Below are 42,087 nucleotides of genomic sequence, written 5' to 3'. Positions count from 1 at the left end.
TTCGAGAATAAAATTCTGTTTTCGACGAAATGTCAAGGGGGTTGTGCGGCGATTGGGGGAAGTAGGCATCAATAATGCCGGGTTTGGACGGGACGGGGAGGGCGCTATCGCGTGGAAGATTGGCGGATCTGGAGGGCGTGGCGAGTACGGTTCACGCAAAAGAAGAAGCCTCCTCCATCAGAGACGCAGCAAGTGCGCCGAGAGCTGATGGGGAGGCCTCTTTGCCCGTAGGCAGTGGTGGCGTTGGGGCCATGCCTGCTTCAGGGCGCGGCCAAGAGAGTTGCGCTGGTGTTCTTGGACTCAAAAAGAGTCGACGCGCTGGAGGACATGTCTGACAATCTAAAGCAGGGCGAACCTGCGTCTGTCAGGGTTCTTCGTGCGCGCCGAACGATCTCTTCGTAAAGTCTACGAGCTATATTGTCAAGACTGTATGGGGCGGAGGGCGTCGGTTGGGGGCGGATAATAATGCAGCGCCATAAATTGAAAGCGCCCTGCCCGCCATACCGAGCCAGAAGGCTTGGCGAGACCGGCGGGTCAAGGCACTTTGCTAAATCGTTTACGTCTGGTGCTGTCCGGCGTCAAGCACGCGGCAGGGAGCCGGTGCTCAACGAAGATTCGCCCCCGGCGCTTCTGCCTGCTCCGCCTCTGCGGCCAGTGCACCCCTTGTTCGCGGAGGGGGGCAGCGCTTGTGTGGTGAAGCTGACAGCGAAGGAAAGGTCGCCGGGAGCTGTAGATCTGGATGAGTTTCGGCTCTATGATTTGAAGTCTGAAAAGGAAATGCCCACCGGTACCTCCACGCACCCCCCGGACGTGAGTCCGGCTTCTTCGTGGCCAGCAGTGAGCATTTCTGAAAATATATAAAAATAGATGCTGGAGGGGGTCAACGACCACAAGGTGGATTTTAGAGTTTGCTTGAGGGAAAAGCTGCGGCGGGCGAACTTGTCTCCCTTGAAAAAAGAAAACTGCCGCGATCCTTGAGGACATGTCCGGGCCATAATTGCCCGGGGTGCTCAAGGCGCGACAGCGTTCTGGTGTAAAGCTATACACTGAAGGCGATGTTGTCAAGCCTGTATATGATGACGGCGAGAAGACGCTGAACCAGGACCCCGCGCCGGGCGAGTCCGCCTATTCCGACCGCGCCGCCAAGCAGGCCGGGCCGCGAGCCGGGGTGCAGTTTCTGGACGATGGCAGGGCCATCAGGCGGCCTTTGCCTTTCCCCCTGCTTTGCGGTAGCAGTGGCATATCATGCGCGATTCCTCAAAGCCTCCGCAGATCGAGGGCCTCACGCTCCGGCAGGAGGGCCCCGGCGAACTCGTGGTGCGCCTCGCTGGCGACCTGAACGCCGCTGTGGTTGCCCGCCTGTGGGAACCCGCCCTTGCCCGCGTCCGCGCCGGGGGGCTAACCTCTCTGCGTCTTGAGCTCGACGGCGCCGGATACGTCGACGGCGCGGGACTCGCCCTGCTGGTGAAGCTTCACACCGAGGGCCAGGCCGCAGGGATCAAGGTCGACATGCTGGGCCTGCCTCCCCGTTACCGGCACCTGCTTGATCTGGCCATGCGCGCGGAAGCGCCCGATGCCGAGACGGCTCCGGCGCAGCGCAGCCCAAAGGGGTTCTTGGACGGCGAGTTCGGCTTCATCCTCCGCGATCTGCGCGAGCTTGTGTGTTTCGTGGGTGAAAGCGCAGGCGTGCTCTACGGCTCCTTCCGCCACCCACGCGGGGTGCGCTGGAAGGACGTGATACACCAAGCCACCGCCGTAGGGGTGGAGAGCCTGCCCATCCTGCTCCTGATCGGCTTCCTCATGGGGCTCATTATGAGTTTTCAGTCGGTCATCACCTTACAGCGCTTCGGTGGCGAAATTTACGTACCCAACATGCTGGGCCTGGTCATGTTTCGCGAGATGGGCCCCCTGGTCACGGCCATCCTGCTTGCGGCGCGCTCCGGCTCCGCCTTTGCGGCGGAGATCGGCACCATGCACGTCAACGAGGAATTGGACGCCCTGACCACCATGGGAATCAGTCCAGTTCGCTTTCTCGTGGGCCCGCGCATCCTGGCCTCTTTGGTTGTGGTTCCGGTCATGACCCTGTTCTTCAATTTCGCCAGCTTGGTGGGCGGGGCGCTGGTGATGCTCTCCATAGGCTTTCCGCTGGTGACGTTCACCTCGCGCGTTTTCGCCAACGTCAAGGCCACGGATCTGACGGGCAGCCTCATCAAGATCCTGGTGTTCAGCCTGCTGGTGGCCGGGGTGAGCTGCCTCAAGGGGCTGCGCACCGGGGGCGGGGCCAGCGCCGTTGGCCGCTCCACCACCGGGGCCGTGGTCAGCGGGCTTATCCTCATCACCGTGGCGGACGGCCTGTTCGCCGTGCTGTTCTATTATTTCAAGTTCTGATAAAGGCCATGTCGGGAACAACAGATGCAAGCCAGCGAACCCGCCACCCCGGAAACCACCGCCCCCGCGCCCGCAGAGAGCAGCGCCGCCGCGCGCCAGCCCATCATCAGCGTGCGCGGTCTTACCTGCGGCTACGGGCGGTTGACGGTATTGAAGGACGTGTCCTTTGACGTGGGCCGCGGCGAGGTCTTTGTGGTCATCGGGGGCTCCGGCTGCGGCAAAAGCACGCTGCTCAAGCACATGATCGGCCTGCTGCCGCCTTTTTCCGGCAGCGTCGTGCTGAATGGCCGCGACATCGTGGCTGCGGACAACGACGAGCGCCTGACCATCCTCAAGGGCATCGGCGTCATGTACCAGATGGGCGCGTTGTTCGGCTCCATGACGGTGCTTCAGAACGTGGGCCTGCCCCTTGAGGAGTATACCGATCTGCCGGAGGAGGCCATCGAGGCCGTCAGCCGGGTGAAGCTGGCCCTGGTGGGGCTGGAGAGGTTCGGCAACGTCATGCCTTCCGAGCTTTCCGGCGGCATGGTCAAGCGTGCGGCCATTGCGCGCGCCATGGCGCTGGACCCGGCCATCCTGTTCCTGGACGAGCCTTCCGCAGGGCTTGATCCCGTGACCAGCGCCGAACTCGACAGCGTGGTGCGCAGCCTGGCCGAGAGCCTGGGCATCACCTTTGTCATCGTTTCTCACGAGCTGCCGAGCATCCTGTCCATCGCTGACAGGGTGATCCTGCTCGATGCGCACGCCAAGGGCATTGTGGCCCAGGGCGATCCGCGCAGTCTGAACCAATGCAGCACCGACCCCCGGGTGCGGCGCTTCTTCGACCGCGAGGCCCGCGTGCCTGATCCTCCCGCTGACGGGCAGCAGCATCCCTCACCCTTGATTTCGCCACCTCAATCGGCGGAGGCCTGTTCATGATCCGCGGCAGCGACTACTTCAAGCTTGGGCTCTTTGTCATCGGCGGTGTGGTGCTGCTTTTCGTGGTGCTTTTCGCCCTGGGCGCGGGCAAGTTCTTTCAGCGCACCTATCAGATGGAAACCTACATCAACGAGTCCGTCAACGGGCTTGAGGTGGGCTCCGCGGTGAAATTCCGCGGGGTGCGCGTGGGCAGCGTGTCCGAGATAAGCTTTGTGGCCGGGAAGTACGGGCAGAAGGCGGCGGGGTATCGCTACGTTTATGTGCTGTGCACCCTGGACAAGGACATCTTCGGCACCATGGGGGACAAGTCCTCGCGGGAGCAGGCGGTTGAAGAGGTCTCCCACGGCCTGCGCGCCCGCACCATCTCGCAGGGGCTTACGGGCCAGCTTTTCCTGGGGCTCGATTACGTGGACCCGGACCGCAACCCGCCCTTGCCCATTGAATGGGAGCCCGTGAGGATTTATGTGCCTTCCGCCTCCAGCACCCTCTCCAAGGTGGAGCAGGCGGTGCTCGATATCAGCAACACCCTTTCCGGCATGGACAAGGCCGAGTTGCCGGAGGCGGTGAAGAGCTTCCGGCGCTTCGCCGACAGCGCCAGCACCTTTCTGGACAACACCAACCCCAAGGAGATGGGGGCCAAGCTTTCCGCCACACTGGACCAGACCCGCACGCTCATCGCGCGCATAAACGTTCTTCTGGCCGATCCCGCCGCAGAAACCCTCGTGCCCGAGGCGGCCAAGACCTTGGCCGGCATGCGCAAGGTCGTGGAAGGGGCAGGGCCAGACACTGTGCAGCTTGTGCGCGAATCCAAGGAGATGGTGGCAAGTCTCAAGGTCTCGGCCAAGGCTTTGGAGGCCTTTTTGGCGAATCCAGAAACCGCCCGCCAATTGGCCGAGATGCCCGGAGCGATGCAGCAGGCGCGCGAAACCGTTGGCGAACTCAAGTCTGCGGCCAAGCGCCTCAACTCGGTGTTGGGGCGGGTGGAGCAGCTTACCGCTGCGCAGCAGGCCAATGTGGAGGGCATCCTCGACAGTGCGCGCGGTCTTGTGGACAATCTGAGAGAACTCACCGGCGAGGCCAAGCGCTACCCTGCGGGCATGCTTTTCGGCCCGGCGCCGGATAAATCGCCTCTGGGCGGACAGTAGACGGAGGCTCCATGCGTGCATTTGCCGCCATTCTCGCCATGTTGCTGGTGCTGCCCCTTGCCGCGTCGTGCGTCAAGCTGGAGCGCCAGCCCGTGGAAAAGCGCTTCTATGCCCTGGAAACCGCGCGTCCGGCACCCGGCGTCGTTCCGGCTTTGGCCGCATCCCCTGCGACAATGCTGGTGCGGCGCCTGCACGTGTCGCCGCGGGCTGCGGGCCGCGAGCTGGTGTACCGCACCGCGCCCTCGGCCTGGACAGCGGATTACTACAACATGTTCTTCGTCAGCCCGGCGGACATGTTGACCCAGGATCTGCGGGCCTGGCTCGCGGCGGCTGGCGTCTGCGCCAATGTGGTCGACCCAGGCAGCCTCGCCGCGCCGGACTATATCCTTGAGGGCAACGTCACGGCCCTGCACGGCGACTTTGCCGTGAAGCCCCCGCAGGCGGTGGTGGAGATGCAGTTCCTGCTCCTCAAGTCCACGGGCGATGAGCGCAAGGTGCTGCTCACGCGGGAGTACCGCAAGAGCGCGCCTTTATCCGGCAATACCCCGCAAGAGCTTGTGCGCGCCATGCGCGAGTCTGTGGCCGCCGCCTATGCCGACCTGGAATCCGACCTGCGCACGGTTTTGCCCCGCAAGTAGCCCTCATTTCAGCTGCGCCAGAGCAAGCCCGGCCAGCACGGGCAGACACGCCCAGAGCAGGGCTTTGGCCAGGCCAGCTCGGCTGGCGCTGGGGCCGGCCAGGGACAGCTTTGCCGTGGGCGCTTTCTCTGGCCGGAGCCGGTGCGCAGCAATCCGCCAGATTTCAGAAAGCATGGGCACCATGTCCGTCTCCCCCGTCTCGCAGCCCTAAAATAGCCCATCGTTCAGGATGTCCCTGGCCATGGGGCCCATGCTGGCCACCAGCAGTACGGCCATGGACCAGTTGAAGGCCAGCAGCCTGCGGCGGTCTTGCAGGAGCCCGCGCATGACCCTGCCAAGCAGCACCCACAGTCCTACGCAGGGCATGCCTGCAACGAAAAAGACCCCCGCGACTATGAGCGGACCCATGACGGGCTGGTCGGGCGGCGCATAGGTGCTGGCCGCGGTGACGCACATCATTACAGCTTTTGGGTTTACCCACTGGAAGGCTGAGGCCTCGAAGAATGTCATGGGGCGTGCGGTTGTTGCTGGCACTGCATCAATTCCCGATTCCGCCGTGGCGGGCGGGGTCGAGTTCGCGATGCGCCAGGCCAGGTAAAGCATGTACGCCACGCCCAGGGCGCGCAGGGTTGAATAAAGACCGGGCACGGCCTCAAAGACCATGCCGACGCCCAGGCCGATAGCCAGTTGCATGAACGTGAAGCCAAGGGTCACTCCCAGCAGGTGCGGCAGCGTGCGCCGAATTCCGAAGTTGACCCCGGAAGCGAAGAGCAAGGCGTTGTTTGGGCCTGGCGTGATGGAGGTGACGATGGCGAAGAGGCAGAGTGAAGCGAGTAGTTCCGGGGTCATTGTTTCCTCCTGGGTCTGTGTCTGGTGTGGGACTGTCTGGCTTCAACCGCCGACCGTCATTGTGTATGGATACAATTTGTGATTGTTTGTATTTGTTGTGCCCGTAGTTTGCTGTTGTATCAGAGGAAGTTCTTCTTTCTTTGATTTTCTATGTTGACACGATGCTCTGGTCAATGTGATTATTGTCACCATGACAATATGGACTCCCTTCCTCCCTGAGGACCGACCCAAGTATCTGGGATTGGCTGATGCCATTGAGGCTGACTTGGCCAAGGGAAGGCTTGTGCCCGGGCAGCGTCTTCCGACGCATCGGGATCTGGCCGATGTTCTTGGCGTTACCGTTGGCACTGTGACCCGTGGCTATGCCGAGGCGGCTCGCCGCGGCAGCGTGCGTGGCGAAGTGGGGCGCGGCACCATCATCTGTCCATCGGAAAATGGGACAATCCCCTGGTGGGGCGGCGGGCAGGACTCACGTCAGAGTATCGACCTGGGGCTGGTGACAGGCATGTATGGCCTGGATCCAGATCTGGGCGCTGCACTAAGTGAGCTGGCTGCACGGCCTGACGCTCAGGATTTTCTGCGTTACCAGCCTTCGCGCGGCATGGCGCGCCACCGGGAGGCCGGGGCCCTGTGGTGCTCTCGCTTCGGCGTCGCGGCCCACCCTGAACAGGTCCTTGTGACTGCGGGTGGCCAGCACGCCTTGCTTGTGCTGCTCTCGGTCCTCTTTCGTCCCGGCGACCGTGTGGCTGCAGGCAACGTAAATTATCCTGGGCTGATGTCCGCAGCGGCGCTCCTCGGTATCAAACTTGTGCCTGTGGCTTTGGATGTTGAGGGCGTGGTGCCGGAGGCGCTGGAGGAGGCCTGTGCACGAGAGGGGGTGCGCGGACTGTACTGCATGCCCGGCGCTCATAATCCCACAACGGCCACACCCGGCGCGGCGCGTCAGGGGCGGCTGGCCGAGCTGGCGCGCTCACGCAATCTGCTGGTGATAGAAGACGCGGCGTATGCATTGACAGCTGAATCGCCCCTATTTTCGTTGGCGAATCTTGCGCCGGAGCGGACGTTCTTCATCGCCAGCGTTTCCAAAATGGTGGCGGGGGGGCTGCGGGTGGCTTTTGTGAAGAGTCCGCCAGAGCAGGTGGAGCGCCTGGGGCTGGGCATCACTGGCACCACGTGGATGGCCTCGCCTTTGTGCGCGGAGATTGCAGCTTCGTGGATTCTGAATGGCATGGCGGACGCGACCATGCGCCGCAAGCGCTCCGAGGCCGCGCGACGCAACGACGTGGCGGGCAAGGTGCTGGCAGGGCGGGATTTCTTAGGACTAAAGAACGGTTATTTCATCTGGCTTGCTTTGCCCGAACCTTGGCGGGCTTCGGATTTTGAACGTGCGGCAGGATTGCGCGGGGTGGTGGTCATTGCGGGGGATGCCTTCGCTGTGGGGCAGACTCCGGCTCCGGCCTCGGTGCGGGTGTCGCTTTCCGCTGCGCGCAGCCGTGAGGAGTTGGAGCGGGGGCTGGGCGTCCTCGCCGAACTGTTGGGCGAGGCGCCCAGGCCGGGCCGGGCCATCGTCTGACGGCTAGCTGTCCGCGCGCTCCGCAGCCAGACGCAAGGAGGGCAGCAGCGCGAAGCGCGTGTCCTTGCAGCGCTCGACAAGGGCCGGAATGCTGTCCAAGGTGCTGACGGGGCTGTAAGGAGCGAGCACCTTGACCTTGCGTTCGTAGAACAGCAGCAGGGTCTCCAGGCGTCCGAACACGTTGGGCCGTTCGTGGTCCACCATGTCCAGGGCGTCGGTGGTGTAGCCTTCGAAGTCGAAGCCCAGGGCGTAGAGTTGGTCCGGGCTGCCGCCTGTGTCTTGGGGACCGGGCACGGGGCCGAGGCAGCAGCATTTCCAACCCAGGGAGTCCAGCGCGGCCTGCACGGTGAAGCCCGGCAGGTCGGGCATTGCGTTGGAGAGCAGGATGGCCCGCTCATAGCCGCGAGCGAAAACCAGCCGGAAGGCGTTGCGCTGCTGGACCTGAAGGTTGCGGCCCAGGGCGTTGGCCAGCTTGAAGCCGTCCTTGCCAAGAATGGCGCGGGCCTGATTCTTGTCCTGGTCCGGGGTGAGGAAAACGAACACGTCCGCCTCCACATCGGCCAGGTTGCGCAGGGTGTCGCGCACCAGGGCCAGGGCCAGCGGGTCAGGGCTTTGGCCTGGGGCAAGCTGGCTCAGGACGGGCAGAGGCTGGTCGAGAAAAAGCAGAATGGCGGATTTCATGGCTTCTCCTGATTATGCGCAGGCGCACGGGCCCCACGCGATGCTGTACCCGGCCATGGTAAGCACCTGCGCCCACCCTGGCAATCCCTGAATGTCTCGATTTTCCCGCAAGATTGGCAACGGTTGAAGCCCCTTGGTAAAGAGCGTAGATTGTCGTCGGCAGCTAACCGGGCCGTTTGCAGAGCAACCAGTCCGCAACCATTTGGAGTTTTCATGCGTAAAGACGTCACCGAAGATCCCCAAGCCGTAGCCGATGTTCTGAGCCGGGCGGAATACGCCACCTTGGCCCTTTCCGATGCCGACGGCCTGTACAGCGTGCCCGTGAACTTCGCCTTTGAGGACGGCGTGCTGTATCTGCACTCCGCCAAGAAGGGCCGCAAGATCGAGTGTCTGCGCCGTGCAGTCGAGTCCGGCAGCCCTGTGGCCTTTTCCGCCGCCACGGGACTGGAGATGAAGACCGGCGAAAAGGCTTGTCAGTGGGGCTACAAGTTTCACAGCGTGCTGGGCTCGGGCAAGGCGAGCCTGCTTACGGACCCCAAGGACCAACTGGCGGCCCTGGGCGTCATCATGAAGAAATACGCCGGAAGCGACGCCTTCCCCTATGACGAGAAGCTCCTTGGCATCACCGCTGTGGTGGCCATTCGCGTGGAGCGCGCCACCGCCCGGCTCAAAAACAGCTAGGAGCGGCGTTCATGGTCATCTGTTTCATCGGCGACTCTCTCACTCAGGGCATTGGCGATCAGCAGGCCTTGGGCTGGGTGGGGCGTCTGGCGCGTGAGAGCTTCGCCAGGGACCCGGCGCGCAGCCGGAGCCTTACCGTGTGCAACCTGGGCCTGCGCAGCGATTCCTCGGTGCGCATCGCCGCGCGCTGGCGTAAGGAGACCGACCGCCGTCGCAGGCCTGGCGAGGACATGGCCTTCGTGTTCAGCTTCGGCGCGGCGGACGGCAAGTTTCATGTGCCCGGCGACCAGACCCTGCGCGTGTCGCGGGAGATTCTCAGCTGCGCCGCCAGCCTGGGGCGCACCCTGTACATCGCGCCGCCGCCAGCCTTCGAACCGGCGTGGTCCGCGCACATCCGGCAGGTGGGCCTGTCGCTTTGCGGCATCTGCGCCGAACTGGGCATCCCAACCTTCGACTTCCACCAGCCCCTGGCTGCCGCGCCAGCCTACATGGCCTCCCTTGAGGCCGACGGCATCCATCCGGACGCGGCGGGCTACGACCGCATGGCCGGGCTTTTGCGAGACTGGGAGCCGCTGGCGGAACTCATGGGGATCTGACAGGCTTCCGTGTTGCCTCGCAATGATTGTCTGCGGCTGGCAAGTAGGGTAGAAGGTTTGAGAAGGCCGGACTTCGACTTGCCGCCGCAGAGAGTCCGCCCCAACCAGGAGTCCGCAGCATGAGCCAGCACGTCACGCAGCCGATATTCATAGAGCCCTTTGACCTCTACCTCTTCGGCAAGGGCGAGCACTGGGATCTTTACCGCATCCTGGGCGCGCACCCCCACGAACAATGGGGGGAGAGGGGCTACCGCTTCGCTGTGTGGGCTCCCAACGCCCGCAAGGTCAGCCTGGTCGGCCCCTTCAACAACTGGCTGGGCAAGTCCCACCCGCTGCATCCCGTGGGCTCCTCCGGCATCTGGGCGGGTTTCGTGCCCGGCCTGCCTGATGGCGAGCTTTACAAGTATGCCGTGAAGGAGCAGGGAGGCCGTACGGTCTTCAAGACCGACCCCTTCGCCTTTTTCGCCGAGATGCGCCCTGGCAACGCAGCGCGCACCTGCCCACTTGACGGCTACGAGTGGAATGACGCCGCCTGGTTGGAAGAACGCGCCCGCTTTGATCCGCCGCTTTCGCGTCCGCAGTCCGTGTATGAGATTCACGCCGGGTCCTGGCGCATGCGCGAGGGCCGCTTCCTGTCATACCGGCAGATGGCCGACGAGCTCATCAGCTACGTCAAGGAGCTGGGCTTCACGCACATCGAGTTCATGCCCCTGGCCGAGCACCCGTTGGACGAGTCGTGGGGCTACCAGACCAGCCATTATTTCGCGCCCACCTCGCGTTTCGGCGAGCCCGACGACCTGCGTTTTCTCATCGACCGCTGCCACCAGGAAGGCATTGGGGTCATCCTTGACTGGGTGCCCGGCCATTTTCCCAAGGACGAATGGTGCCTGGGCCGGTTCGATGGCACCGCGCTCTTTGAGCACGAGGATCCACGCAAGGGCGAGCACCCGGACTGGGGCACGTACATTTTCAACTACAGCCGCCATGAGGTGAAGAACTTCCTGCTGGCCAACGCGCTTTATTGGTTCAAGGAGTTCCACATCGACGGCATCCGCATCGACGCTGTGGCCTCCATGCTCTACCTGGACTACTCGCGCGAGGCCGGGGAATGGATTCCCAACGTCTTCGGCGGCCGGGAGAACCTGGAAGCCATCGCGCTGCTGAAGGAGCTCAATACGGTGGTGCATTCGCACTATCCGGGCGCGCTGATGATCGCCGAGGAATCCACCGCCTGGCCCGGCGTCTCGCGCCCTACCTACACCGGCGGCCTGGGCTTCACCTTCAAGTGGAACATGGGCTGGATGAACGACACCTTGTCCTATTTCCACAAAGATCCCGTGTACCGGGGCTATCAGCACAACAGTCTGACCTTCTCCATGCTCTATGCCTTCACGGAGAACTTCGTACTGCCGATTTCGCATGACGAGGTTGTGCACGGCAAGGGAGCTCTTTTGTCCAAGATGCCCGGCGACCAGTGGCAGCAGTTCGCCAACCTGCGCCTGCTGCTGGCCTATCAATGGGCGCACCCGGGCAAGAAGCTGTTGTTCATGGGGTGTGAGTTCGGCCAGTGGAACGAGTGGAACTGCAAGCGGGAGCTGGACTGGATACTGCACTGCTTCCCCACGCACACGGGCATATCGCGTCTTGTGGGCGATCTGAATCACCTGCTCAAAAGCCGTCCGGCCATGCATGAGGCCGACACCAACTGGGACGGCTTCCAGTGGATGGACTTCCGCGACTGGAGCAACTCCGTCATCAGCTTTGTGCGCAAGGCGCCGGGCCGCGAGCCAGTGCTTTGGGTGTTCAACTTCACGCCCGTGGTGCGCCACGACTATGGCGTGCGCTGCCCTGGCCCTGGCTGGTGGCGCGAGGTCATGAATTCCGACGCCGAAATCTACGGCGGATCCAACGTGGGCAACGGCGGCGGGCAAGACGCCGCCCAGCACGGAAACGACTGCTTCCTGACCCTGACCCTGCCGCCCCTGGCCGCCATCGCCTTCACGCGGGGCGAGGAGGGCCAGTGAGCGCACCCTCACGTTCCACCATCCTGGCCGTGACCCTGGGCGACCCCTGCGGCCTGGGGCCGGAGCTGGTGGTCCGCACCCTGGCCGATGCGGCCCAGGGCTACGATCAGCGCGCGGAACAACTGGTGCTCATCGGACCGCTGGCTCCGCTGGTGCGCGCCCTGGAGGGCCGCCCGCGTTTTTTCGAGGTGCTGGACGCCAGCGCCAACTTGTCCGAGCAACTGGTCGCGCACGGGCCGGGAGCATATTTTGTTGAACCCAAAGGATTGGCGGGGCTGGACTACCCGCCCGGCGAGGTGGCCATATCCGGCGGGCTGGCCGCTGGCCGCAGCCTGGAGCTGGCCGTACGTCTGGCCAAGGCTGGCGTCATCCAGGGGCTCGTCACCTGCCCGCTGAACAAGGCCAGCTTGCAGGAGGCCGGGTTCCTGTTTCCCGGCCATACGGAATTTCTGGCTCAGGGCCTGGGGGTTGGAGCGGCCAACGTCACCATGCATTTGTGCGGGCCAATGCCGGCTGCGACTGCGCCTGGCGAGAAGCCGCCCCTGGTGCTGCGCGTCAGTCTTGTCACAACGCATCCGCCCCTGGCCGACGTGCCGCGTATGGTCACGCGCGAGGCCATTCTGCGGGCCATCAAACACACTGCTGCTTTCGTGACGCGCCTGGGCCTCAGCGGTCCCATCGGCGTGTGCGGCCTGAACCCTCATGCCGGGGAGAGCGGGCGCATTGGGCGCGAGGACATGGAGGTGGTGGGGCCTGCCGTGGCCGAGGCCAAGGCCGCGGGCCTGAACGTGGCCGGGCCGATTCCGGCGGATACGCTGTTCCATTTCGCCGCGCGCGGGCGCTATGCCGCCGTGGTGGCCATGTACCACGACCAGGGGCTTGCGCCGCTGAAGCTTCTGCACTTTGGGGAGGCCGTCAATGTGACCCTGGGCCTGCCCATCATCCGCACATCGCCGGACCACGGCACTGGTTATGATCTGGTGGGCACGGGCAAGGCGAAATTGACGAGCTTCGTCGCGGCGCTGGATTTGGCGCGCAGGCTGGTGGGGTAGGGTGGGCTTGCGGGGGCAGTTCGCTCTTGCCGGGCGTAATCGTTCAAGCCTGAAGCGAGAATGCCAGGAGAACTGAGAGGAGTGCAAATGAGTGAACTGATGTGGAGCAGCAAGCTTGAAACCGGTGTCCCGGAAATCGACGACCAGCACAAGAAGCTGATCGAAATAGCCAACAACGTCATCGCTGCCGTGCGGGAAAAGCTGGGCACCCTTGGCGTTGATGAGTTCGTTCAGGAACTACGCGAGTATACCATCGTTCATTTTCGCGAAGAAGAAGAGCGGATGGAGAAGCTGCGCTATCCAGAACATGGGGCTCATCACACTGAGCACGAGCGCTTGAAGCATCAGGTGAAGCTTTGGCAGCGCGAACTGTACCACCAGGAACGCGTCACCGTGGACGAGGTGCGCGAGTTTCTGCGCGGCTGGCTCATCGACCACATCCTGCAATCGGACATGGCCTTCAAGGACTGGCTGCTGGAGAACGCCACCTGCACCCTGTCGGACAAGGGGACGAAGTGCAGTAAGTCGAAGGGGTAGGGGCAGGCAAGGTGCAGGAAAAACAGTTGGTCACGATGATAACAAGTCAGCGGGCATTTCTTGAGATTGCAGAAGATGCTTTGGCCGAATCAGAAAGGTTAGGCAGTGAACAGGCAAGGCCAAAGCCTGGCGGTGAAGAGGGGCTCATCCTAATTCTTGATCCCCATCAGCAGTCGTTTAAGCAAGCGTGTATCGCGTTGATTTTTGCGTGCTGTTATCTGGAAGCGTTGCTGTACTGTGTCGGAACTCGAAAATTTCCAAACAACTGGAATGATAAAAAAGTTTATGAGAAGAAGCTAAAGCGGCTTGGTGTCGCAGACTCGGCCTTGTTAGACGAGGCAGAGAGATTACGAGGGGTTCGTAAAGAAGTTGTCCACGAAAAAGCTGTTGCTACTCCAGGTGAGAGCATGGGCGAAATATATGTGGCCCAAGTAGAAGCCAAGCGTGCCGTGGTTTTTGTGAAAACCATTCGTGACAAGTTAGACCTGTTGTTCATGTGAGTGTCGCAGTAGACCCTACCCCCGCAACACTTCCATCAAATACTGCCCATAGTCGTTCTTGAGCATCTCGCAGGCCAGCTTCTCAAGCTGTGCGGCGTCGATGTATCCCATGCGGTAGGCGATCTCCTCCACGCAGGCGATGCGCAGGCCCTGGTTCTCCTGCACCATGCGCACAAAGTTGGCCGCGCGCAAAAGCGATTCATGCGTGCCCATGTCCAGCCAGGCCCAGCCGCGCCCGCACAACTCAACGGATAGGTCGCCGCGCTTCAGATAGGCGTTGTTCACGTCTGTGATTTCGAGTTCCCCGCGATGCGAGGGCTTGAGGGAGCGCGCGATGTCCACCACGTCGTTGTCGTAGAAATATAGCCCTGTCACCGCATAGCGCGACTTGGGAACGCGCGGCTTTTCCTCGATGGAGAGCACTTTCTGCTCCTCGTCGAACTCGACCACGCCGAAGCGCTCCGGGTCGCGCACGGGGTAGGCGAAGATGGTGCCGCCTTTTTGGAGCTGTGCGCAGCGCTGCAACACGCCGGAAAGGCCCTGTGCGTGGAAGATGTTGTCGCCCAGCACCAGACTTACAGGATCCTTGCCGATGAAGTCCGCGCCGAGGATGAAGGCCTGGGCCAGGCCGTCCGGGCTGGGCTGCGCCACGTAGCTGAAGTTGAGGCCCAGGCTCGACCCGTCGCCCAGCATGTCGGCGAAGCGGGGCAGGTCGGACGGGGTGGAGATGACCAATATGTCGCGGATGCCCGCCAGCATGAGCGTTGACAGCGGATAGTAGATCATCGGCTTGTCGTACACGGGCAAAAGCTGTTTGCTTATGACGCGGGTGAGGGGGTGCAGCCGTGTGCCCGAACCGCCAGCCAGAATGATGCCCTTCATGATCGCTCCGCAATGGTTGAATGGCCGCGCGCGGTTTACATCGCGGGCCGGGGTTGCTAGTCTCCGCAGCTGGATACCCTGTTTGGCCCGCCCCTGGCAACTGCAAGCCGGGCGCGAGGCCAGCGCAAGGCCCCGCACGAAATCATCAAGGAGCATGCATGTTCTTCAAGGCCGCACCGCCGCTCTTTCTGCTGGCCCTCGTGGTCATTGTTTTTCTGGGCCTGTTCATCGCCCTGCCGGTGAGCCTGGTGGCCTCGGCCTTCGGCAAGCTGGGCCTCACTGGCGCGCAGGGGCTGGCGCTGTTTCTGCTCACCCTTGTAGGCAGCCGCTGGAACCTTCCGCTTTACCGCACCACGCGCCTTGTGCGCGGCGAACCAGCCCCGGCCAGCCGAATTTTCGGTTTTTCCGGTCAAATGGGCCGCCTGCGTTTTGGCCAGAATCCCTTCGGCCAGCAGCAGGACGACGGCTTGCTGCTCTCGGAGCAGACCATCGCCGTGAACGTGGGCGGCTGCATCGTGCCTTGTCTGCTCTCGGCCTGGTTTTTGTGGCAGATGCAGGCCTCCGGCGTCCTCGGCGCCTGGGTGATTCTTTGCGTGCTGATTCCGGCCCTGGCGTGCTACCTGCTGGCCCGGCCCATGCCCGGCATCGGAATCGGCGTGCCCGTGCTGCTGCCGCCGGCTGTGGCGGCCATGACGGCGATTCTGCTGGCTCCAGAGCTGGCCGGGCACGAGTCCTTGGCGCCGCGCGCGGCCTACATGGCCGGAACGCTCGGCACGCTCATCGGCGCGGATCTGGCGCACCTGCTGAACCGGCGCACCCTGGCCGTGCTCGATGCGCCGCTGTTGTCCATCGGCGGGGCAGGCACCTTTGACGGCATATTCCTGGCGGGCATCATCGCCGTTCTTCTGGCCTAATTTATTGGAGGCGCCATGAGCCAATCGTCCACGGACATCACTTTGCGCTTTCAAAGGCACTCTGGGCTGGTTACCGGTCAGACTGCAGGGCAGCGTTTTCTGCTCTTCGCAGGCGCGTTGCCGGCTGGCATGCCAGCGGACATGCCCTTCGCGCAGTGCGAGGCCTTGCCCGGGCTTCGCGCCGGGCACCTGCTGCGCGGCGAGCAGGAGGAACACCGGGTGCTTGAGCGATTCTGGTGGCCGGGCATCGACACCCAGCCCTCGGCCCCGTGCTGGCTCGTGGAGACCCTTGTGCCCGCGCCTTCCGGCCTGGATGAGGCGCGCAGCCTCGCGCTTTCGCGCACCGGTTTCGCGCTGGCCTGGATAACCCTGAGCGACAAGGGGGCGGCTGGTTTGCGCGCCGATGCTTCCGGCCCGCTCATCGAGGAGCTGGCCCGCGCCGAGATGCCGCTCTGTCTTGCCCGCGGTTTCGTGCTGCCGGACGAGGAGCGCCAGATCGCGGCGCTTATGACCCAACTGGCGCTCGTGGACGGTTTTGACTTCATCTGCACCACGGGCGGAACGGGCGTGGCGCCGCGTGATGTTACGCCTGAGGCGACCTTGCGCGTCATTGAGAAGCGCATGGCCGGCTTCGAGCGGGCCATGACCCTGGCCAGCCTGGCCAAAACTTCCCGTGGGGCCGTGTCGCGTGCTGTCTGCGGCACACTTGGCGGCGCGCTGATCCTGAATCTTCCTGGCAGTCCCAAGGCCGTGCGCGAGTGTCTGGGCGCAGTGCTTCCGGCAGTGGCGCACACCATTGAAAAGCTTCAGGGGGATTCTGCCGATTGCGCATCGGCATAAACGATGCCGGGCTGTTTAATGAGAGTATTGATCCTTGCATCCAGTTAATCTGTTTAGTACTAATGTTCGATTGAAAGTTACCGATAGATAAGTACGGCGACCTGAAGCCGCACTTAAACGAGCAGCACAAGGATAGCTTATGACGCGCAAAAAAGTCTTTCGCACCCTTCCGGTCCTCGCTTTGGCCTTATGTCTTGCAGGGCCAGCCTTTGCTCAAGACGGCGCACCAACAGCGGCCATGGCGGCACAGCCTGCCACTGCGCAAGGAACAATCCAGGCTTTGCCGAACACATTCGGCCTGAAGCAGGCGGTGGAGCATGGCCTGGCCAACAATCCCACCATGGTTTCAGCGCGCGCGCAGCTTTTGGGCAGCGAGTACGACGTGAACTCTGCCATGGCTGATTTTCTGCCTAAGGCGACGGCATCTTACGGAGTGCTGAACTACGATCAGCAGCAAAAATCCGGCGGAGTCACCACCAGCGACCAGACCGTCTGGTCCGCCCAGTTGAACTTGCATCAGCCTGTGTTCACGGGTTTTCAGCTCCTGTCCACCTTCCAAAAGGCCAAGCTGGCCAAGGAACAGAACGAGGCCAAGCTCACCCAAACCGAGCTGGCTCTCATCAGCGCCATCCAGACCAACTATCTTTCGCACCTTAAGGCCAAGATGGACGTGAAGAGCGCGCAGGACTCCGTTGAGCGCCTGAAGTCGCAGCTCAAGGTCACCCAGGCCTTTTACGATGTCGGCTTGAAGCCTAAGCTCGACGTGCTCCAGGCCGAGGTGGACGAGGCCAACGCAGAGCAGGATCTGCTCAAGGCCAAGAACTCCCTGGATACCACTCGCGCCAAGCTGAATTCCTTGTTGAACCTGCCCCTTGAGGCTCCGGTAGAGTATGTGGGCGAGTTGAGCTACATGCCGTTCAGCATGGGGCTCAACGACTGCCTGAACCGCGCTTACAAGGCCCGCCCGGATATCCTCATCGGCGTCAAGAGCGTGGGCATAGCCGAAAAGGATCAGACCATCGCGGGAAGCAGTTTCTACCCGCAGGTCAGCGCAGACTATAACTATTATAAAAAGGGCGACAGCCCCTCGGTGAACGAGAGCAAGTACCTGTCCAACTCGGCCCGCGAGTACTGGACCGTTGGCGCCAACGCCTCGTGGACATTCTTCCAGTGGGGCAGCACCTACAACAAGTACAAGAGCGGCGGCGAAAACGTGAACAAGATGCGCGCCGACCTTGAGAACACCAAGTTGGGCGCCGGGTTCGAGGTGAAGCAGTATCTGCTGAACCAGCGTGAAGCCGCGGACCGCATCGGCGTTGCCAGAAAGTCTGTGGAGGCTTCTCGCGAGTCCTACCGCATGGCCCTTGCCCGCTATCAGGCCCAGGTGGGCACCAACACCGATGTGTTGGACGCCCAGTCCAAGGTCAGCACGAGCGAGGCCTCTCTTTCTCAGGCCTTGTCCGACTATCAGACAGCGCTTTCCAACCTTTATGTGGCCATGGGCGAAAAAAATCCGCCTCTGGAGATTCGCTAGGAGCCGGAACATGAGTTTTTTGTCTTCATACCGCAGGCGGCCAGAGGTTCGCACCCTGGATGGCCTGAAGTGCCCGGTCTGCGGTGGCGCTTTGTATGTGAATCGGGCCTGACGAGAGGTCAGTTTGCGTTGCACGGCGTGCGGCGCCGCCCATAAGATTCAGGATTTTGCGCACCAGTTGGATGAGGATTTTGATGAGGAGGTGGGCTTTGTGCCTATGGATCGCCTGTGAGCGGATTCCTTTTGGCGCTTTAGCCTGCCGCGCGGCCCGCAAGGCGCGCAAGCGGAGTCTTCTGGCGCGGCCTCTCGGGGCCGCGCTTCTGCTTATGGTTTTGTTGCTGCCTAGCGTGGCCCTGGCCCAGGGCGTGTGGGATCCGCTTACCCGAAGACTTGCTGAGGACGGCTTTGACCCGGTGAGGTTGAACGGGCTGTTCTCTCGCTCCGAACTGCGATTTGATCCCCTTGTCATGGCGCGCAAGATGAACGCGTTGCTGGAGGTCAAGCTCTCTGTCGGCAAGCCGAAGTCAGAGGCGCCGGAGCTGTACGTCAGTTATCTCAACCCATTTCTCCTCATGCAGGCGCGTGGTTTTTTGGATACCCAGCGCACAGCATTGCGCGAAGCCAAGCTTCGCTACGGCGTGCCTGAAGAAGTGCTTACTGCGCTGCTGCTTGTTGAAACCAAGCTGGGTCGCAACGTGGGGAGTAAGAGCGCCCTGGCCACCCTGGCAAGCATGGCCCTTGCGGGCGATTTCTCCCTGGTTGCTCCGCACATAGAGCACCGTGACCTGACCCCGGAGCTTGCCCTGTGGCTGCGCTGGCGCACGGCGCAAAAAGCCTCCTGGGCTTACAAGGAACTCAAGGCCCTGTTGATATACGCCAAGAGCGCGGGCTATGATCCCGCCACCATACCGGGATCAGTTTACGGAGCCATAGGCATTTGCCAGTTCATGCCCACCAATGCCGTGCGCTATGGTGCCGACCTGGACGGCGATGGCCGCGTGGATCTGTTCAACCCCTTGGATGCAGTGCTCAGCACGGCCCGGTTTCTTTCCGCAAACGGCTGGAAGGCCAACCTCTCGCGTGAGCGCCAGATGGCCGTGCTGTATCGCTACAACCACTCCCACACTTACACGCGCACCATCATGGCCGTCGCCGACCGCTTGCGCGGCGAGGATGCGCAGGCCTCTGAGAACGACTGGTAGCGGCCTTCCGGGATGGCTCTGCCTAGTCGAAGAAACCCTCGTAGAGGGTGAGGGTGCGCTGCAGGAAGTCCCGCCCGGAGAGTTGCGAAAGCGTCAGGTCGCAGGCCTTGAGATTTTCCTGGCGGAATGAGGCGTCGTCGATGGCTCGTGTGAGCATGCGGGTCATGGCGTCCACATCGCCCGCCGGGAACAGGGCTTCCGGCGGCAGAAGGTCGGGCATGACGCCGACGTCCGAGGAGATGAGCGGCCTGCCTGCGGCCATTATCTCCAGGGCCGCGCGGGCGATGGTCTCGGACCAAAGCGAAGCCACGATGCCTATGTCAGCGGCAGAGATGCAGGCGGCAACGTCATCGCGGCGGCCAGTTATGACCACGAAGCGCTCCAGCTTGAATTCTTTGATCCAACCCCGGACCTCGTCTTCCCCGGTGGCGCTTCCGAATCCCAGCAGCATGAGCCGCACGCGGCGGTAGCTTTGCTTGTAGACCAGCCTGGTCACGGCCTCCAGCGTCTCCCGCTGGCCCTTGACTTTGTCGAAGCGGCCTAGCAGGGCGATGACGGTCTCCCGCGGCCCGAAGCCGAACTCCGCGCGCACGCGCTCGCGCCCGGCGGAATCGAAGCGGAAACGTTCACGGTCCACGCCGCCGTGGATGAGCCAGACCTTGTCTTCCGGGGTCTTCATGGCGGAGAGGAAATGCCGGGCCATGCGCGAGTTCGTCACAACCACGGCGTCGGCCACCTTCGAATGCAGGAAACGGTTCAGCGCATCGGCCCTTGGTGGCCGCTGGTCGCCCCTGGTGCGCACCAGCCGGAACCCGAAGCCCAGAGCTTTGAGAATCCCCCAGAGGAAGAAGCCTTCGCCCCGGTGACAGTTGACGATTTGCGGCTTCAGTGCGCGCAACAGCGTGATGAGCTTGCACAGGGTGACGGCCAGGCGCAAAGGGTTGGACGTGTTCAGGTCCATCGGGCGCGCATCAAGCCCCCATTCCAATGCTTTTTTATGGCTTTGCGTGCCAGCCTGAGTGAGAACCACCACCGTGTGGCCGGCATCTCGCAACAATCGGGCGAGATAAAGCCCGTACCACACGGTGGCGTTGAACCAGCGGACGTTGACGACCTGGACTATAACCATGGCTAAAGCCTTATGCTCCCAGTCCAGAGTGCCGATGAGAAGGGCAGCGCAAGCGCAGGCTAGCCAAAGATTTCCCGCTTAGTAACGGCTTCGCTTTTGATGCGGTCCAGCAGATCGGCCAGGGCGGGTTTGACGTTCTCGCGGATGTCTCCTGCCACGATGAGGAAGAGCACGTCGTCGCCTGGTTGCATGAGCCCGCTGTTGGCGTGGGCGATGGCGCGGAAGATTCCGGGGCGTTTTTCGAACTCCTCGCACAGGGCCTTGATCTTGGCTTGGTCCGGGGTGATCTCGATGGCGGTGATGTCCGCATGGTCCTTTCTGGACCAGCCGCGCACAACGCCGTTGTGGACGAGAATCATGCCGACGTTATCCGTGAAGCCCGGCTGCTTCTTGAGTTCTGCGATTGCATGGCTTATGTCCATAAGAGACCTCCGGTATGGGGTTGACCTGGAGAGGAAATGTATACGCTTTCGACCTTGTTGGAAAGACTGCAAAGCGTCTCCCAGGCGCGCCTCATCAGCTCTGGCTACGGCCTGTGGCTGGTGTGGTCCGGCTCGTTCAACAACGCCGTGGGCCACACCCTGCGCGATCACGGGCTCGTTCAGCTTGTGGATGACCCCTGCCAGAGTTTCTGGGTGTCCTTCAATCCCGAAGTGTTCCGCGCTCTCGCCAAGCTTCAAATCTGGGCCAAGCTGAATCCTCTGCCGCTGTTTTGTCAGGTTTTTCCAGTAACTGCCTTAGTGGGTTACGACATGAGCCTGAGTGTGTCCGTCCCGCGCGAATTGACCCGGCAGCAGGCTGGCGTGTCCGAGGACCTTGAAGTGCTGCTGCACCCCAAGGTCAGCGAAGGCATGAAGGCCATCAACGGCTTGTCCTTCGGGCCGGTGGTCACCATGCAAGGCTTGGCTGGCGTGGGCTGGGCTCCCCTGGTTGCCGACCAGGGCATGGACTATACTTCCCCCGCCAATTGGTACGGCGTCATCCGGCCACTGGGGCGGCTGGGCGAGCGCGAGGCCATCGCCGGCTGGCGCGCCTTTTTCGCCGAGGTCCAGGGCGTGTTTCAGCGGCTGAACATCAGGTATCTTGCCGACGACGCCAAGGGCTTCGTCATATTTCCCCTGGAGAGTTACCGGCAACTGCGCTTGTACTGCACGGAGATCTCGACGCTTTTGGCGGACCTCAAGGCAACCCAGCGCGCTTATTGGCCATGCGTTTTCGCCATCACCGAGCAGCGGGGCATGTCTTTCTCCATGGACCTGCCGCATCGGATGGGGCTGGACTGGGACCGTCTGTCATCGGATTTTCTGCACATGCGGTACCGCGACGGGTACGCCCTGTATGATACCTTCAAGGTCAACGAAGTGAGCTACGGCGGTGACCAGGAGTCCCTGGACTCCTGGTGCAACGTGAGCATTCGACAGGCGGAAGGGCAGGGCGGCCAGGGCACCATCGAGATGCCTATGCCGCGCCGTTTGCTGGCTGGGGCCCTTAAAGAGTGCTATTATTGCGGTCTTAAGAATCATGCGGCCCTGCAATGCCCAAGCAAGTCGCAGCCGCCTTTCCGTTCGCAGGTCTGGGTTGATCTTGGCCGGAAGAATCTTGAGGACATGGCCCAGGCTTTTAAGAACCTGGACGAGAAGGCCGATCCAACGCGGTTTCTGTCACAGGCGGTATCGCTCTTTGGAGGCGAGGGAGTTGACGCTGCCTTGTTTCGGGCCATGTTCGCCATTGGCGTTCCCTATCAACTTGGCATGCTGCCCGTGGTGCAGCGCATCAAGAGCCGAGAATGGCCGGTGGAGCCTGAGCAGCTGAGCCCAGAGGAGCCTTGGCCCCTGGCTGAAGCCTTTGTGTCGCTTCAGGTGGGCGACCTGGAGAAGGCCAAGGAGTGCGTGCGCGCTGTGAGCGCCAAGGCTGGCCGCAGCTTCGAGGCCGCTTGTCTTGAGGGCTTCATAGCGCTGGAGGCGGATGACCACCACATGGCCCAGTTCTACTGGCAGGAGGCGGGGCGCATCGGCCAGACCAACATCCAGCAGTGCTATGTGTTTTTCCTTCAGGCACGCCTGCGCGAGGTTGCGGCGGATTATCGCGAGGCTCTTGGGCTGTATCGTCAGGTTCTTGCCGGCTCCTCCAAGTGGCTGGAGCCCACGTACCGCGAGGGCGTATGCATGGTCAAAATGGGCTTCACTGGCCAGTCGCTGGAGATCTTCGCCGATCTTGTGAATCGCGACCCGCTGTTCTTCAACCGCATCCTGGTTGATACAGAGATCGACCGGGGGCGGGTGCATGTGCTCTCTGGCCTGTGGGGGCCATGGCGCGACGCCCAGGCCCGGGCAAAGGTCGTCGGCGTCAAGGTCGCCGCCCTGCTCAAGGAGCTGCCGCAGTGGTTCGAGGAGGATCACGCCTTCCGCAAGCCTGCGCTGGCCCACCTTGAACGTATGGATGCCCTGGCGAATACCGATAATTATGTCGCCTTCCGAGAGGTGGGCAAGGGCATGGACGGCTTCGCCCTGGAGATGCAGAAGCAGATCGACGAGGAAATCAAGCGCATCAAGGAGCGCGTGAAGCTTTATGCCCAACGCCTGCGCGAGGTGCAGTACGAAGCTGGCTGGTTTCCCTTCCCCAAGCTCCTGCGCGACTTCAACCGCGATTTCAACTTCTGCGTCAAGCGTATCAACTGGGTCATGACCCAGCCCCTGCGCACTGCGGATAACTTTCGCACCGCGCGGCGCCACGTGCCGGAGATCGAGGAACATCTCATCGCCTTGTCCAAGCGTCTGGTCTCTTTGCGCATCGTCCGCGACAGCACGCTCTTCGCCATGATTCTGGGCAAAAATTTCGTCTGGATCGAGGTGGTGGGGCTGGCCCTGGCCCTCTTGACCATTCCCGTGCTGCTCTTTTATTCAAGTAAAATGGCCAGCAATTGGGTGGTGGAAGGCATCCTGGCCCAGAAGTGGGATTTCCAGAAGGGGCTCATCTTCCTGGTGACGCTTTTCTCCCTTGGGCTGGCTTCGCTCATGAGCGTGTTGAGTTTCGAGAGGAAGAAGCGGCAACTCTTCGAGGCCGACGCCGATCGCCGGGCCGAGCAGAAGAAGCCCTCAGCCAAGCCCTCCAAGCAGGGAGGCAAGGCCGCCGCCGCGAAGCCTGGGGCCAAACCTGCTGCAAAGCCTCCGGCCAAACCGGCCGCCAAGCCCGCAGCCAAGGGGCCTGGCAAGAAATAGCCCGCCCCTTGGGCGGCGAAAGGAGAGAAAGGGGATGCATACCCTGGTGCTCATCCGCCACGGGCAAAGCGTGTGGAACCTGGAAAACCGTTTCACCGGCTGGACAGATGTTGACCTCTCCGCCCAGGGCCAGGCCGAGGCCGAGGACGGCGCGCGGCTTCTGAAGGAAGGCGGCTTCATTTTTGACCGCTGCCACACCTCCTACCTTCGAAGGGCCATCCGCACCTTGTGGATAGTGCAGGAACACATGGACCTCATGTGGTTGCCGGTTGAGACCACATGGCGGCTCAACGAACGTCATTACGGCGCGCTTCAGGGGTTGAACAAGGCTGAGACCGCTCGTGCATACAGCGAGGAGCAAGTGTTCCAGTGGCGGCGCAGTTTTGACGTGCCGCCCCCGGCTCTGGAGCCCTCCGATGGACGTTTTCCAGGCCATGATCCTCGCTATGCCGGCCTTTCCGATGCCGAACTGCCGCGCTGCGAAAGCCTCAAAACCACCATCGACCGCGTCATGCCCTACTGGCACGATGTGCTGGCCCCGCAGATCCGCGCCGGGCAGCGGCTCGTCATCGCCGCCCACGGCAATTCCCTGCGCGGGCTTGTGAAATATCTGGACGGCATGAGCGACGACGAGGTGGCCGGATTGAACATCCCCACCGGGGTGCCGCTGGTGTATACCCTGGACGACGACCTCAAATCCCTGGGCCGCCGGTATTTGGGCGACCCGGAGGCCGTGGAGCGCGCGGCCAAGGCCGTGGCCGACCAGGCCAAGGGCGTCAAAGGCTGAAACGCGTGCCGAGAATGCCTCTTAAGCCTCTGGCGAGCCTTGCCGGGGAGCTTGATGCCGTCGCCTTTCGACAGGCGCTTCTGGGATGGTTCGCCGCCAACGCCCGCGATCTGCCCTGGCGCAGAACCCTGGACCCGTACCATGTCTGGCTGTCGGAGATCATGCTCCAACAGACCCAGATGGATCGGGCTGTGGGTTATTTCGAGCGCTTTCTGGCCCGCTTTCCAACCATCATGAGTCTGGATCTGGCAGGCGAGGACGAGGTGCTCAAGCTCTGGGAGGGCCTGGGCTATTATTCCCGCGCCCGCAACCTGCGCAAGGCGGCACGGGTGGTCATGGAGCGCCACGGCGGGACGTTCCCGCGCGCGCACGAGGATATCCGCTCCCTGCCGGGGGTAGGCCCCTACACTGCCGGGGCCATTGCCAGCGTGGCCTACAACGAGCCCCTGCCAGCCGTGGACGCCAACGTTTTGCGGGTGTTCTCCCGCCTGCTGGACATGCCTGAGCCAGTCAGCGAACCGGCCTCCCGGCGGCGAATTGAGGCTGCGGCCTCGGAGCTGCTGGACCCGTTGAACGCCCGAGGCTTCAATCAGGCGCTTATGGAGCTGGGCGCGCTTGTCTGCACTCCGCGAAAGCCTCACTGTCCGGCCTGCCCGTTGGCGTCCTTCTGCATGGCCCACAGGCGCGGCACTGCGGAATCCAGGCCAGTGCTGAAGCCGGGGCCGGAAATAATCCGCATCAACATGGCCTGCGGCGTGCTGGCCAGCCGCGGGCGGTTCTACATCCAGAAACGCAGGCCCGACGACGTGTGGCCTGGGCTGTGGGAGTTCCCCGGCGGGGTGCTGGAGGAGGGGGAGACCCCGGAGCAGGCGCTGGTGCGGGAATTTCGGGAGGAGACCGAGCTTCGCGTGGCCCCTGCGGGCAAGATCGCCGTGGTGCGCTCCAGCTACACCCGCTATCGCATCACCATGCATGGGTTCTTCTGCCGCATGGATGCGGACCTGGACCCGGAGCGCGCTTTTCGCCTGAACGAGGCCACTGAGGCGCGCTTTGTTGCGCCGTCCGAACTCAGCCGTTTCGCATTCCCTTCCGGCCACGCCCGGCTGGTGGCCAAGGTTCTGACGGACCTGCGCCTGGATTCCCTTCTGTCTGCTCTCTGACGTCGCGTAACCAACGAATATCGCGTTGTGATTCGAGTCCGGCATGGAACATGCTTCGTCGTCCCCGTAGACGTGTCGTGGTCAACCTCCTGACATGGGCCGCACCGGCCAGCAGGAACCGACACAGGGGGAAAAGATGTCCGGCAGCACAAATATATCGGAAACAATTCGCGTTCTGAAGGACGCCGAATCCGGGACGGCCCTTGGCCGTACTCTTGGTCCGGGCGGCAAGCCTGATCCCAAGACCATCGCCTTCCAGGCGCAGATGCGCATGGCCCAGCAGGCCATCGGGTCCAGCTCCATCACTGGTGAGGAGCAGGCTGGCGAGTCCTTTGGCATGGACATGTCCATGTCCTCGGACCGCATGATGATGGACGCGCTGTCCACCATCGCCCGGCTCACCGGCCAGGGGCTGCCCGCCCAGAGACCAGTTCTGGCGGAGTCTCCCGAGAAGGCGCTGACGCGCAACCCGACGGCGCAGGGCATCGGGTCCATCGCCGCCATGTTCGAGTCAGGCGAAAAGGGTGTCGCTGCCATTGGTTTTGACCGTACAGGCGGCACCAGCTATGGCAAGTTTCAGATTTCTTCCCGCGCAGGCACCATGGATCGCTTTCTGAATTTCCTCGCTGAACGCGACCCCGCACTGGGCGACCGCCTGCGCAAGGCCGGACCGGCCAACACTGGTTCCACCCATGGCCGAATGCCGACAGAATGGGCCAAGATAGCCACAGAGATTCCTGAGCGCTTCGAGAAGTTGCAAACGGAATTCATCAAGAAGGACCACTACCAGCCCGCGCGCGAGAAGATCCTGGAGCAGACGGGTGTGGACATCGAATCGGCCAAGCCCGCCTTGCGCGAAGCGTTGTTCAGCACCGCCGTCCAGCACGGAGCCTCCGGTGCTGCACGGATCTTCAATCAGGCCATAGATAAGTTCCTGGGCAAGGGCGGGGCGCAGTTGGCTTCTGCCAGTGCTGCGCCGGGAGTGGCTGGTGGTGCGAAAAATTTCGAGCAGGCTTTGGTGAGCGAGGTGTACAACAAGCGCCAGAACCAGTTCGGCGGCTCCACCGAGGCTGTGCGCGCCAGCGTGCGCGGTCGTCTGCGGCAGGAAAAGGACATGGTCCTGGCCATGCTCGACAAACAGGGGATGAACCGGGTGGTGTAGTCTGGGGAGACCGCCGCCTGTTTCTGAATGGCCCGCTTCGGCGGGTCTTTTCTGTTTATGGGCGTTGGGCCGGGGCGAGGCGCGTCGTTCAGTTATTGGTCACCAAGCCAGCCGCTGCTCCAGCGTAGGGTCCAGCGTCACAAGCAGTGTGCGCTCCACCTGGTCCACGGCGACGCTGCCGATGGCTGCGCCCTTGATTTTGCGCACATCTTTGACGCGGGCCAGGAGCACCTCGGCCTTGGCGTCGTCCTTGCGCCAGCTTTTGAGGGCGCAGAGCCCCGCCGCCTCCAGCAGGCTTTGCTCGGGCACGGGCTGATCCGGGTAGTCGCGCCGCAGGATGACGTGGGCGCTGGGGCCACCTGCGGCGTGCAGCCAGTAGTCGTGAGGGCTGGCGGCCTTGGAAAGCATGTCGTGGTTGGCCTGGCTGCTTTTGCCGCGCAGAACGAGGAAGCCGTCTGATGTGCGGAAGCAGGCCACGGCCAGACCCTGGTAGCGTTTTGGCAGCAGCAGCGGGGCATGCGGCTTTGGCGCGTTCGAAGTTTCAGGGCGTTGCGAGCGGGCGGGCAAGAGCTCCGGGCCGACTCCGGCCAGCAATTCTGCGCGCCTGCGGGCCACGTGGTCCAGGCCGCGTCTGCCCTTGGCGGCCTGCTGGAACAGCCGGGCCATGTTCTCCACTGGATTTAACTGTGGATCCAGCGGCACTTCGAGCAGGCCGTGAACCGGGTGCTCAAGGGTGATGCTTGGCAGCTGCGGAGCGGTTTTGAGGCTCGATAAGGCGATTTGCAGCGCTTCGGCCATGATGGCCAAGGCCGCAAGCTTGCCGTGGCGTTCCTCGTCCTTGTCCAGCAATGCCAGCTGGCGCTTCAGGCGTTTTTTCGCCTGGGCGGCATGGTCCAGTGCCTCCGATTCTTCGGAACGTGCCAGCTGGGAGAACAAAGTGCGCTCGCCGTGCAGGCGTGCGGCTTCCATGGCGGAGGAATGGCGTTCTGCCTTTGCCGCTTCATCGTGCCAGGCCAGGGGCGGTGAATTTGGAGGCAGGGAGAAACCATCGGAAACGCCTGCGGCCAAGGTGTTCAGCAATCGCGCAGCCTGGGGCGGATCGCTCTGGGCCAGGGCGGCCAACCGCTTGCGCAATGGTGGTGTGATTTGCGGATATTCACGCCAGATTTCGGCATCATCCAGAGTGCGCGCCAGAATGGGCCAGGTGGGGTCCTGGGGAAGCGGGAAGTCTTCATCAAGGGTGAGTTCTGCGCGCAGGTCGAGCACCAGCCAGTGGCCGGCTGCGGGCACGTCGCGCGGGGATAGGGCGAAGGCCAGGCGCAAGTTCGGCCAGTCAAGCCGCGCTTCAAGCAGTTTACGTCCGGTGAGGCGCTTGCGCAGCCACATTACCCGCGCCGGGGCGGTGAAGGGGTTGGCCGGGCGTTGATCCGAGACAAAGATAAGGCCCGCCGCTTTGGCGGGCCTGTATATCAGGTTTTTTTTGCGGCCACGTCCGTGCAAGGTGATAACAATCACCCCGTCCGCCGGGCCGTGAATCTTTTCAATGCGCAGGCCGATGAGCGCAGCTGACAACTCATCTGCCAGGAAGCGGAAGAAGTTGGCTTCCATCCGTGGTCCTCCTGGCCTTGCGGTTCAATGAGGGAACCGGTCCCGGAGCTGCGGGCCTTTTGGCGGGGTTAGTCTCCCCGAACCTTTTCGTCTTCTTCCTGTTTGCTCTTGCAGTTGATGCACAGCGTGGTCATGGGGCGGGCCTTAAGCCGGGCAATGCCGATGTCCTCGCCACACTCAACGCACACGCCGAATTCGCCTTCCTCAATGCGGGTGATGGCCTGCTGGATCTTCTTGATGAGCTTGCGCTCACGATCCCGCAGACGCAGGGTGAAGGCCCGGTCAGACTCGGCGGTGGCGCGGTCGGCCGGATCAGCATACACCTCGACGGTTTCGGTCATGTCGTCGATGGTGGCCTGCCCCTTCTGGAGGATGTCCTCCAGCATGGAGTTGAGCATGTCCCGGAAGAACTGAATGTCCTTAGCTTCCATGGGCAATCTCCTGGATGGGAGGGACGGCTAGGCGGGAACGCCGTGCTGGCCCCTCCGAGTACAAACGAATGCGCCTGATAAACCAAAACCAGAGGTGTTGTAAAGACCCTAGAAACTGCTGTCGGTTCAATGTTTATGGCAATGATTTGCGTGACAGCGGGGCAGAGTGCTGGTAGAGACCCTCCTCTGGCTGTGAGCAGGCCCCGTGGTTTTGAGTTAATCTGGAAAACTTGCGGATGTGTGCTTGACAGTCGATGGGGCCAAAGGTAAAAGGGGCTCCCTTTTGGGCGGGAATAACTCAGCGGTAGAGTGCAACCTTGCCAAGGTTGAAGTCGCGAGTTCAAATCTCGTTTCCCGCTCCAAAAGAAAAAGGCGGCATAGCCAAGTGGTAAGGCAGAGGTCTGCAAAACCTCCATCCTCCGGTTCAAATCCGGATGCCGCCTCCAACGAGCGGGAATAACTCAGCGGTAGAGTGCAACCTTGCCAAGGTTGAAGTCGCGAGTTCAAATCTCGTGTCCCGCTCCAGGTCTATTCGAGGGGACCGGCTGCAAGGTCGGTCCCCTATATTGTACCGCACCGGCTGCGCCGGGCATCATACGCTCAAATGGGCGGGAATAACTCAGCGGTAGAGTGCAACCTTGCCAAGGTTGAAGTCGCGAGTTCAAATCTCGTTTCCCGCTCCACTTCGAAACAAAAAAAGGCCGGTCTCGAAAGACCGGCCTTTTTCTTGGCTCTGGAGTTCACGGCTGTGTGTTAGCGCAGTTCGCCCCGGCTGGAGCGCACCTGCAATTCCTGCAGGATGAGTCTCTCGTATTCGGGGTGCAGCCGCTCGTCTCCGGGCAGGTCGCCCGGAATGTCCTGTCCCGCGGCGATGATCCGCGTCAGGTGCTGCGTCTCTTCCCAGAAGTCCAGAAGTTCGTCGTCCCCAAGGGACTTGATCTGTTCCTCAAGGGTGAAGGATTCTTCGGAAATCGCAAATTGTCCCATGTGCTCAAGTTCCTTGCGCATAAAGTTGCAGCCAGTTTTGGCCGATGCTTTAGATTAGTTGTTACCCGTTTCCTTTTGGCCCGTCAAATTACGGGGCGGGCTACGGGCTGCGCGGCATGCTGAGCAAAAAATCATTGACAAAGCGACGTGATGCTGCAAGTGAAATTAGGTGTGGAAAGTCGTGCCTCGTGCGCGGTCTACGTCCAAGGTGCAACCAAGGAGCCGGAATTATGGAAGAGAATGTGAGACGCCAGGACGACGCCCTCATCCAGCTCGTCACGTTCAGCATCGGCGAGGAAGAGTTCGGAGTGGACATCCTCAAGGTGCAGGAGATCATCCGCACCATGGAGATCACCCGCGTTCCACGTGCGCCAGAATTTGTGGAAGGCGTCATTAATCTGCGCGGGAAGGTCATCCCCATTATTGATCTTCGCCGCAGGTTCAAATTGTCCGACCGCGCCCATGACAAACATACGCGCATTATCGTCATCGAAATAAACAGCATGGTCGTCGGATTCGTTGTGGACTCCGTGTCTGAAGTTTTGCGTATTCCTGCCAATACGGTTGAACCGCCACCGCCGGTTGTGTCCGGTCTTGATTCCGAGTACATCAGCGGCGTCGGCAAGCTTGAGGACCGGCTGCTCATCCTGCTGGACCTGAACAAACTCTTGAGCAGCGACGAACACTCAGCCCTCGGCGTGGTCTGACCGACTGCGCGACATAAAGCCCTTACGGCCGCCCCTTCGCGTATCCGGCGAAGCGGCGGCCTTTTCCATTCACGCAAAACTCGCCCCGCACTAAACGGCAGGGCGCGACGGAGCATCCCCGGTGCAGTTTCCTTCTGGTCTCGATGAGTTTTTCAAAGGCCAGGGCGCGGCCCTGCGCATATTCAAGAGCGGGCCGGGCACCCAGGCCCTGCTCGCCCATTCTTTGCGCGCCAAGGGCCAGGAAGTTGTCCTGGTGGCCGCCGGCGCGCGCGAGTTTCGAGAGCTTCATGCACTGCTGACCCTGTTCTCCGGCGTTGATGACGAGTTGACGCCAACCTTCGAAACCCCGGTCATCACCCTGCCGCAGCATTTGCCGCGCAAGCCCACCGCCGAGGACTGGGGCCAGCGCTGGGCGGCCCTGCACGCCCTCGCTTACGGACGCAAGCCGCGCATCATCCTGCTCACGGTGGACAACCTTTTGCCGCGTTGGCCCGCACCAGATGTGGTGGAGCAGAGCTCCCTCACCCTGACCAAGGGTGAGGACATGTCGCCGGAGCTGGTGCTTGAGCAGGCCGTTGCCTGGGGCTACGTGCGCCGCCCGGTGGTGACAGCTCTTGGCGAAATCGCCGTGCGTGGCGATATCGTGGATATCTTCGCCGCTGGCTATCCGCTGCCGCTACGTCTGGAATTTTTTGGCGACACCCTGGATGAGCTCCGTCTTTTCGATCCGGCCACCCAGCGTTCCCGCGCTGACCTGAAAGAGATAACGCTGCTGCCTGTGGCCCCTGCCGTGCTCACAAAGCAGACCATGGGACAGGCGCTGGACCTTTGGCGCAAGCTGCGCATCAGCGGAGATATGGCCGTGGGCGAGGAACAGGAGCTTTCCGAGCGCCTGGGCCGTGCGGACGCGCAGATCTGGCCGGGGCTTTTCTATCCCGAGGCAGCCACTCTGGACACTTTCTTGCCGCAGGACGCGGTGTACATTCTGGCTTCGTCGCAGGAATTGCGCAGCCGCCTTGAAGACCAGCACGCTGGCTGGCGTTCGTTTCTTGAGCGTGAGCAGTCTGAGAGCGGCTGGCGCTGGCCCTTGGCTTCCTTGTGCTGGCCCGAGGAACGCGCCCGCAAAACCTGGCTTGGCAAGCGGCAGGTGGTGTTCGAAGACCTGGTCATGGGCCAGGAGCGCCTGGGCCTCGACCTGCCGGAAAAATCCTACCAGAGTTTCGGCGACCTGTTCTGGCGGCCCGACCAGGCGCGCAGGCCTTGGACGGCTCTGACTACCGCGCTGAAGGACTGGAGCGCCACTGGCGCCCAGGTGGTGTTGAGCTTCCACTCGGATCGGTCGCGCAATAAGTTTATTGGCCTGGCGGAGCAGGAAGGGATTGCTGTTAAGCAAACCTTCCAGGTCGGCGGCAAGGGCATTTCCGCACTTATTTCGACCCTCAAGGCCGGCATGGAGATCTCCTGCTGCGGTCTTTCCATCCTGCCCGAGGACATCCTTCAGCCAGAGGCCGCGCCCAAGGTGCGAGCCGACCGCAAGCAGGCCTTCGAGGGGCTCTCCCGCCACGACGACCTGGCAACGGATGACCTCATCGTGCACCGCGAGTATGGCCTGTCGCGTTTCGGCGGGCTGCATCATTTGAAGATCGGCGATGTGGCCAACGACTATCTGCTGCTGTTTTTCGACGGCGAGGACAAATTGTACCTTCCCGTGGACCGGCTGAATCTTGTCCAGCGCTTCAAGGGGCCGGAGGGAGTTAATCCGCGTTTGGACAAGCTGGGCGGCAGCCTCTGGGCCAAGAGCACGGAGCGCGCCCGCAAGGCCATCGAGAAGATCGCCCAGGACCTTGTGGAGATGTACGCCTTCCGCCGCGTTGCCAAGGGCTATTCCTACGGGCCGCCGGGCGAGATGTACCGTGAGTTCGAGGCTACCTTCGGCTTTGAGGAGACCCCGGATCAGGCCAAGGCCATTGATGATGTGTTCGCCGACATGGGCGGCAGCGAGCCCATGGACCGCCTTGTCTGCGGCGATGTGGGCTTCGGCAAGACAGAGGTGGCCTTGCGCGCAGCCTTCCGCGCCGTGCACGACGGACGGCAGGTCGCTCTTTTGTGCCCCACCACTGTGCTGGCCGAGCAGCACTACCAGACCTTCACCCGGCGCATGGAGGGCTTTCCCGTTCGCATCGGCATGCTCAGCCGCTTTGTTTCGGCCAAGCACCAGAAGGTCACCATCCAGGCTGCGGCGCGCGGCGAGGTGGACATCCTCATCGGCACGCACCGCCTGCTTTCCGGCGACGTGGATCTGCCGAAGCTTGGGCTGCTCATTCTGGACGAGGAGCAGCGTTTCGGCGTCAAGCATAAAGAAAAGCTCAAGCTTTTGCGCAAGAACATTGACTCCTTGACCCTGACCGCCACGCCCATTCCGCGCACCCTGCAATTGTCCTTGTCCGGCATCCGTGGGCTCTCGGTCATCGAAACCCCGCCTGAGGACCGCAAGCCAGTTGAAACGGCTTTGGTGGAGCGCGATGACACGCTGCTGGGCAATGTGCTGGCGCGCGAGCTTGAGCGCGGGGGCCAGGTGTTCTGGGTCTATAACCGGGTGGAAGGGCTGGAGCAGGTGGCCGAGTATGTGCGCAAGCTGGCTCCGGGCGCGCGCATCGGTATGGCCCACGGCCAGATGGGCGAACGCGCCCTTGAGGACGCCATGCACGGCTTCTGGCACAAGGAGCTGGACGTCCTGGTGTGTACGGCCATCGTAGAATCCGGCCTGGATTTCCCCAACGCCAACACGCTCATTGTGGACCAGGCGCAGATGTTCGGCCTGGGCCAGCTGTACCAGTTGCGGGGCCGCGTGGGCAGAAGCGACCGCCAAGCCTACGCCTATTTCGTTGTTCCTTCCCTTGACCGCCTGCCGGAGATCAGCAAGCGCCGCCTGCGCATCATCCTTGACCTTGATTACCTTGGCGCAGGTTTCCAGGTTGCCATGGAAGACTTGCGCCTGCGCGGCGCTGGCAACATCCTGGGCGAGGTGCAGAGCGGGCAGATCGCTCGCGTAGGCCTGGATCTTTTCCTCGAAATGCTTGAGGAGGAGGTGCGCCGGGTGCGCGGTGGCCCGCTCAAACAGGAGACCGATCCCGAGCTGACCTTCGTGTTTGAAGCGCACCTGCCATCGGACTATGTGGGCGATGCCAAAGAGCGTCTGCGCTACTACAAAGCCTTGTCCAGCGCGCGCACCCTTGCGGTGCTCAGCGACATCGAGTCTGAGCTGCGCGACCGTTTCGGGCCGCTGCCCAAAGCCGCCAAACAGTTCGTCAGCGTGCTTGAGGTCAAGGCAGTGCTTTCTCGGCTGCAGGTGCATAAGGCTGATCTTTCGCCGGTCAAAGCCGTGCTCGCTTGGGGATCGCAGGCCAGCGCCGTGCCGCCGGAGGCCCTTGTGGCCTGGATGGGGGCCAACAAACGGCAGGCCAAGCTCTTGCCGCCGTCCAAGCTGGAGATCCGTTACCCTGAGGGTCTGGACGTGCGCGCCGGGTTGGAGTACCTGCGGACCGAGTTGGAATTGTTGCTGGACAGCGGCGCATCCTCGCCGCACAAGGTCGGAGCCTGATGATTAACCGCCGCTCTGCTCTCATCGCATTGGTCCTTGTGTCGGGCCTGCTGACGGCCCTGTTTTTGGGCATGCCGAGCTGCTCGCGCCGTTCCCAGGACGAGGTCGGGGTGGTGGCGCGCGTCAACGGCAAGCCTATCACTCTGGAGCTTTTGGAGTTCCAGTACGATCTGCTGCATTTCAACGCCCTTTCCGGCGAATTGCCTTCCGTGGGTGCGCTGCGCGAGTCTTACGGCGAGATCCTTGGGCAGCTCATCGCCCAGGAGCTCGTGGCCCAAGAGCTCGCCAAACGTGGACAGGAAGTCAGTGACGAGGAGCTGGCCGAGGCAGAATCCAAAGTGCGCGCCGATTACCCTGATGACACCTTTGAGCAGACGCTGGTTGAGGAATTTATTGACCACAAGATGTGGCGCAAGCAACTGCGCTACGTGTGCGGCATCGAAAAGTTTCAGCGCCTTGTGCTTCGGCCTGGAATCCATCTGGACTATCGAGAGGTTGAGGCCTACTACCGCGAGCACCTGGCGGCCTTCCGCCTGCCGGAGCGGGTGCGCGTTCTGGTGGTCCGCGCTCCCGAGCGCGCCCTGGTGGAGAAGGCCCTGGGCCTCTACCGCCAGCAGAAGAGCGTGGCCGGGCTTGCCGACGCCTTTCCAGGCATGCAGGTGCGAGAGGTCATTGTGGCCCGCGATCTCCTGACTCCGGCCTGGACCGATGCCTTGCACGGCAGCGGCGCGGTGGGGCAGGGCGCCATTCTGACAGGGCGCGCGGGATTTGAAGGGCTGATTCTGTTGGAGCGTCTTGGGGCCGAGACCCTGGACATCGCGCAAGCCTACCCGCAGGTTGAGGCTGCCTTGCTCGAAGAGCGCTTGCAGCAGGCCTTTGACGCTTGGCTGGGCAAGGCTTTGGACGCTTCGGTAGTGCTGGTGAGCGAGCGTTTGATGCACAAGAAGGATGACGAGGAACTGCCTCCGGAGCCTGCGGTCGAATCGCCCGGCGAGGCCCCGGGTGAGGACGATGGTCAGCGAGACGTTGCAAGCGGCAACGAGACGGGGTAGGGTCCATCGCATTGTGGGCCTGCGCACGGCAGGCTCAGAACTACGAGAGAATAGACAAAGAGAGTATAAGGAGCGTCATGCGCGTACCTGCATTTTTCCGGGCCGGAGGCTTGGCCCTGGCCCTGGTGATGCTTTCGGCCTTGTTGTGGCGTTCTCCCGCCTTGGCTGAGGATCTTGTCGTTGACGGCGTCATTGCGTTGGTCAACGGTAAAATTGTGACAAAATTCGACCATGACATACGCATGCGTCCTGTGTACGAGCAAGCTCGCGGGCGTCAGTTGACCACTGAAGAGATAAGTCAAATAGCAACATTGCGCAGGAAGATCCTTGATCAGATGATCGACGAGTTGCTCATTCAGGAGGACGCCGAGCGCTATAAGCTCAAGGTCACAGATGCCGAAGTTGAAGATCAGGTCAAAGATTTTTTGGCCAAACGACAGCTTACGGAAGCAGAATTCAAGACCCAGCTGGCCCTGCAACGCATGAGCCGCCAAGACTTCGTTCGCAACATGCGGCGCGACATGATCAAGCATCGGCTTATCGGCGGCGTCATCACCAGCAAGGTCGTCGTCACCGACACCGAAGTGGAGCAGCGCTACAACGAGCGCAAGGCCGAGTTCTCCAAGGACAGCATGGTTCAGCTGTCGCTCATTCTTGTGCCTGCCAGCATGTCCGCAACCGACCTCAAGTCTCAGATTGAATCAGGACAGTTGTCCTTTGCCGATGCCGCAAACAAGTATTCACAGGGGCCTGGCGTGGGTCACGGAGGCGATATCGGTTTTATCGCCTGGAAGGATCTGGCTCCTGAATGGAACAATGCCCTGGCAGGGCTCAAGCCTGGGCAGATCAGTCAACCTGTGCATGTTCAGGATTTTTCCGGCCTGCTGCAGGTTGTTTCCTTGAAGGAAGGCGAGGAGCTGCCGCTGGACGCTGTGCGCGAACAGATCTATCAGTCTTTGCATGAAGTGAAATTCGAAGCTGTTTTTCAGGAATACATGCTGAAACTGCGTGAAAAGGCAGTCATAGAATACCGGAACTTGTAGGGTCCTTCGGGGCCGATGCGGGGCGAGCACATGAATTTGTTGGATTTGGGCGGCTTTCTCAAGCAAGAGCGAGAGCGGAGAGGCCTTTCCGTGCGTGACGTCATGGACGCCACGAAGATCAGCCGCCGCAACTTGAATGCGTTGGAGGCCGGCGAGATTAAATTGCTGCCGCACCCTGTGTACCTTAAGGGGTACGTGCGTAATTACGCGCGCCTTGTGGGCCTGGACCCGGAGCCGCTGGCTGCCGTGGTTGACCAGCAGTCTGACGGAGACTCGGGGTATGTTCCCCAGATACCTAGCCCACCTGCCGTGCCAGCGCCTGTCGGTAGCTTGGAAACTCTGGCCCAGCAGCCGGAGGCGGAGCCATCCCAGCCGGAAGCCACGCAGTCCATGTCTTCGGCGTCAGCATCGGCTGCTGCGCCAGCCGTTTCCGTTGAACCTGTTACGCTTGCCGCCGTTGAGCCCCTTCAGCCTGAACCCGCTGCCGAGCAGCCCGAAAGCGTCGAGAGCCAGATTCGCTTTCCTAAGCACACAGACCTTACGCCCAAGCCTCGCAAACGCCTCTGGCCCTGGATTGTTCTCCTTGTACTGGTGGTAGGATCCGGCGGTCTTGTCTACCAGTGTCAGCGTATCCAGGCCGACAGTCCGCCGCCGCCTGTGGCTGCGCCCGTCGTGGTTCCCATGGATAACGCGACCAACGCCACGGAGGCTAACGCCACGGCTGTCGAGCTTGAGGCCAACGCCACTTTGACCGATCCTGCGCCGAGCCTCCCCGCTGCCCCTGCACCAGCCGTCCCGGCTTCTGCGCCGTCCGCCATGCCTGAATTGAAGCCTGTCGGCCCTGGCGCTTCTGCTCCCCCCGCTGTCGGCTCGGTTGCTTCCGCTCCCATAGAAGTGTCGCGCAAGCCTCAGGCGCCTGTTCAGGCTCCTGCGCAGGGTTCGGGCATTGAGACTCGCACCGTGGGCATGCAGGAGCTGTTGGTTGTGGGCAAGCCCGGCGAAGTCTGCTGGGTTGAGGTAAGCGAAGGCCAGCGCCGCAAGACCTTCACCCTTCGTGATGGCGACAGCCGCCGTTTCGAGTTTTCGAACAAGGCCAAAGTGCGCCTTGGCAATGCGGGCGGCGTCACCTTCCAGCTCAACGGCTCATTCTACCCCTATGAGGGGCAGCGCGGCCAGACTGCCGTTGTCGAGATCGGGGCCCGTTAGCCGAGGGGTTTCGGGAGAGGTGGCATGGAGTTCACCGAAAAGGCCCTGGTGCTCAAGGTGGGTCGGTTTCGGGAAAACGACGTCTGGGTCAAACTTTTTTGTGCGGGCCGTGGAGTCATCACGGCCTTCGCCTTTGGTGGGAGCCGCAGCCGCCGTCGCTTCAGCGGATGTCTGGACCAGCTTGTGCTGGCTTCCTTCCGGGTAGGAACAAGCAGGCGCGGCTCCTACAACGTACTTCAGGAAGGCGAGCTTCTGCACGGCTTTCCCGGGCTGCGGGCCGATACGCGAAAGCTCGGCTTGGTTGCGCACTGTCTCAAGTTTGTCGAGGCGGTGCAGGTAGGGCCGGAGGGCGCTCGCCCGGTATTTGATCTGTTGCTCGAAACGCTTGCAACCCTGGAGTCCGGGGTGGTTGGCGCGGAGATGCTGCCGCTGCTGTTCAAGGCTAAGCTGACTTTTGAGCAGGGGCTTGCCCCGGATCTCGCCCTGTGCGTACGCTGTGGCCGTCCGGCCTGGGACCACTCCTGCCTGGATAACGAGGTGCCGCACCAGCTGGCTTTTTCTGTTGAGCGCGGCGGCTTGGTGTGCGGATTCTGCGATGACGTTCAGGCCGAGCCGCTTTGCCTGGGGTCCGTGCGCGTGCTTGAGTGGATAGGCCAAAGCCGCCCGGCGGACTGGCCGAAGCTGGCCTTGGAGCCTGGCATGCGCCGGGAACTTGGCCGCGTGGTGGATCGCTTCGTGGCCTGGCACCTTGGTCTGCGCTGGGAAAATGGAACATATCGAAAAATCTAGGTTCTGGAGCTGATATGAACTTTCAAGACGTGATTCAGACCCTGCAGCGCTACTGGACCGACCGGGGCTGCGTCATGGTGCAGCCCTTCGACATCGAATGTGGCGCCGGCACCTTCAATCCGTCCACCTTCTTCCGGGTCATCGGGCCGGAGCCCTGGAACGTCTGCTATGTAGAGCCCTCGCGTCGGCCCACCGATGGCCGTTATGGCGAGAACCCCAACCGCCTGCAGCATTACTACCAGTTTCAGGTGATCCTGAAGCCCTCGCCGGACAATGTCCAGGACCTGTACCTCGACAGCCTGCGCGCCCTTGGCGTCGACCCGGCAGCCCATGACATCCGCTTTGTGGAGGACGACTGGGAGTCGCCCACCCTTGGGGCCTGGGGTCTGGGCTGGGAGGTCTGGCTCAACGGCATGGAGGTCACGCAGTTCACCTACTTCCAGCAGGTGGGCGGCATAGACCTGTTTCCCACCAGCGTGGAGATCACCTACGGTCTTGAGCGCATCTCCATGTACTTGCAGGAAAAAGAGTCCGTCTATGACCTGATGTGGAATGACACCGTGACCTACGGACAGGTGTACCACCAGAACGAGGTGGAGCAGTCCACATACAATTTCGAACTGTCTGATGCAGCCATGCTGCTGGACATGTTCAATAAGTTCGAGGGCGAATGCAAACGCCTGTGCGAGGCCGGGGTCCCCTGGCCCGCCTACGATTACTGCCTCAAGTGCTCGCACACCTTTAATCTGCTGGATGCGCGCGGTGCCATCTCCATCACCGAGCGCACGGCCTACATTGGCCGCGTGCGCGCCTTGGCCTCGGCCATTGCCGCCTTGTACGCCGCCCAGCGCGAGTCTCTGGGCTACCCCATGCTTCAAACCGCCAAATAGCTGAGAGCGAGATTTCATATGTCTGAATTCATACTTGAGATTGGCACCGAAGAAATGCCCGCGCGCTTTGTGCCGCGCCTTGGCCAGGAGCTGGTAGAGCTGTTCGAGCGCCTGCTGGCCGAGGCCCGCATCGATCACGCCGGGGTCAAGGCGTACGCCACTCCGCGCCGTCTGGTGGCCCATGTTTCCGGCCTGTCCCTGTCCCAGCGCCTGGAGGAGGAGATCGTTTCCGGCCCGCCGGTCAAGATCGCCTATGCCGACGGCAAGCTGACCAAGGCGGGCGAAGGCTTCGCCAAGACGCAGGGCGTGGCCGAGGAAGATCTCTTTGTGCAGCAGACGCCCAAGGGCGAGTACCTAGCCGCCAAGAAAAGAGTCGGCGGCGGGCGCACCCAGGACATCCTGCCGGAACTCTGCCTCAGCGCGTTCAAGGCCCTGAGCTTCCCTAAGCGCATGAAGTGGGGCAGCCTGGACTTCCTGTTCGGTCGTCCGCTGCGCTGGGTTCTCGCCTTGTTGGACGCCGACGTGGTGCACCTTGAGATCGCCGGGCTGACCTCAGGCCGCATCACCAACGGTCACCGCGTGCTCGGCCCCGGCCCCTGGACCGTTGATTCCGCAGCGGATTATTTCGACACCATCCGCGACAAGGCCAATGTTGTTCTGGACGCCCGCGAGCGCCTGGAGCTGGTGCGCTCGGAGGGCGACCGCTTGGCCGCCACCCTCGGCGGCAGCGTGGTCTGGGACGAGGGCCTGCTTCTTGAGGTGGCGAACCTCGTGGAATACCCACGGCCTATCCTGGGCGAGTTTGCCCGCCTGTACCTGGAGCTTCCCGCGCAGGTGCTCCTCACCAGCATGCAGAGCCATCAGAAGAGCTTCGGCATCAAGGGTGCGGACGGCAACCTGCTTCCGCACTTCCTCACCACGCTGAACATCGAACCCACGGACATGGCCATCGTCAAGAAGGGCTGGGAGCGCGTTCTGAAAGCCCGTCTGGAGGACGCCCGTTTCTTCTGGGAGGCTGACCTGGCCACGGAGTTCGACGAGTGGCTGGCTAAGCTCGACAGCGTCGTGTTCCTCGGCCCCCTGGGCAGCATGGGCGACAAGTCTCGCCGCCTGGAAGTGCTGTGTGGCAAGCTGGCCGTGGCCTGCGACCTGCCCGAGGCCGACATGAAACGTGCCGGGCGCTTGGCCAAGGCTGACCTCATGAGCGAGCTGGTGTACGAGTTTGATTGCCTTCAAGGCGTCATTGGCGGCATCTACGCGCGCAAAAAGGGCGAAAGTGAGCTGGTGGCGCAGGCCATCGCCGAGCAGTACCTTCCCGCCGGGCCGGATTCCCCCGTGCCCGCAACCCTTTCCGGCGCGCTGCTGGCCATCGCCGACAAGGCCGACACCATGGCCGGCTGCTTCGGTTTGGGGATGATTCCTACCGGCGCTGCCGATCCCTACGCCCTGCGCCGCGCAGCCCTCGGCATCAGCCGCATCATTGTGGAGCACGGGCTCCGGCTCCGCCTCGACGAGGTGCTCGCCTGGGCTCAGGAGGGCTACGAGAAGGCTGAAGGGTTTGCCGGAGTGAAGTGGAAGCTGGCCCCGGCTGAGGCGCGGGCCAAGATGCTGGACTTCTTCGGCCAGCGTTTGCGGGCGCTCTTCGCCGCTGGCGAGGGGGCCGACAGCCGCGTGGCCGATGCGGCCCTTGGCGCAGGATTTGCGGACATCCGCACCCTCAAGATGCGCTTCGACGCGCTGACCGCCTTCAGCCGCCAGGCGGATTTTGAGCAGGCCGTGCTGACCTTCAAGCGCGCGTCCAACATCATCCGCAAGCAGGGAGCTGAAGCAGGCGCTGCGCTGTCTGTGGAGATCAACGACGCGTTGCTGGAGACGGAAGAGGAGCGCGTGCTGGCGGCGGCCCTGCGCGAGAGCGCCGGACGTTTTGAGGAACTCTGGGCTGCCGACGACTTCGCCGGTTTGTTTGCAATGCTGGGCGAGCTGCGCCCGGCTGTGGACGCCTTCTTTGATGGCGTCATGGTCATGGCCGAGGACCCTGGTCTGCGGCAAAACCGTTTGAACATGTTGTTTACTCTTGTGGAAAGATTGGGGCGACTGGCCGATTTCAGCGCGCTTCAGGTCTAGTTCCAGGAAAAACAACTTGACATCTTGTGTTTCTTGAGAGTAAGAGCCCTGTCTCGACTCATCATCGAGATTGAACCAAAAAATAGAATCAGGAGAAAGAGCCTTGGCTAACCATACTTCCGCCTTGAAGAGACACCGTCAGAGCCTTAAGCGCCAGGCCCGTAACAAGGCCGTCAAGACCCGCATCAAGAATGTGGTGAAGGCCGTGCGTCAGGCCCTGGCCGAAAAGAGCGCGGAGAAGGCCACCACGGCCCTTACCCTTGCCAGCTCCGTGCTGGACAAGGCCGCCTCCAAGAAAATCATCCACTGGAAGAAGGCTGGCCGCTGCATCGCGCGCCTGCAGACCGCCATCAACAAGCTGGCCGTCTAAGCCTTAGTCCCACTGTCTGACGACAAAGCCCGCCCCGGTTCTCCGGTGGCGGGCTTTTTGCGTTGGGGGATGGGGAGGGCTAGTCTTTTCGGATGATGCCGGTAGCCCCGGCAATGGCGAAACTGGTGAGTACCCAGCCAGCCAGCACCTCAATCCAGTTTACGAACCAGTACGTGGCCCCGAATTGAGATTCGGAATCCGGCATCCAATAGCGTTCCTGCTGGAGGTCGACTATGGGCAGCGCTACGTCAATGGAGTAAATTATTGGATTAAATGTTGGATAGTTCGTGGCGTTTGCGTGCCCGAGCGAAGCATTCTCCTGTTGCACCGCATATTGATAGCTCACGGACTGGGTCATGGATTGCGGGTACCCAACCCAAAAAATGAATGCGCAGGTGCAGATGAGTGTCAAAAGATAGGGAACTATCTTTTGGGGCCTGTATCCATAGTCCACAAGCAGCCCAGCAAGATGCCAGAAAACGCGCTGATACGGCTCCCGCTCCCAGGACATGTTCTCCAGCCGTTTTTCTTCTTTGGCAATGCGAATAGCCTTGGCCTCGCTGTCGTGGCCGGTCCTCTGGAACCACTTGGCAAGCTGCTCGTAGGGCTGCGGCAGGAACTGTCCGTTCGGCATGCGCCCAAGCCACTCCAGGCGTTCCTTTGCGCTCCGAGGCGAGTCTTGATCAATGTCGCCGTACTCGAAGCCGTCAAGCGTAAGCTTGCTTGCCTCGGGCCAGCTATCCCTGCTGTCGAAGAGGACGCCCACCTTTGCGCTGCGCAGGTCCAGGCTGGCCTTCGCCGTAGAGTCGGATAGCATGCGCAGGGTTCCTGTTACCTCCGCGCCGTGGAGGCCGACCTCGCCACGCAGA

General features: G+C 62.1%; 39 protein-coding genes and 4 tRNA genes. 33 read left to right on the top strand and 10 right to left on the bottom strand.

What is annotated here, in order from left to right; all coding sequences use genetic code 11:
* Positions 1-1,245 precede the first annotated feature (1,245 nt).
* The 4 genes from Q8O35_RS11420 to Q8O35_RS11405 are packed head-to-tail and all read left to right on the top strand — an operon-like array spanning position 1,246 to position 5,089.
* The gene (locus Q8O35_RS11420; RefSeq protein WP_305573379.1) at positions 1,246-2,388 is read left to right on the top strand and encodes an ABC transporter permease; all 1,143 of its coding nucleotides are present in this window, start codon (positions 1,246-1,248) and stop codon (positions 2,386-2,388) included.
* A 24-nt stretch (positions 2,389-2,412) separates the two neighbouring features.
* Complete coding sequence (locus Q8O35_RS11415; RefSeq protein WP_305573377.1) at positions 2,413-3,306, top strand: ABC transporter ATP-binding protein; 894 nt, start codon at positions 2,413-2,415, stop codon at positions 3,304-3,306.
* Positions 3,303-4,451, top strand: a complete 1,149-nt coding sequence (locus tag Q8O35_RS11410) for an MlaD family protein (protein ID WP_305573374.1) — start codon at positions 3,303-3,305, stop codon at positions 4,449-4,451. Before Q8O35_RS11415 ends, Q8O35_RS11410 begins: the two co-directional genes overlap by 4 nt.
* An 11-nt stretch (positions 4,452-4,462) precedes the next feature.
* Complete coding sequence (locus Q8O35_RS11405) at positions 4,463-5,089, top strand: ABC-type transport auxiliary lipoprotein family protein (protein ID WP_305573372.1); 627 nt, start codon at positions 4,463-4,465, stop codon at positions 5,087-5,089.
* Positions 5,090-5,092: 3 nt separating this feature from the next.
* On the opposite strand, the gene Q8O35_RS11400 is transcribed toward Q8O35_RS11405, so the two are convergent.
* On the bottom strand, positions 5,093-5,272 hold the full coding sequence (locus tag Q8O35_RS11400; protein ID WP_305573370.1) for a hypothetical protein: 180 nt from the start codon (positions 5,270-5,272) through the stop codon (positions 5,093-5,095).
* A gap of 24 nt (positions 5,273-5,296) precedes the next feature.
* Complete coding sequence (locus tag Q8O35_RS11395) at positions 5,297-5,938, bottom strand: LysE family translocator (RefSeq protein WP_305573368.1); 642 nt, start codon at positions 5,936-5,938, stop codon at positions 5,297-5,299.
* 190 nt (positions 5,939-6,128) lie between these two features.
* Between Q8O35_RS11395 and Q8O35_RS11390 the strand changes: the two genes are divergently transcribed.
* Positions 6,129-7,511, top strand: coding sequence for a PLP-dependent aminotransferase family protein (locus Q8O35_RS11390; RefSeq protein ID WP_305573366.1), 1,383 nt, complete (start codon positions 6,129-6,131; stop codon positions 7,509-7,511).
* Between the two features lie 3 nt (positions 7,512-7,514).
* Here Q8O35_RS11390 and Q8O35_RS11385 read toward each other — a convergent pair whose 3' ends face one another.
* Positions 7,515-8,192 carry a DUF2064 domain-containing protein gene (locus tag Q8O35_RS11385; RefSeq protein WP_305573364.1) on the bottom strand — a complete coding sequence of 226 codons (678 nt, stop codon included), beginning with the start codon at positions 8,190-8,192 and terminating at the stop codon, positions 7,515-7,517.
* Positions 8,193-8,405: 213 nt separating this feature from the next.
* Between Q8O35_RS11385 and Q8O35_RS11380 the strand changes: the two genes are divergently transcribed.
* From Q8O35_RS11380 to Q8O35_RS11355, 6 genes are all read left to right on the top strand, one after another.
* On the top strand, positions 8,406-8,873 hold the full coding sequence (locus Q8O35_RS11380; protein WP_305573362.1) for a pyridoxamine 5'-phosphate oxidase family protein: 468 nt from the start codon (positions 8,406-8,408) through the stop codon (positions 8,871-8,873).
* A gap of 11 nt (positions 8,874-8,884) precedes the next feature.
* Positions 8,885-9,469 (top strand): GDSL-type esterase/lipase family protein, encoded by a 585-nt coding sequence (locus Q8O35_RS11375; protein WP_305573361.1) that lies wholly within the window; start codon positions 8,885-8,887, stop codon positions 9,467-9,469.
* A gap of 119 nt (positions 9,470-9,588) precedes the next feature.
* Positions 9,589-11,493: a 1,4-alpha-glucan branching protein GlgB gene (glgB, locus tag Q8O35_RS11370; protein WP_305573360.1), complete on the top strand. Its 1,905-nt coding sequence runs from the start codon at positions 9,589-9,591 to the stop codon at positions 11,491-11,493.
* Positions 11,490-12,545, top strand: a complete 1,056-nt coding sequence (gene pdxA / locus Q8O35_RS11365; RefSeq protein ID WP_305573359.1) for a 4-hydroxythreonine-4-phosphate dehydrogenase PdxA — start codon at positions 11,490-11,492, stop codon at positions 12,543-12,545. The genes glgB and pdxA overlap by 4 nt, the downstream gene beginning before the upstream one ends.
* A gap of 87 nt (positions 12,546-12,632) precedes the next feature.
* A complete protein-coding gene (locus Q8O35_RS11360) occupies positions 12,633-13,082 on the top strand; it encodes a bacteriohemerythrin (protein ID WP_305573357.1) in 450 nt (149 codons plus the stop codon).
* A gap of 11 nt (positions 13,083-13,093) precedes the next feature.
* Positions 13,094-13,582, top strand: a complete 489-nt coding sequence (locus Q8O35_RS11355; protein WP_305573355.1) for a hypothetical protein — start codon at positions 13,094-13,096, stop codon at positions 13,580-13,582.
* Positions 13,583-13,597: 15 nt separating this feature from the next.
* On the opposite strand, the gene rfbA is transcribed toward Q8O35_RS11355, so the two are convergent.
* Positions 13,598-14,464 carry a glucose-1-phosphate thymidylyltransferase RfbA gene (gene rfbA / locus Q8O35_RS11350; protein WP_305573353.1) on the bottom strand — a complete coding sequence of 289 codons (867 nt, stop codon included), beginning with the start codon at positions 14,462-14,464 and terminating at the stop codon, positions 13,598-13,600.
* A gap of 158 nt (positions 14,465-14,622) precedes the next feature.
* Between rfbA and Q8O35_RS11345 the strand changes: the two genes are divergently transcribed.
* From Q8O35_RS11345 to Q8O35_RS11325, 5 genes are all read left to right on the top strand, one after another.
* Positions 14,623-15,378, top strand: coding sequence for a DUF1614 domain-containing protein (locus Q8O35_RS11345; protein ID WP_305573351.1), 756 nt, complete (start codon positions 14,623-14,625; stop codon positions 15,376-15,378).
* A 15-nt stretch (positions 15,379-15,393) separates the two neighbouring features.
* The gene (locus tag Q8O35_RS11340) at positions 15,394-16,218 is read left to right on the top strand and encodes a molybdenum cofactor biosynthesis protein B (protein WP_305573349.1); all 825 of its coding nucleotides are present in this window, start codon (positions 15,394-15,396) and stop codon (positions 16,216-16,218) included.
* Positions 16,219-16,456: 238 nt separating this feature from the next.
* Complete coding sequence (locus tag Q8O35_RS11335) at positions 16,457-17,752, top strand: TolC family protein (protein WP_305573347.1); 1,296 nt, start codon at positions 16,457-16,459, stop codon at positions 17,750-17,752.
* A 124-nt stretch (positions 17,753-17,876) separates the two neighbouring features.
* Entirely contained in the window at positions 17,877-17,984 is a 108-nt protein-coding gene (locus tag Q8O35_RS11330; protein WP_305573345.1) for a dual CXXC motif small (seleno)protein, read from the top strand.
* Between the two features lie 94 nt (positions 17,985-18,078).
* Positions 18,079-18,954 carry a lytic murein transglycosylase gene (locus Q8O35_RS11325; RefSeq protein ID WP_305573343.1) on the top strand — a complete coding sequence of 292 codons (876 nt, stop codon included), beginning with the start codon at positions 18,079-18,081 and terminating at the stop codon, positions 18,952-18,954.
* Between the two features lie 22 nt (positions 18,955-18,976).
* Here Q8O35_RS11325 and Q8O35_RS11320 read toward each other — a convergent pair whose 3' ends face one another.
* The gene (locus Q8O35_RS11320; protein ID WP_305573341.1) at positions 18,977-20,083 is read right to left on the bottom strand and encodes a glycosyltransferase family 4 protein; all 1,107 of its coding nucleotides are present in this window, start codon (positions 20,081-20,083) and stop codon (positions 18,977-18,979) included.
* Positions 20,084-20,142: 59 nt separating this feature from the next.
* A complete protein-coding gene (locus tag Q8O35_RS11315; RefSeq protein WP_305573339.1) occupies positions 20,143-20,505 on the bottom strand; it encodes a molybdenum cofactor biosynthesis protein MoaE in 363 nt (120 codons plus the stop codon).
* Between the two features lie 36 nt (positions 20,506-20,541).
* Between Q8O35_RS11315 and Q8O35_RS11310 the strand changes: the two genes are divergently transcribed.
* From Q8O35_RS11310 to Q8O35_RS11295, 4 genes are all read left to right on the top strand, one after another.
* On the top strand, positions 20,542-23,301 hold the full coding sequence (locus Q8O35_RS11310) for a lipopolysaccharide assembly protein LapB (protein ID WP_305573337.1): 2,760 nt from the start codon (positions 20,542-20,544) through the stop codon (positions 23,299-23,301).
* 34 nt (positions 23,302-23,335) lie between these two features.
* Positions 23,336-24,088 (top strand): 2,3-diphosphoglycerate-dependent phosphoglycerate mutase, encoded by a 753-nt coding sequence (gpmA, locus tag Q8O35_RS11305; RefSeq protein WP_305573335.1) that lies wholly within the window; start codon positions 23,336-23,338, stop codon positions 24,086-24,088.
* A gap of 14 nt (positions 24,089-24,102) precedes the next feature.
* Positions 24,103-25,248, top strand: a complete 1,146-nt coding sequence (gene mutY / locus Q8O35_RS11300) for an A/G-specific adenine glycosylase (RefSeq protein WP_305573333.1) — start codon at positions 24,103-24,105, stop codon at positions 25,246-25,248.
* 136 nt (positions 25,249-25,384) lie between these two features.
* The gene (locus tag Q8O35_RS11295) at positions 25,385-26,410 is read left to right on the top strand and encodes a hypothetical protein (protein ID WP_305573331.1); all 1,026 of its coding nucleotides are present in this window, start codon (positions 25,385-25,387) and stop codon (positions 26,408-26,410) included.
* Positions 26,411-26,509: 99 nt separating this feature from the next.
* Here the strand turns inward: Q8O35_RS11295 and Q8O35_RS11290 are convergent, their stop codons facing one another.
* Complete coding sequence (locus Q8O35_RS11290; protein ID WP_305573329.1) at positions 26,510-28,018, bottom strand: NFACT RNA binding domain-containing protein; 1,509 nt, start codon at positions 28,016-28,018, stop codon at positions 26,510-26,512.
* A gap of 68 nt (positions 28,019-28,086) precedes the next feature.
* A complete protein-coding gene (dksA, locus tag Q8O35_RS11285; RefSeq protein WP_305573327.1) occupies positions 28,087-28,449 on the bottom strand; it encodes an RNA polymerase-binding protein DksA in 363 nt (120 codons plus the stop codon).
* Between the two features lie 287 nt (positions 28,450-28,736).
* On the opposite strand from dksA, the gene Q8O35_RS11280 reads away from it, so the two are divergent.
* The 4 genes from Q8O35_RS11280 (at position 28,737) to Q8O35_RS11265 (ending at position 29,132) form a co-directional block, all read left to right on the top strand.
* A tRNA-Gly gene (locus tag Q8O35_RS11280) sits at positions 28,737-28,811 on the top strand.
* 9 nt (positions 28,812-28,820) lie between these two features.
* Positions 28,821-28,895, top strand: a tRNA-Cys gene (locus Q8O35_RS11275).
* A 4-nt stretch (positions 28,896-28,899) separates the two neighbouring features.
* A tRNA-Gly gene (locus Q8O35_RS11270) sits at positions 28,900-28,974 on the top strand.
* Positions 28,975-29,057: 83 nt separating this feature from the next.
* Positions 29,058-29,132 (top strand) — tRNA-Gly (locus Q8O35_RS11265).
* A 70-nt stretch (positions 29,133-29,202) separates the two neighbouring features.
* Here Q8O35_RS11265 and Q8O35_RS11260 read toward each other — a convergent pair.
* Positions 29,203-29,436, bottom strand: coding sequence for a hypothetical protein (locus Q8O35_RS11260; protein WP_305573325.1), 234 nt, complete (start codon positions 29,434-29,436; stop codon positions 29,203-29,205).
* Between the two features lie 230 nt (positions 29,437-29,666).
* Between Q8O35_RS11260 and Q8O35_RS11255 the strand changes: the two genes are divergently transcribed.
* The 9 genes from Q8O35_RS11255 to rpsT all read left to right on the top strand — a co-directional run bounded on the left by Q8O35_RS11255 (position 29,667) and on the right by rpsT (position 41,218).
* Positions 29,667-30,143 (top strand): chemotaxis protein CheW, encoded by a 477-nt coding sequence (locus Q8O35_RS11255; RefSeq protein WP_305573323.1) that lies wholly within the window; start codon positions 29,667-29,669, stop codon positions 30,141-30,143.
* A gap of 121 nt (positions 30,144-30,264) precedes the next feature.
* Positions 30,265-33,744, top strand: coding sequence for a transcription-repair coupling factor (gene mfd / locus Q8O35_RS11250; protein WP_305573321.1), 3,480 nt, complete (start codon positions 30,265-30,267; stop codon positions 33,742-33,744).
* A complete protein-coding gene (locus Q8O35_RS11245) occupies positions 33,744-34,796 on the top strand; it encodes a peptidylprolyl isomerase (protein WP_305573319.1) in 1,053 nt (350 codons plus the stop codon). The genes mfd and Q8O35_RS11245 overlap by 1 nt, the downstream gene beginning before the upstream one ends.
* Before the next feature lie 110 nt (positions 34,797-34,906).
* Complete coding sequence (locus Q8O35_RS11240) at positions 34,907-35,839, top strand: SurA N-terminal domain-containing protein (RefSeq protein ID WP_305573317.1); 933 nt, start codon at positions 34,907-34,909, stop codon at positions 35,837-35,839.
* A gap of 30 nt (positions 35,840-35,869) precedes the next feature.
* Positions 35,870-37,045: a helix-turn-helix domain-containing protein gene (locus Q8O35_RS11235; protein ID WP_305573315.1), complete on the top strand. Its 1,176-nt coding sequence runs from the start codon at positions 35,870-35,872 to the stop codon at positions 37,043-37,045.
* Positions 37,046-37,069: 24 nt separating this feature from the next.
* Entirely contained in the window at positions 37,070-37,834 is a 765-nt protein-coding gene (gene recO, locus Q8O35_RS11230; RefSeq protein WP_305573313.1) for a DNA repair protein RecO, read from the top strand.
* 14 nt (positions 37,835-37,848) lie between these two features.
* Positions 37,849-38,724: a glycine--tRNA ligase subunit alpha gene (gene glyQ / locus Q8O35_RS11225; protein WP_305573311.1), complete on the top strand. Its 876-nt coding sequence runs from the start codon at positions 37,849-37,851 to the stop codon at positions 38,722-38,724.
* A gap of 18 nt (positions 38,725-38,742) precedes the next feature.
* Positions 38,743-40,848: a glycine--tRNA ligase subunit beta gene (gene glyS / locus Q8O35_RS11220; protein ID WP_305573309.1), complete on the top strand. Its 2,106-nt coding sequence runs from the start codon at positions 38,743-38,745 to the stop codon at positions 40,846-40,848.
* Positions 40,849-40,951: 103 nt separating this feature from the next.
* Complete coding sequence (gene rpsT / locus Q8O35_RS11215) at positions 40,952-41,218, top strand: 30S ribosomal protein S20 (RefSeq protein WP_305573307.1); 267 nt, start codon at positions 40,952-40,954, stop codon at positions 41,216-41,218.
* Positions 41,219-41,297: 79 nt separating this feature from the next.
* Here the strand turns inward: rpsT and Q8O35_RS11210 are convergent.
* The coding region (locus tag Q8O35_RS11210; RefSeq protein ID WP_305573305.1) for a hypothetical protein at positions 41,298-42,087 on the bottom strand (790 nt) is incomplete at its 5' end.

This window comes from Humidesulfovibrio sp., assembly GCF_030689645.1.
In the GTDB taxonomy this organism is placed as follows: Bacteria; Desulfobacterota; Desulfovibrionia; order Desulfovibrionales; family Desulfovibrionaceae; genus Humidesulfovibrio.
This window is presented reverse-complemented; position numbering and strand designations above follow the sequence as displayed.

Excerpts from the sequence above, each read along its gene's own strand:
- Q8O35_RS11420 (WP_305573379.1), top strand. The coding sequence starts at position 1,246 with ATGCGCGATTCCTCAAAGCCTCCGCAGATCGAGGGCCTCACGCTCCGG.
- Q8O35_RS11415 (WP_305573377.1), top strand. The coding sequence starts at position 2,413 with ATGCAAGCCAGCGAACCCGCCACCCCGGAAACCACCGCCCCCGCGCCC.
- Q8O35_RS11410 (WP_305573374.1), top strand. The coding sequence starts at position 3,303 with ATGATCCGCGGCAGCGACTACTTCAAGCTTGGGCTCTTTGTCATCGGC.
- Q8O35_RS11405 (WP_305573372.1), top strand. The coding sequence starts at position 4,463 with ATGCGTGCATTTGCCGCCATTCTCGCCATGTTGCTGGTGCTGCCCCTT.
- Q8O35_RS11400 (WP_305573370.1), bottom strand. The coding sequence starts at position 5,272 with ATGGTGCCCATGCTTTCTGAAATCTGGCGGATTGCTGCGCACCGGCTC.
- Q8O35_RS11395 (WP_305573368.1), bottom strand. The coding sequence starts at position 5,938 with ATGACCCCGGAACTACTCGCTTCACTCTGCCTCTTCGCCATCGTCACC.
- Q8O35_RS11390 (WP_305573366.1), top strand. The coding sequence starts at position 6,129 with ATGACAATATGGACTCCCTTCCTCCCTGAGGACCGACCCAAGTATCTG.
- Q8O35_RS11385 (WP_305573364.1), bottom strand. The coding sequence starts at position 8,192 with ATGAAATCCGCCATTCTGCTTTTTCTCGACCAGCCTCTGCCCGTCCTG.
- Q8O35_RS11380 (WP_305573362.1), top strand. The coding sequence starts at position 8,406 with ATGCGTAAAGACGTCACCGAAGATCCCCAAGCCGTAGCCGATGTTCTG.
- Q8O35_RS11375 (WP_305573361.1), top strand. The coding sequence starts at position 8,885 with ATGGTCATCTGTTTCATCGGCGACTCTCTCACTCAGGGCATTGGCGAT.
- glgB (WP_305573360.1), top strand. The coding sequence starts at position 9,589 with ATGAGCCAGCACGTCACGCAGCCGATATTCATAGAGCCCTTTGACCTC.
- Q8O35_RS11360 (WP_305573357.1), top strand. The coding sequence starts at position 12,633 with ATGAGTGAACTGATGTGGAGCAGCAAGCTTGAAACCGGTGTCCCGGAA.
- rfbA (WP_305573353.1), bottom strand. The coding sequence starts at position 14,464 with ATGAAGGGCATCATTCTGGCTGGCGGTTCGGGCACACGGCTGCACCCC.
- Q8O35_RS11345 (WP_305573351.1), top strand. The coding sequence starts at position 14,623 with ATGTTCTTCAAGGCCGCACCGCCGCTCTTTCTGCTGGCCCTCGTGGTC.
- Q8O35_RS11340 (WP_305573349.1), top strand. The coding sequence starts at position 15,394 with ATGAGCCAATCGTCCACGGACATCACTTTGCGCTTTCAAAGGCACTCT.
- Q8O35_RS11335 (WP_305573347.1), top strand. The coding sequence starts at position 16,457 with ATGGCGGCACAGCCTGCCACTGCGCAAGGAACAATCCAGGCTTTGCCG.
- Q8O35_RS11325 (WP_305573343.1), top strand. The coding sequence starts at position 18,079 with ATGGTTTTGTTGCTGCCTAGCGTGGCCCTGGCCCAGGGCGTGTGGGAT.
- Q8O35_RS11320 (WP_305573341.1), bottom strand. The coding sequence starts at position 20,083 with ATGGTTATAGTCCAGGTCGTCAACGTCCGCTGGTTCAACGCCACCGTG.
- Q8O35_RS11315 (WP_305573339.1), bottom strand. The coding sequence starts at position 20,505 with ATGGACATAAGCCATGCAATCGCAGAACTCAAGAAGCAGCCGGGCTTC.
- Q8O35_RS11310 (WP_305573337.1), top strand. The coding sequence starts at position 20,542 with ATGTATACGCTTTCGACCTTGTTGGAAAGACTGCAAAGCGTCTCCCAG.
- gpmA (WP_305573335.1), top strand. The coding sequence starts at position 23,336 with ATGCATACCCTGGTGCTCATCCGCCACGGGCAAAGCGTGTGGAACCTG.
- mutY (WP_305573333.1), top strand. The coding sequence starts at position 24,103 with ATGCCTCTTAAGCCTCTGGCGAGCCTTGCCGGGGAGCTTGATGCCGTC.
- Q8O35_RS11295 (WP_305573331.1), top strand. The coding sequence starts at position 25,385 with ATGTCCGGCAGCACAAATATATCGGAAACAATTCGCGTTCTGAAGGAC.
- Q8O35_RS11290 (WP_305573329.1), bottom strand. The coding sequence starts at position 28,018 with ATGGAAGCCAACTTCTTCCGCTTCCTGGCAGATGAGTTGTCAGCTGCG.
- dksA (WP_305573327.1), bottom strand. The coding sequence starts at position 28,449 with ATGGAAGCTAAGGACATTCAGTTCTTCCGGGACATGCTCAACTCCATG.
- Q8O35_RS11260 (WP_305573325.1), bottom strand. The coding sequence starts at position 29,436 with ATGGGACAATTTGCGATTTCCGAAGAATCCTTCACCCTTGAGGAACAG.
- Q8O35_RS11255 (WP_305573323.1), top strand. The coding sequence starts at position 29,667 with ATGGAAGAGAATGTGAGACGCCAGGACGACGCCCTCATCCAGCTCGTC.
- Q8O35_RS11245 (WP_305573319.1), top strand. The coding sequence starts at position 33,744 with ATGATTAACCGCCGCTCTGCTCTCATCGCATTGGTCCTTGTGTCGGGC.
- Q8O35_RS11235 (WP_305573315.1), top strand. The coding sequence starts at position 35,870 with ATGAATTTGTTGGATTTGGGCGGCTTTCTCAAGCAAGAGCGAGAGCGG.
- recO (WP_305573313.1), top strand. The coding sequence starts at position 37,070 with ATGGAGTTCACCGAAAAGGCCCTGGTGCTCAAGGTGGGTCGGTTTCGG.
- glyQ (WP_305573311.1), top strand. The coding sequence starts at position 37,849 with ATGAACTTTCAAGACGTGATTCAGACCCTGCAGCGCTACTGGACCGAC.
- glyS (WP_305573309.1), top strand. The coding sequence starts at position 38,743 with ATGTCTGAATTCATACTTGAGATTGGCACCGAAGAAATGCCCGCGCGC.